The sequence below is a fragment of the Nonomuraea sp. NPDC049684 genome (genome assembly GCF_044465345.1).
Taxonomy (GTDB): domain Bacteria; phylum Actinomycetota; class Actinomycetes; order Streptosporangiales; family Streptosporangiaceae; genus Nonomuraea.
Genome location: NZ_JBITLO010000007.1, coordinates 167197 through 224370, shown reverse-complemented (window position 1 = coordinate 224370; position 57174 = coordinate 167197). Strand labels below are relative to the sequence as shown.

The following is a 57174-nucleotide window of genomic DNA, read 5'->3' as shown; positions in this document are numbered from 1 at the left end:
CAACGCTCATCGAAATGGCAGTGCCCAGGTCGAGGGCAGGGTCCACCGCCACCTTCGCTGCGTCCGGACAGCCGTTGTCCGGCGACGGCCACCGGCACCGGCACGCCGTCCGGATCTGCGGCCGCGCACCGATCTTGATTGGTGCAGGTGACGCAAGACATCGCTGCCTGACCCGGCTACGACCATGCTCCGCCCTGTGTGATGCTGAGCGCGTTTGCGCCAACCTCATGACCTCGGAGAACTCCTGTTCTCCTCCCCCGGGCCCGGCCCTGGTCGCCATCCCAGCTTCGCCGGAATCCGGGCTGACGGAGGCGGCTTGGACGACCGTCATGGAAGGCGTCGTAGGACGCTATGCTCTCGCCCCAAGTGATCATCCTGTCCGTTTATGAAAGCGGTGCCACGAGTCGTCTATTACGCCGTCGTACGATGTTTGCAGCAATGGGATTGGCGATCGGAACGGTCGCATTGACCTCGGGCGCGGGTTATGCGTCGGGAGTGTCGCGAGCCCCAGCGCCGCCACGGCGTCGGAACCCGTGGCGAACACCGTGCAGGTCCCCTTGGTCGCCCCCTATAACAGCGCCTTCCCATTCCCGCCGGGCCGGCAGTTGAGCGCGGCGCCGAACAGCTGGAAATACGGCACGGCGACGAATGCGCCCCTCGCCCAGCTCGGTCTCACACAGACCCGTGTCTGGTTGGCGTTCAATCAGGCGTACGACGTCACGACCAGGACGCCGCGGTATTCCAAGTGGTACGACTACCTGGAGGCGTACGCGTCACGGTCGGACGAGCTCCTGGTCAACTGGCGCTCCGACTACGACCTTTGATCACCAAGGGCACCTTCACCCGAGCCGAACTGTTCGCCGCAGAACCTCCGGCAGGTCACGCCACCGACTGCCGGGACGAAACCACCACTTCACCGCATTGAACAGCCGCCGCAGATCCGGGATCGGCCCCCGCTCGCCCAGCGGTAAATGGGGCTCGATCAAGGACCATTCTTCGTCGGTGAGGTCTCCACGCGCCATGTTCGATGGCCTACCGGCGCCACCGGCCATACCACAGGCGATCCCTCTGATCTCAACTCCGTACAGGCCTTGGATCGGTGAGCGTGGCATCGATCCGCCCGAGGCTGGGGTGAACAGCCGTGAACGACATGCGCCCCCCTTCGCAGCTGACATGTGAGAGGGGAGAAACCGACAATTCCCGGCCCCGTCCGGCGGCCCGTTGCACGCCATGCCCATCAAGGAGCGGCCGGCACTACCGACCCCCGATGGCGCAGTACCAACGCACTGTCACGGCGGGGGACGTCAACGGCGGAACCCGGGACTGGCACGTCGTCCATCTGTCTCAAGTGGAAGGGAGAAGTCGTACGTGAGAACGAGTTGCGAGAGTGGATCGGCGGTTCGGGCGGTCCTCCGCCGGAGGACTTGATCTTGCTCTGGGAATGGATCGTTCATGAGACTGCGGGCGCCTTTGTGCCGACCGGCCCTCTTGATCTACGACCGCCAGGAGTTCCAAGGCGCGGTTTCAAGATCCAGTAGGTGCCTTGAGCATCTTCACCTGCTGGTCCTACCGTCGTGGCCATGCGCCAGATCGACGACGTGGACGTGCTCAAGGTCATGACCAGCCGGTTCCGGATGAAGCTCTTCAGCCTCCTGTTCCGGATCGGCCCGGTCACGGTGAGCGAGCTCGCCAGACGGATGGACGCCGATCCCGGCCAGGTGAGCTATCACCTGCGGCAAATGCAGCCACATGGGTTGATCGAGGACGTCCCGGAGCTCGCCCGGGACAGCCGGGAACGCTGGGTGCGGGCAGCTTTGACCGGGTGGGCCTTGGTGCGGGACTTCGAAGCCCCGGAGGCCAGAGCCGCGCTTCAGGCGTGGACTTCACAGTGGGTGATCGACCAGTTCGAGCGGCTGCGCGACTTCGAACGCACTCATATGACACTTCCCGAGGACTGGCGCCACGCGTCCTTCGGAAGCAGCCGTCACCTTCGCCTCACCAAAGATGAGCTCGCACAGCTCGACGACCAGCTCAATGCCGTACTGAAGCCGTGGCGGGAACTGACCCAGGCGCGCGTCGAGTCGAGCGAGCCTCCGCCGGACACCCGCCCGATCTTCATCTTCTACCACGCATTCCCGGAAGAGCCCTGAGGAGCCTTCCGTGTATTTCATGCATGAGGAGTGGGGCCGCGCCTACCTCGCTGAACAGCGAGCCGATGCCGCACGCTTACGCACCATCCCGCCACGCTCGCGCCGGCGTCTTCTTCCGCGCCTACGCGGTCGGTTCGCGGTCACCCTCCGCCGCCTCGCCGATCACCTCGAACCTTCCTGATGCTCCTGAGGTCGCCGGCCCATTGACGCCGAGACGCTCCGGTCTGCCCGGTTCTGAGACATCTGAGCATCGCATGGTCCTTACGCGGGCCAAGAAAGACCGATCCCCTGCTGGCTACGGTCTATGTCGATACGCGAGCGCCGCAGAGACTGCTGGGCCAAAATGGCCCGCATGTCCACCATGCCCGAAGATCACGTTGAGACCGCGACCCCCTCCCCACTCAACGACTACGACAGGATGGCTGAGGGTTACACGGCCGAGAACGAAACCAGTCTGCTCAACGCGTACTACGAGCGGCCCGCGATGCTGGAGCTTGCCGGGGACGTGGCCGGAAGGCGCATCCTCGACGCCGGTTGCGGCTCGGGTCCCCTGTTCGCCGAGCTGCGCGATCGGGGCGCCGTCGTGACCGGCATCGACGCGAGCGCCGGGATGCTGGAACAGGCCCGGCGGCGGCTGGGCGACGACGCGGACCTGCGGGTCGCCGACCTGACCGAGCCGCTGCCCTTTCCCGATGAGGCGTTCGACGACGTCGTCGCGTCGCTGGTGCTGCACTACCTGGAGGACTGGGGGCCGACACTGGCCGAGCTTCGACGCGTGCTGAGGCCTGGTGGCAGGCTCCTCGTCTCGGTCGACCATCCTTTCAGCGTCGCTCTCTTTCAGCACATGGCCGGGGAAAGGCCCAAGTACTTCGAGACCCGCAGCCGGACCGAAGAATGGGTCATGGGCGGGCAGACCGTCCAGATGAGGTTCTGGAACCGGCCGCTGCATGCGATGACCGAGGCCTTCGCCGCGGCGGGGTTCCGCATCAGCGTCATCAGCGAACCGCCGTTCGTGCCGGAGGCCCGCGAAGTGTTCGCCGAGGAGCTCCGCGAGTTCGAGCCGACCCGCACGAGGTTCCTGTGCTTCTTGTTCTTCGTTCTCGAAGCCGGCTGACTTCAGGCAGAGGTTGGTCTTCGGTTCTGTACGGTCATCTTCGCTGACACTCTCGGTTCTGCCGGTTTGCGATCATTGGAAGCTGTTGTCCGGGACGATCAGAAGGAGGTCGCGTGTCGGTCAGCGGTTCGCGTTCGAGAGTCGTGGCGTTCTTCGGCGTCCTCACGGCTGCGGTCATCGTGGTTGCGGCGATCGTGGCCTTCCGCGACACCGATGACCAGCGATTCATCCGCTCGGCTGCCGAGGTGGAGGCGTTCGCCCGCACGGTGAGGGAGGGGGACCGGCTCGGCCCCCGCGCCGTCGGCGGGATGGACTTCGAGGAGGTCCGCCGCGAGCACGGTGTGGTCGTCTTCCAGCAGGGCGAGGCCCTGCAGAGCCCCTACGGTTACGCCTGGAGCCCCCAGGGCGATCCGGCTCCGATCCTTGAGGACGTGGAGTGGTCGGAGGACCACGTCGATCACCATTTCGAGCATCTGGAGGGCGACTTCTACTCCTGGCAGGGAAGGCGCTGACACGCGACCGCCGGTGGCGAGGGGACGGCGCGCAATGCCGGGAACAACTACGGGTCAGCCGGTCAGGCGGGTTCTGACTTCGGCGGCGGAGGGGTGGGCGAGGGCTTCCAGGAGGGTGAGGGCCTGGCGCCAGGTGTCGGCGGCGGCGTCCGGGAGGGCGGCCGCGTGCAGGGTGTCGCCGAGGCGGGTGAGCGTGTCGGCCTGGTGGTAGCGGTCGCCGGCCTCGCGGAATAGCTCGACGGCGCGCTCGTACCAGGAGACGGCCTCCTCGTGGCGGCCGAGGAGGTGGCAGGCGTAGCCGAGGCTGTCGCAGGAGTTGGCCTGGCCGAGGACGTCGCCGAGCCGCCGGTGCAGGTCGAGCGCCTGGCGGCAGTGGGCGAGCGCCTGTTCCTGGTCGCCGAGCTGGGCGTGGAACCAGCCGACGGCGTTCAGCGCGCGGGCCTGGCCGGTCAGGTGGCCTGCCGCGCGGTACAGGGTGAGGGCCTGGGTGACGTGGTGCAGGGCGTCCTGGTGGCGGCCCTCGATGCTGTACATCGTGGACAGGTTGCCGTGGACGCGGGCCTGGCCGGTCGGGTCGCCGAGCTCGCCGTACAGGTCGAGGGCGAGCCGGAAGTGGGCGCGGGCGTCGTCGAAGCGGTCGATCGCGGTGTTGGCCCAGCCGAGGTTGCCGTGGACGCACGCCTGCCCGAGCCGGTCGCCGGCGTGCCGCGCGGCGGCCAGCGCGGTGGTCTGGACGGCCAGGTGCTCGTGCCGCATGCCGCGCCGGTCCAGGAAGTCGGCCAGGGTCCAGGCGAGCTGCCAGGCATGGGCGTCGAAGCCCAGGGCGGCCGCGCGCGCGACCGCGGCGACGAGCACGGCGCACTCGGCGGTGAACCAGGCCAGCGCCCCGCCCGCCGACTCCTCGAACACGGCCCCGCCGCCGGAGGGCGGCTCCCCGTACGTGGTCCCGACGACGGAGGGCGGCTTCTCGTGGGTGGTTTGCGGGGTGGGGGGTGGGGCGGGGAGTGGGTCGCGGTGGGGGTTGAGGAGGGTTGCCGCGGTGCGGGCGGTGTGCAGGTAGTGGTCGAGGAGCCGGCGCGTCGCGGCCCGGCGTTCGGCCTCGGGGGTGAGCTCCTGGACGAGCTCCACGGCGTGGGCCCGCAGCAGGTCGTGGAAGGTGTAGCGGCCGGGGACGTGCTGGCTGAGGAGATGGGCGCGGCACAGCTCGCCCAGCAACGCCCGCGCCCGCGCCGCCGGCAGGCCCGCCAGTCCGGCCGCGGCCGGCAGGCTGAGGTCGGGCCCCGGATGCAGCCCGAGCAGCCGGAACAGACGCCCGGCCCCGCCGCTGAGCCCCTGATGGGACCAGGAGAAGACGAGGCGGAGCTGCGTGCCGGGGCCGTCGGCGTCGAAGGCGTCCAGGTTGGCGTACAGACCGGTGGCCGGGCCGCCGTACTGGCCGGCGTGTTCGGCGTGGCCCGCATGGCCCGCGTGGGGGGCGTGGTCGCAGTGGACGGGGGGTAGCTCGTCGGCGATGACGGCCAGGGGGAAGCCCGGGTGGGTGGCTGCGCGGGCCACGATGACGGCCAGTGCCAGCGGCAGCCGCGCGCACCGCTCGATGATCTCCGCCGCCGCGCCCGGCTCGGCGGCCACCCGTTCGCCGCCCAGCCGCCGGGCCAGCAGCTCCCGCGCCTCGGGCACGGACAGCAGGTCCAGCCGGAGCGGGTGCGCGCCCTCGGCGGCGACCAGGCCGGAGAGCTGGTCGCGGCTGGTCACCAGCACCAGGCAGCCGGGCGCGCCGGGCAGCAGTGGCCGTACCTGCTCGGCGTCGCGCGCGTTGTCCAGCACGATCAGCATCCTGCGTCCGGCCAGCAGGCTGCGGTAGAGCCCGGTCCACGCCTCAGGACTGGCCGGGACGCGGTTGGCCGGAGCGCCCAGCGCGTCGCCGAAGACGCGCATCGCCTCGACCGGCGTCATCGGCCGCCCGCTCTGGTCGAAGCCGCGCAGGTTCACGTAGAGCTGACCGTCGGGGAACCGGTCGCGGACGCGGTGGGCCCAGTGGACGGCGAGCGCCGTCTTGCCCACGCCCGCGGTGCCCGTCACCGCGGCGACGACCACGGCGGCCGGCTGCTCACCCGCCGCGGCGAGCAGGGCGTCCAGGCGGGCGAGCTCGGCGGCGCGGCCGACGAACCCGTACACACCGGGCGGCAGCATCGCCGCGACGTGCCCGGACGCAGACCCGGACGCAGACCCGGACGCAGACGCAGGCGCAGACGCGGGCGCAGACGCGGGCGCAGACGCGGGCCCCGACGCGACGGTCTGGGAACGCAGCAGTGTGTCGTGCAGGCGTCGCAGCCCTGCCCCGGGGTCGAGCCCCAGTTCGTCGGCCAGCCGCCGCCGCAGCGCCCGGTAGGCGTCGAGGGCGTCGGCCAGCCTGCCCGCGCCATGCAGCGCCCGCATCAGCAGCTCGACCAGGGACTCCCGGACCGGATGCTGCTCCACCAGCGTCAGCGCCTCGGCGGTGACCTCGTGGTGGCGGCCCAGCGACAGCTCCAGCGCCAGGCACTCCTCCACGGCCGCGAGCCGGCGCTCCTGCCAGATCCGGGCCGCGCCCTCAAAGGCCCGGCCGCGGACGCCGGCCAGGAAGGGCCCGCGCCACAACGACAGCGCCTCGCGGTACCCGGCCACGGCCCCCGCCGGATCGGTGCGGGCGGTCTGCCGCGCCGCCGCGGTCAGGCTCTCGAAGGCACGGGCGTCCAGGCCGCGCTCGCCGGGGCGCAGCAGGTAGCCCGCGCGCTGGGTGGTGATCACGCCGGGGGCGGCGCCGGCGTCGGCCAGGGTGCGCCGCAGCCGGGTGACCAGGTCCTGGATCTGCCGGCGGGCGGAGGCGGGCGGCTCCTCCCAGACGACGTCCACGAGCCGGTCGACGGTGACGACGCGGTCGGCGTCGAGCAGCAGCGCGGCGAGCGTCCTCTCCTGGCGTGGGCCGTGCAGCGCGAGGGGGCGTCCGGCCACCCTGACGTCCATCGGTCCCAGCATGCCGAACCAGGCTGCGGCCATCGCGTTCCCCCTTGTTCCCGGCCCCGCCGGCGTGCGGATCGCCGCCGTCCGACGGCGAGGACGCGGCGAGGATGCGGCGAGGGTGGATCAAGGATCGGCCGTCCTAGCGTGATGCGCGTGACCATGCCGTGAACCTGCGGCCAACTGACGACGGCCGCGCCGGACCCGAACCCGTCCGGCGCGGCCGAGCCGTGTGACGACCCCACTCCCGACGACCTCCCCGCGGCGGTACGGCCGTGCCCTCGAAGGGCGCGTGGCCCCCGGTGAAAGGAAACCACAAGTGATCGACAAGCTGAGGGCCGTGGCGCGGACGGGCGGGCCCCCGCCGTCCGGGCGCCGGACCGGGAGGCTCGTCCTGGCCACGACACTGACGACGGCGCTGCTGCTGACGCCGGTCCCCACGGCGCTGGCCGACGACACCCCCGCAGCCACCCCGGAGGCGGCGGCGCTGGCCAAGGCCGGCGCGTCCGGCGAACCGGTCGAGGTGGACGCCGCCCGCACCGAGACCGGCGAGCTGCTGGCGAACCCGGACGGCACCCTGACCCGGCGCGAGCACCTGCGCCCGGTGCGTGCCAGGATCGGCGGCTCCTGGCGTCCGGTGGACGACACCCTGCGCCGCAACCCCGACGGCACGATCTCCCCCCGGGTCACCACCTTCGCGATGACGTTCTCCGGCGGCGGCGCCGGCCCGCTGGCCACCCTGGTCAAGGACGGCAGGAAGCTGGAGCTGAGCTGGCCGTCCCGGCTGCCCGCCCCCGTCCTGGACGGCGACACCGCCACGTACGCCGACGTGCTGCCCGGCGTGGACCTCAAGGTGATCGCCGAGCCCGACAACTTCGTGCACCACCTGATCGTCAAGGACCGGTCGGCCGCGGCCGACCCCCGGGTGCGCACGTTGAGGCTGGGCGTGCGCGGCGAGGGCCTGGACGTGACCGCGACCGCCGAGGGCGGGATCACCGCCGCAGACGGCGGCGGCAGGCCGGTCTTCTCCGCCCCGGTGCCGCGCATGTGGGACTCCTCCCACACCGCCGCCGCCAAGGGCCTGGCCGCGGCCGAGCCGCACGAGGACGGCCCGGTCCGCAACGCGCCCATGAAGGCCACCGTGGAGCCGGGCGCTGGCGGCGGCGGCACGCTGCGGATCGTGCCCGACCAGGCCCTGCTGGACGACCCGGCCACCGTCTACCCGGTGGTCATCGACCCGATCTTCGGCGGCGGCTACCGGAACCACTGGGCCAACGCGGTGAAGAAGGCGAGCAACTCCGGCGTCGCCAACACCGTCTACTACGACGGCGGCAACAAGGTGGGCAGCGAGAACCCGCCGGTCGCCCGGGTCGGCCACGAGAACGACACCGGCCTGACCGCCCGCGCCTACTTCGAGATGAACATCAACGGCCTGCAGGGGGCCCGGATCCTCGCGGCCACCTTCAACGTCTTCAACGTCTCCTCCTGGAGCTGCTCGGCCCGTCCGGTGGACCTGGGCTGGACCGGCGGCATCGGCAACTGGGTGACCTGGAACAACCAGCCCGGCTGGATCCGCACCCTGCAGACCAAGTCCTTCGCCCACGGCTGGGGCTCGTGCGGGTCGGCCGGCGAGGACTTCGCCGACGGGGCGGTGGCCGGCGCGGTGCAGGAGGCGGCGAACAACGGCCAGAGCAACATCACCTTCGGGCTGCGCGCCGCCGACGAGAGCGACACCTACGGGTGGAAGAAGTTCAAGGTGGACGGCACCAACCCGGTGCTCCAGGTCACCTACAACCGCGCTCCGCGCCTGGTCTCCAAGACCGCCTACCAGGGGCCGTGGAACAACAACTCCTCCGACCGGCCGATCCCGTGCAGCGCCACGAACCCCGCCTGGGAGGTGGTCGGCAACACCGACGTCACGCTGACCGCGACCGGCACCGACCCCGACGGCGGCAACCTCGACGTGGGTTTCGGCCTGTGGTTCCACGACGGCCCGGCCGTGCGGTCGGACACCCGCACGGTGGCCGGCGGCTCGACCGCGACCGTGACCGTGCCCGCCGACCAGCTCCAGGACGGCGGCCACTACTGGTGGCACGCCAGCGTCTCCGACGGCGTGGACGGCGACTGGTCCACCAACTCCTGCCCGTTCAAGGTGGACAAGACCGCTCCGGCCAAGCCGGTCGTCACCTCCGCCGACGGCCGCCGCATCGACGTGGGCGAGGTGCCCGCCCGCTACACCCGCAAGGTCAGGCTGACCTCCAGCGACGCCAACCTGGACGGCTTCTGCTACCGGCTCAACCGCCCGCTGTCGGTCGGCGGGGGCAAGTGTGCGGCCGGCACCTGGGTCAAGGCCGGTCCCGACGGCTCGGCGACCGTCGAGATCTACCCGCACCGCTGGCCGAACAACCGGCTGCACGTCGCGGCCATCGACGTGGCCGGCAACGTCTCGCCGTACGACGGGTCACCCGAGCAGGCGGCGACCAACACGACGCTGATCGTCACCGCGCCGCCGGTGTTCGTGGCCGAGCCCGACGGGACGGTGTCCGGCGACCGCGACGGCGACCTGACCGGCGACGGCCGGCCCGACATCCTGGCCACCGACAACAGCGGCACGCTGCGCCTGTACGCCGGCCGCGGCGACGGCGCCACCGACGGCGGCACCGACGTGGGCGCCTCGGGCTTCGGCGGCGCGCTGCTGGCCCACCGCGGCGACTTCGTCGGCCCAGAGGACGGCATGGGCAAGGACGGCTACGAGGACATCTTCGTCCGCTCGGCCTCGGGCAAGCTGTCGCTGTACCCCAACGAGGGCACCGGCCGGCCGAACTTCGAGGGCAGGCGGGAGCTGCGGCATCCCGGCGGCGGCGACTGGTCGGCGGCCACCCGGATCATCGCGCCGGGCAACCTCGACGGGCGGCCGGGCGCCGACCTGATCGTGGTCGAGGGCGGCCGGCTCGACCTCTACACCGGCACCGCGGCCGGGATGCTCGCCCTGGCGGCCAACGGGGAGCTGGCCGCGCCGCGCGTCCTCGACGTCCCGTCGGGGGCGGCCGGGTCGGCGCCGCTCGGGCTGGACGGCTACGACGCCTTCGTGCCGGGCGACGTGCTCTCCGACGCCGACGGCGACGGCGTCCCCGACCCGGGCAACGCCGCCGACCTGATGCTGCGCCGGCGCGACAGCGGCGCGGTGACCCTCTACCCGGCCTCGTTCGACGACGCCGGCACGTACGTGCTCGGCGCGCCGCGCCCCTACGGCGACGAGCCGTGGCCGGCCGGCAGCCACCCGTGGATCGCCGCGCCCGGCGACCTCCAGGGCCAGGTCGTGGACGTCGAGGGGGTCAGGACCTTCCAGCCGGCCCCTGGCAAGGAGGGCCCCGACTTCTGGGTGGCCGCCCAGACGGCGGCGCTGTCCGACGGCCTGTACCTCTATGCCGGCTCGCCCGCGGGCCGGGAGCCGGCCGTCAACGTCGGCGGTCCTGGCTGGACCGGCTGGATCACCGGAATCTCCTGAAACGGGGCCTGACGATGATGCGAACGACAGTCCTGGCCGTCGTGGCCGCGCTGGCGGCGGGGATGTTGCACCCGTCGCCGGCGCCGGCCGCCCGGCCGGCATTCAAGATCCGTCCGGTGCAGCGCGAGCACTCCGTCACCGGCGGCAAGGTGCGCGGGGACGTCCCGGCGCGGCCGTCGGACTCCCAGACCCGCGCGTGGCGGGCCCCGGCCGCCGTGGCCTGGCCCGCGGCGGGCAAGGCGCGGGTGGACCTGCGCGCCGCCGGGCGGCAGGCCGCGCGGGCGGGCGCGGGCTCGCCGGGCTGGAAGGGCGTCCGGGCGGGCGGCCTGCCGGTCACCGTGGCCGCCTCCGCCGCCGACGGGCCGGCCGGCGCCGAGGTCGAGCTGTCCTCCCGCGAGGACGCGGCCAGGGCGGGGGTGGACGGCCTGCTGCTGGCCGTCCGGCCCGACACGCCGGGCGCGCTGTCGGTCAAGGTGGGGTACGCGGCCGTCCGGGGCGCCTTCGGCGGCGACTGGGCCGCGCGCCTGTCCCTGGTGACGCTGCCCGGGTGCGCGCTGACGACGCCCGACCTGCCGCAGTGCCGTACCAGGACGCCGGTCGCGGCGGTCAACGACACCGGGACCGGCACGCTCACCGCCGACCTGTCCGAGCCCGGCGGGGCGGTGCTCGCGGCGGTCGCCGCGCCGAAGGGGGCGAGCGGCAGCTACGCCGCCACCTCGCTCGCGCCGTCCGGCACGTGGTCGGACGGCGGCAGCTCCGGCGGGTTCGGCTACACCTACGGCATCGAGGTGCCGCAGGTGCCCGGCGGGCTCGTCCCGCCCGTCGAGCTGTCCTACTCCTCCTCCGCGGTGGACGGCCGGGTCGCCTCGACCAACAACCAGCCGTCCTGGCTGGGCGAGGGCTGGGAGTACGAGCCGGGCTTCATCGAGCGCAGCTACCAGGGGTGCGCCGACGACCAGGGCGACGGCGCGAACAACAGCACCAGGACGGGCGACCTGTGCTGGAAGTCGGCCAACGCCACGCTGTCGCTGAACGGCACCACCACCGCGCTCGTCCGCGACGACGCCTCGGGCGTCTGGCGGCCGGCCCGCGACGACGGCTCCAAAGTCGAGCATCTCAACGGCACCGCCGCCGACACCGCCAACGGCGACGACGACAACGAGTACTGGCGGATCACCAGGCCCGACGGCACGCAGTACTGGTTCGGCAGGAACCGGCTGCCCGGCTGGACCGCCGGGAAGCCGGAGACCGGGTCGGCCTACACCGTGCCGGTCTTCGGCAACCACGCCGGCGAGCCCTGCCACGCGGCCGCCTTCGCCGACTCCTCCTGCGCGCAGGGCTGGCGCTGGCAGCTCGACTACGTCGTGGACCCGCACGGCAACGCCATGGCCTACTACTACGACCGGCAGGCCAACTCCTACGCCAAGGCCGGCTCCCCCACCGCGAACGCCGACTACGTCCGCGCCGGCCACCTCTCCCGCATCGAGTACGGCCTGCGCGCCTCCGACGTCTACGCGACGCCCGCGGCGAAGGTGAGCTTCGGCGTGGCCGAGCGCTGCCTGTCCGGCTGCGACGTCTTCGACGCGGCGCACGCCGCCAACTGGCCGGACACGCCGGTCGACCAGAACTGCGCGCGCGGCGCCAAGTGCGCGACGGCCGGGCCGACGTTCTGGACCCGCAAGCGGCTGACGTCCATCAGCACGCAGGCGGGCGGCAGGGTCGTCGACTCCTGGGCGCTGACGCAGGACTTCCCCGGCACGGGCGACAACACCGCGGCGGGGTTGTGGCTGGCGAAGATCGTCCGGACCGGGTCGGGCGCCGGGGACCCGATCACCCTGCCCGCGACCACGTTCGCCGGGACGCTCATGGAGAACCGGGTGGACTCCGACGAGGGACGCCCGCCGCTGTACAAGTACCGCATCACCCGGATCGGCACCGACACCGGCGCCGACACCCTGGTCGCCTACTCGGCCAAGGACTGCGCGGCCGGCGCCACGCCGGACCCGGCGGCCAACACCCGGCGCTGCTACCCGTCGTGGTGGACGCCCGAGGGCTACGCCGAGCCGGTCCAGGACTGGTTCCACAAGTACGTGGTGACCCAGGTGGTCGAGGACGACAAGGTCGCCGGCTCCGGCTCGGAGTCCGTCGTCACGTCCTACGACTACCTGGACGGCGCGGCCTGGGTGCGGGACGAGAGCGAGTTCACCCTGGACAAGCACCGCACGTACAACCAGTTCCGCGGCTACCGGACCGTCCGCACGCGGGTCGGCGCGACCGCGCGCAGCCAGAGCGACACCGTCTACCTGCGCGGCCTGGGCGGGACGGTGACCGACTCCGAGGGCAACCAGGTGAGCGACGACCCGGCGCTGGCCGGGACCACGCTGGAGACCCTCACCTACACCGGTGAGGGCGGCGCGCTCGCCTCGGCGGCCGTCTCCGAGCCGTGGACGTCGCCGGTCACCGCGACCAGGGCGGTGAAGGGCCGGGCGGCGCTCACCGCCCGGCGGACCGGGACGTCCGTGAAGCGCAGCCGCACGTTGATCAGCACGGCGACGGGCACCGCCTGGCGGCGCACCCGCGCCGACTACACCCATGACGACCTGGGCCAGGTGCTGTCGTCGGCGGACCAGGGCGACACGGCGGTCACCGGCGACGAGGAGTGCGTCACCACCGCCTACACCGCCCGGGACACCGCCGCCTGGCTGGTGTCGTACCCGTCGGTGGTCAGGACCACGGGCGGCACCTGCGCCGCGCCCGGCGCGGTGCTCTCCGAGACCCGCACCTTCTACGACGGCCAGGCGCTCGGGGCCGCGCCGAAGCCGGGCCAGGCGCACGCCACCAGGACCGAGACGCTCGACCATCTCGACGGCGCCACCCCCGTGCACGTGGCCACCACCGCGACCTACGACGCCTACGGCCGGACCACCGGCACGACCGACGAGCTGGGCCGCCTGACCACCACCGCCTACACCCCGGCCACCGGCCTGCCGACGGCGACGGCCGTCACCGACCCCAAGGGCTTCAGCACCACCACGACCCTGGACGGCGTGCGCGGGCTGACGCTCTCGTCGGCCGACGCCAACGGCCGCACCACCTTCACCGACCACGACGCGCTGGGCCGGCTGGTCAAGGTGTGGCTGCCGGGCCACGACCGCGGCGCCGCCGCCGACATCGTCTACGGCTACGCCATCTCCGGCGCCGCGCCGACGGCGGTGACGAAGAAGGAGCTGCTCGACGACGGCTCCTACAAGGCGACGACCACCCTGTACGACGGCCTGCTGCGCGAGCGGCAGACCCAGCAGGACGCCCACGGCGGCGGCCGCCTGATCACCGACACGTTCCTGGACTCCCACGGCCGGCCCTGGAAGACCAACGCCACCTACTGGAACGCCTCCGCGCCGGACACGTCGCTGTTCGGCGCCCCGGACAACGTGGTTCCCGCGCAGACCGTCACCGAGTACGACGGCCAGAGCCGCCAGACGGCCGAGATCTTCAAGTCGCTGAACGTCGAGAAGTGGCGCGGGACCACCTCCTACGGCGGCAACTACACCGCGACCGTCCCGCCGGAGGGCGCCGCCGCGACGCTGACGGTGACCGACGTCCGGGGCCGGACGACCGAGCTGCGGCAGTACCCGGGCCGCGTGGCGGACTTCGCCGACTCCCGGGCCGACGTCACGACCTACGCCTACGACCAGGCGGGACGGGTGACCAAGGTGGTCGACCCGGCAGGCAACACCTGGACCTACACCTACGACCTGCGCGGGCGCCGGACGTCGCTGTCCGACCCGGACGTCGGCCTGACCCGCTGGACCTACGACGCGGCCGGCCGCCGCACCGGCACCACCGACGCCCGCGGCGTCACGCTCACGTACGCCTACGACGAGCTCGGCCGCAAGACGTCGGTCGCGCAGGGGGCCGACAGGCTCGCCGAGTGGGCCTACGACACGCTGCCCGGCGGCAAGGGCCTGCCGGCCTCCGCCACCCGGTACGACGAGGGCGGCGCGTACGTCACCGCGGTCAGGGGCTACGACGCCGCGGGCCGCCAGACCGGCACGACGGTGACGATCCCGCCGTCGGAGGGGCTGCTGGCCGGGACGTACACCGTCGGCACGACGTACCGGCCGGTCAGCGGGCTGCTCGCCTCGACCTCCTACCAGGCGGCCGGCGGGCTGCCCGCCGAGACCGTCCGGCCCGGCTACACCCGTCTGGGCGCGCTCGCCTCCCTCGACAACGGCTCGCGCGTATACGTCGGCGGCACGCAGTACTCGCCCTACGGCGAGGTCCTGCAGACCGTGCTCGGCGACGTGGGCGCCCGGGTCGTGCGCACCCTGGAGTACCAGGACGCCACCCGCCGCCTGGCCCGGTCGGTCGACGACCGGGAGAGGAGCGGGCCGCAGACCATGGACGACGCGGTCTTCACCTACAACCCGGCGGGCGACGTCACCAGCGTCCGGGACGACCGGGACGACCGGTCCGCGACCGACACCCAGTGCTACGCCTACGACCACCGGCGCCGGCTGACCGAGGCGTGGACCGCCACGGACGACTGCGCGGCGGCCCCGTCGGCCTCGACCGTCGGCGGGCCGGCCCCCTACTGGCAGTCGTTCGCCTTCGACGTGGTCGGCAACCGGACCAAGGAGGTCCAGCACGGCGGGGCGGGCGACGTGACCCGGGTCTACACCTATCCCGCCGCCGGCCGGCCGCAGCCGCACACGCTGCAGAAGGTGGAGACGACCGGCCCCGGCGCGCGTACCGACACCTACGAGTACGACGCGACCGGCAACACCAGGCGGCGCGTCACCGCGCTCGGCGACCAGACCCTGACCTGGAACGCCGAGGGCGACCTGAGCGCCTCCACCGTCGGGGGCCGGACGAGCACCTTCGTCCACGACGCCGACGGCAACCGGATCATCCGCCGCGACCCCGGCTCGGTCACCCTCTACCTCGACGGCCAGGAGCTGACGCTGGCCGGGGGCAAGGTGAGCGGCACCCGCTACTACGAGGGCCCGCGGGCCACGGTGGTGCGCACCGGCGACGGGAAGGTCAACTACCTGCTCGGCGACCGGCACGACACCGAGGAGCTGGTGGTCAACGCCACCACGCTGGCCTACGGCCGCAGGTCCACCACTCCCTACGGCGGGTCCCGGGGCGCCGCGCCGGCGTCCTGGCCGAGCCAGAAGGGGTTCGTCGGCGGCACCGTGGACGACTCGACGGGCCTGACCCACCTGGGCGCGCGCGAGTACGACGTGGCCACCGGCCGGTTCGTCTCGGCCGACCCGGTCATGGACCTGACGGACCCGCAGCAGATCAACGGCTACGCCTACGCCAGCAACAACCCCGTCGCCTGGTCCGACCCGACCGGCCTGCGCGTCTGCGACGGCCAGGAGTGCAAGGACATGGGCATCCGTCCCGACGGCCGGCCCATCCAGCCGCCGCCTCCGCCCGCGCCGGCGCAGGTGCAGCTGACCTCCGTCGGCGCGGCGCCGTCCCCCGCTCCTTCCAGGGGCGGCGGCACCGGGCGCAGCAGCGGCGGCACCAGCAACCCCGGCGCGTGCACGAGCCAGTCGTGCATGCTGCGGTACACCGATCCGGCCGCGGCCCAGCGCATCGCGGAGCTGATGGCCGAGAACAAGCGCATCAGCGACGCGCTGGCCGAGGAGCAGGCCAAGCTCAGGCAGGCGCAGGAGGCGCTGCAGAAGGAGAAGCAGAAGAAGAAGCGCGGCTGGTGGGACCGCTGGGGCCGGACGGTGGCGGCGGTGGCCGTCGGCGTCGTCGGCGCGGTCGCGGTGGCCGCGTGCGGCGTGACCGTGGTGTGCGGCGTGGCGCTGGGGGCCGCGGTCGGCATGGCGAGCTACTCGGTGCAGAACGCGGGCTCCGACCGGTTCAGCGTGACCGGCCTGGCCTTCGCCGGGCTCACCGGGGCGGCGCTGGGCGGCGCCGGCCGCTATCTGAAGGCGGGCCAGGAACTGGCCAAGGCCCAGGCGGGGGTGAAACTGCCGATGGGCACCGAAGTGCTGAGAGGTGCGAAGAACATGACCACACAACCCAGGGCGACCTGGTCGTTCACCAACTGGTTCAAGTTCCACAAGCCATGAGCCGGCTGACGGAGATCCTGCGCAGGCCGCGCACGTGGGCGGTCGTCGGAATGCTGGCCGTGGTGGACGTGCTGGCGGTCCTCCTGCTGCCCGAGGAGGTGTCGGTGTACGCGGTGACCGCGCTCACGGTGGCCGCCGCGACCTTCCTCGACTAGGCCCTGCGGCCCCTGGACGCCCGGACGGGCTGCCGGGGGCCGTACGGCGTTCGCGGGGGGGGTGGGCGGACATGTGTTTAGTTGTGCGAATATAATCGTTATATGCCTATAACGAGTAGAGCGCCCCTCTCCCCCGCCCCCGCGCTCAGCCCTCGCCGGCGGCTGCTCGTGCTGGCCATCTGCTGCATGAGCCTGTTCATCGTCGGGCTGGACAACACGATCGTGAACATCGCGCTGCCGGCCATCCGCCGCGACCTGAACGCCTCCATGTCCGGCCTGCAGTGGATCATCGACGCCTACACGGTGGTGCTGGCGAGCCTGCTCATGCTGGCCGGCTCGACCGGCGACCGGGTCGGCCGCCGGCGCACGTTCCAGACGGGGCTGGCGCTGTTCACGCTCGGCTCGCTCATGTGCTCGCTCGCGCCCGGCCTCGGCTGGCTGATCGCGGCGCGGGCGCTGCAGGCCGTCGGCGGGTCGATGCTCAACCCGGTCGCCATGTCGATCATCACGAACACCTTCACCGAGCCGCGCGAGCGGGCCCGCGCGATCGGCGTGTGGGGCGGCGTGGTGGGCATCAGCATGGCGCTCGGCCCGCTGGTCGGCGGCACGCTGGTGGACTCGGTCGGCTGGCAGGCGATCTTCTGGATCAACATCCCGGTGGGCCTGGCCGCGTTCGCACTGTGCGCGCTGTTCGTCCCCGAGTCGCGCGCGCCGCGCCCGCGCCGGGTGGACCCGGTCGGGCAGGCGCTGGTCATCGTGCTGCTGGCCACCCTGACGTACGGCTTCATCGAGGCGCCGTCGGCCGGCTGGGCGTCCCCGCGCACGCTGGGCTGCTTCGCGGTCGCGGCGCTGGCGCTGGCCGTCCTCGCGCCGTACGAGCTGCGCCGCACCGACCCGCTGATCGACCTGCGCTTCTTCCGCAGCGCGCCGTTCACCGGGGCCACCGTCATCGCGGTGTGCGGCTTCGCCGCGCTGGCCGGGTTCCTGTTCGTCAACACCCTCTACCTCCAGGACGTGCTGGGCCTGTCCGCCCTGCACGCCGGCCTCTACACGCTGCCCATGGCCGGGCTCACCGTGCTCTGCGCGCCGCTGTCGGGCCGGATCGTCGGGAACGCCGGGCCGCGCGTCCCGCTGCTGGTGGCCGGGGTCACCATGGCGGCCAGCGGCCTGATCATGACGGGGCTGGCGGCGGACACGCCGACCTGGCGGCTCATGGCCGCGTACGTGCTGTTCGGGGTGGGGTTCGGCATGCTGAACGCGCCGATCACCAACACCGCCGTGTCCGGCATGCCGCGCGCCCAGGCCGGCGTGGCCGCGGCGGTGGCCTCCACCAGCCGCCAGATCGGCCAGTCGCTCGGCGTCGCGGTCATCGGCTCGCTGGTCACCTCGGCGGTGGCCGGCCCGTTCGCCGCCGGGTTCCCGCGGGCCAGCCACATCGGCTGGTGGATCGTCGCCGGGTGCGGGCTGGCCATCCTGCTGCTCGGTATCCTGACCACGACCGGCTGGGCCCGCTGCAGCGCCACCCGTACCGCCGAACGGCTCGCCCACGCTCCCGACAGAACGGCGGACGCTGTATGACCGACACCTCCGGCAGTCCCGGCAGTTCCGGCAGTTCCGGGCACGACGCCGTGGCCCGCGTCTGGGCGGCGATGTACGACCTCGTCCTGCGGCAGGAGGACCGCCGCAAGGAGGTGGCCGAGACGCTCGGCATGAGCTTCTTCCGGGTCAAGGCGCTGCGCCGCCTGCTGGCCGGGCCGATGACCATGCGGGAGCTGACCGCCGAGCTGTCCACCGACAAGCCGTACACCACCCTGATGGTCGACGACCTGGAGCGGCGCGGCCACGTGACCCGCAGCGTCTCCCCCGACGACCGCCGCAGCAAGATCGTCACGCTGACCCCGGCGGGGACGGCCGCCGCCGAGGAGGCCGAGCGCATCCTGGCCCGCCCGCCGCGTTCCCTGCTCGCCCTGGACCCCGCCGACCTGGCCGCGCTCGACCGGATCATGGCCCTCCTGCTCACCCCGGAGGAGCCGGCCCGCCGGCGGTGAGGTCAGCCCTTGAAGCAGGCCAGGCGGGTGGCGCAGAGCGTCTGCTCGGCGCCGAACTCCTCGAAGGCGGCGACCGGCCGGAAGCCCAGGCGGGCGGCCAGTCTCAGCGACCGTCCGTGCGCCGTCCGGGTGACGATCACCACCGGCTGGTCGGGCAGCTCGCCCGCCGCGGCGCGCAGCGCGGCCGTCGCCGCCTCGTGGGCGAGCCCGTTCCCCCACGCCGGGCGGCGCAGCACGTAGGACAGCTCCAGCTCCTCGCCGTCGCCGGTGACGTGCCCGGGACGACCGGCCGCGCGGCGGTCGAGCGCCAGCGTCCCGAGCAGCCGGTCGGTGGCGAGGTCGGCGATGACGTAGGCGCCCGGCGCGGCCGTCGCGGCGGCGGTTCCGGCCGTGTCGAGGAAACGCTCGACCTCGTCCCGCGGCCGCGGGCCGCCCAGGTGCTCGCGCACCTCGGGGTCGGTCATCAGCTCGACGAGACCGTCCCGGTCGCCGTCGTGGGCCTTGCGCAGCAGCAGGCGTTCGGCGCGGATCTCCGTGGCGGACAGCGTGGGCAACCGGCTCATGGATCCTTGATCCTAGGCCCCCTCGCCGGCTCTACGGCGAAGGCGGCGGGGCCGGTGACCAGACCCCGGCCGCGGTGCCGTCCTCGACGTGCCGGCGGTAGGCGACGACCTTGCCGTGGATGATCTCCAGGCTCGCCGTCAGGCCGGCGATCCGCTCGCGGACGGCCCGCTCGTGCTCCTCCAGCAGCGCGAGCCGCTCCGGCTCGTTGCCCGGTCCCGAGCGTACGAGCCGGGCGAACCTGCGCAGGGTGGCGATCGGCATGCCGGACTCGCGCAGCCGGTTGCACAGCAGCAGCCACTCCACGTCGGCCCGGTCGTAGGCCCGCTGGCCGCCGGCCGTACGCGGGATCGGGCGCAGGAACAGCTCCTCGCGCTCGAAGAAGCGCAGCGCGTGGACGCCGAGGCCGGTGGCCTGCGCGACGTCCCCGATGGACAGGCGGTCCGCGTCCCCGCTCATGGCACCTCGCCATAGTTTGACCTAGATTGCAGTCTAGATTCTACGGTCGGGGACATGGCACCCACACAACGCAGAATCGGCTCGGGTTTCGGCGCGCACAGCACGGCCGACGACGTCCTGGCCGGCATCGACCTGTCCGGCAGGAACGTCCTGATCACCGGCGGCTACTCGGGCCTCGGCCTGGCGGCCACCCGCGCGCTGGTACGGGCCGGAGCGCACGTCGTCGTGCCCGCCCGCCGTCCCGGCGTGGCGAGGGACGCGCTGCGCGACCTCCCCCGCACGGAGGTGGCCGAGCTGGACCTGGCCGACCTCGGCAGCGTCCGCGCCTTCGGCGACCGGTTCCTGGAGAGCGGCCGCGGCCTCGACATCGTCATCGGCAACGCTGGCGTCATGGCCTACCCCCACCGGCCGGTCGGCCCCGGCTGGGAGGCGCATCTCGCCGTCAACCACCTCGGCCACTTCGCCCTGGTCAACCGGCTGCGCCCGGCGCTCGCCGGGGCCCGGGTGGTGTCGGTCTCCTCCTCGGGGCACTTCCTGTCCGACATCCGCTGGGACGACCCGCACTTCCGCCACGGCTACGACCACTGGGCGGCCTACGGGCAGTCCAAGACGGCCAACGCCCTGTTCGCCGTCCATCTCGACGCCCTCGGCGCGGCCGACGGACTGCATGCCTTCGCCGTGCACCCGGGCAGCATCCTCACCCCGCTGCAACGCCGCATCCCCCACGAGGAACAGCTCGCCCAGGGCTGGATCACCGCCGACGGGCGCCCGGCCGACGGCTTCAAGACCCCCGAACAGGGCGCGGCGACCGCGGTGTGGGCGGCCACGTCCCCCCTGCTGGACGCGCACGGCGGCGCCTACTGCCAGGACTGCGACCTGGCCGAGCCGGCGACGGGCGACGACATGCTGATCGGCGGCGTCAAGCCCTGGGCCCTCGACCCCGGATCCGCCGCCCGCCTGTGGAGACTCTCCGCCGACCTGACCCGCGAGGCCGCCTTCTCCTGACGGCCAGGCTCACCGGCGACGGCCGGGCCTGACCAGCAGCGCGACCGCCGCCGCGAGCACGGGGACCGCGACGGCCGACAGGGCGATCGAGCTCCACGGCGTCTCGAACGGCACCCGCGGCGCCGGGTCCCAGTCCGCGGAGGCCGTGAAGGGCCAGGCCAGCAGCACCCCGGCGGCACATCCGGCGGCGGCGCCCGGCACCGCGCCGCAGGCCGCCGCCAGGGCCGCCCGGCAGGCGGTGAGACCGCGCGCCGCGGCCGGAGAGCCGCCGACCCGGAGCAGGAGGCGGTCCGGCCGGCGCGACCTGACCGTGGCCGCCAGCGCCCCGGCGACGGCGGCCGGCCCGGCCGCCCCCACGAACAACAGCCAGTAGGGCGAGGACCGGAAGCTCTCCTCCAGGTACGCCTGCGCGCTCTCGCCCAGCCGCTCCTGGACGCGGTCCCGGTCGGCCGCCGTGACCCGGTGCAGGGAGGGATCGACGATCAGCGCCTCCAGCTCCAGCTTGACGCCCATGCCGAGCACGAGCTCGGCGGGCAGGAAGACCGCCTCGACGCCTCCGGCGGTCGGGGCGACGACGGTCGCGGGAACCGTCCTGGAGATCCTCGGATCGCCCGGCGGGTCCTCGGGGGCGCGGTACTCGATCCGGGCGGTGTCGTGCCGGCCCTTCTCGGACGTGACCGCCACGGCCCTGCCCTTGTCGTACGGGAACGACGGGTCCCCCGTGAGGTAGCGCAGCAGCGCCTGGTCGCCGATGTAGGGGCTGGAGGACGACACGGTGTCGGCCGTCCACACGGTGAGGCTGTAGGGATTGACCGGCGACAGGCCCCGGGCGACGTCCGTTCCGGGCAGTTCCTGCCGGACGGCGGCGATCCCGGGCGCCGGCCGGCCGGAATCGAGCCGCACGACGAGCGCCCCCGGCCGCGCCTGCGGGACGTACTGCGCCCTGGACTGCGCGGTCCCGGCCGCCGCCACGGTCGCCACCGCGACGGCGAAGGCCGTGGCGATCATGGTCGCGGCCACCGCGGGGGCCGTCCGCGCGCGCCGGTCGGCCAGGTGCCGGGCCGAGAGCCGCAGGGCCGCCGGAACCCGGGCGCCACCCCGCCCGAGCACGCCCAGCAGCCAGGGGACGAAGGGGCCGAGCCCGAGCGCGAACGTCGTGGCGCCCACCACGGCCAGCAGCACGGTGACGCTGGAGCCGAAGTCGTCGTAGTGCACGTCCTCGCCCGTCCACCAGGCCGTCAGCGCCGTCAGCGCGAGCCCGGCCGCCGCCACGCACCCGCCGGCGACCAGATGGCCGGAGCGCATCAGGCCGTGCCGCCCGCGCGGGGCGGTCTCCGCGGCGAAGACGGTCGCGCCGCAGGCCAGCAGCACGGGCACGCCCAGCAACGCCAGGAGGAAGAGCAGTAAGAGGAGGTCCGGCATGCAGGGAGCGTACGGGCGCGACGATCATCGCGACACCCCTCACGGGCCGGGAACGGCGACGGCCGGCCCCGCGGAGTGCGCGGGGCCGGCCGGAGGGTTCGAAGGTCAGCCGTGGGAGTCGGTGGTCGCGGCGCGCTTGATGCTCAGCTCGTCGCCGCCGATGGAGCAGGAGGGGCCGTTCGGGCCGCCGAAGCGGACGGAGTCGAAGAAGTCGCGGAAGGTGATGTAGAAGTTGCCCTTGCCGCGCGGGCCGGTGACGGCCGAGCAGCCGCCGTAGTCGGCCTCGGAGTAGAGATGGATGAGCGTGTCGGTGCGGTTCCAGTCGGACTTGGCGCGGTCGCCCATGCCCAGGGCCGCCAGGTTGGCCGTGCTCGCCTGGAGCTGGACGATGTCGCCGGTGCCGTCGAGACCGGAGAACAGGCAGTAGTTGCCCTCCTGGCAACGGTCGTACCCCGTCGCCGCCTGGGCCGGGGACGCCACTGCGGCCAGCGCGGCCACGGCGATCGGTAACGCCAGAACGTGAAACTTCTTGCCCACCATGCCTCCATGGACGAAACTTTCCTTCGGTCCGAACATACATAGTGAGATCAACTTGCGCTAGACCGTCAGCGTGGACGTTCTTCAGCGGATAATCCGCTACGGGATGAGTTGGTAGCCTCGACGGCATGACTTCGATGGCGCCCTCGCGTACCGAGCACGACCTGTCGTTCCTGCTCGACCACACCAGTCACGTGCTGCGCACCCGGATGGCGGCGGCCCTGGCCGAGCTGGGGCTGACCGCGCGCATGCACTGCGTGCTCGTGCACGCCCTGGAGGAGGAGCGCACGCAGATCCAGCTCGCCGAGATCGGCGACATGGACAAGACCACGATGGTGGTCACCGTCGACGCCCTGGAGAAGGCCGGGCTGGCCGAGCGGCGGCCGTCGAGCACCGACCGGCGGGCCCGGATCATCGCCGTGACCGAGAAGGGCGCACAGGTGGCGCGGCGCAGCCAGGAGATCGTGGACGGCGTGCACGCCGCGGCCCTCGGCTCGATCCCCGACGACGAGCGGGAGGTGCTGGTACGCGCCCTGAACCGGCTGGTCACCGGCCACCTGGAGACCCCGGCCGAGGCCCCGCAGCCGGTCCGGCGGGCCAGGGAGCGCAGCTAAACAGTTCCGTGGCATATCGTCTGCAACAAAACTATCTGCTACGGTCTCTCCTGTTGCATTCTTGAACAGGAGACGACCATGTCCCTCACCTCCCGGCGCACCGCCCTGGCCGTGCTGTCGACGTCCGCCTTGATGACCATCCTCGACGGCAGCATCGTCACCGTGGCCATGCCCGCCATCCAGCGCGACCTGGGCTTCTCCGCCGCCGGGCTGAGCTGGGTCGTCAACGCGTACCTGCTCGCGTTCGGCGGGCTGCTGCTGCTGGCCGGACGGCTCGGCGACCTCGTGGGCCGCCGGACGATGTTCCTGGCCGGGAACGCGGTGTTCACCGGCGCGTCCCTGCTGGCCGGCTTGGCGAACAGCGAGGGCCTGCTCATCGCCGCCCGCTTCCTGCAGGGCGTCGGCAGCGCGATGGCCTCGGCCGTCGTGCTCGGCATCCTGGTGACGCTGTTCACCGAGCCGCGCGAGCGGGGCCGGGCGATCGCGGTCTTCAGCTTCACCGGCGCGGCCGGCGCGTCGATCGGGCAGGTGCTCGGCGGCGTGCTCACCGACGCGCTGAGCTGGCACTGGATCTTCTTCATCAACCTGCCGATCGGGCTGGCCACGATCGCGCTGGCACTGCCCGCGTTGCCCGCCGACCGGGGCCTCGGCCTGGCGCGGGGCGCCGACGTGACCGGCGCGCTGCTGGTCACCTCGGGCCTGATGCTGGGCATCTACACCGTGGTCAAGGTCGAGGAGCACGGCTGGCTCGCCGTGCACACGCTGGCGTTCGGCGCGGTGTCGCTGGCCCTGCTCGCCGGTTTCTTCCTGCGCCAGGCCACCGCGCGCACGCCGCTGATGCCGCTGCGCGTGCTGCGCTCCCGCAACGTGATCGGGGCCAACGTCGTGCAGATGCTGACGCTGTCGGCGATGTTCGCCTTCCAGATCATCGTCGCGCTCTACATGCAGAAGGTGCTCGGGTACGGCGCCCTCGCCACCGGCCTGGCGATGCTCCCGGCGGCCGTGGCGATCGGCGGCGTGTCGCTGTTCGTCTCGGCGCGGCTGAGCGCCCGCCTCGGCGCGCCGGCCGTGCTGCTGGCCGGGCTGGTGCTGCTGCTGGCGGCGATGGCCTGGCTCACGCGGGTGCCGGTGGACGCCGACTACGTCACCGACCTGCTGCCGGTCATGGTGCTGATCGCGGGTGGCGGGCTGGCGCTGCCGGCGCTGACCACGCTCGGCATGTCGGCCGCCCGCGCGGACGACGCCGGCCTGGCCTCGGGGGTGTTCAACACCACCCAGCAGATCGGCATGGCGCTGGGCGTGGCCGTCCTGACCACGCTGGCGGCCGCCCGCACGCAGGAGCTGCGCGCCGGCGGGGCGGCCGAGGCGGCGGCGCTGACCGGCGGCTACCACCTGGCCTTCGCCACCTCGGCCGGGCTGCTCGCGGCGGCCGTCGTGGTCGCCCTGGCCGTCCTGCGCCGCCCCCGCGCCGCGGCGGCCGCCGAGGCGTCGCCGATCGACCAGCCCGCCGCCCGCTGACCCCTTCTCACCACGGAACGGAGCCGATCACCATGACCGAGCCCGCGTACGGCCCCGGGCAGGGCCCCGGCGCCCGCCCCCTCATCGAGGACGAGCTCCTGCGGATCCTCGCCCGCCAGCCCTTCGGCGTGCTGGCGACGCTCAAGCGCGACGGCCGCCCGCACCTGGCCTCGATGGCCCTGCGCTGGGACGCCGCCGAACGCGTCCTGCGCATCTCCTCCGCCGAGGGCCGCGTCAAGGTGCGCCACCTGCTCGCCGACCCGCGGGCGGCGGTGCACCTCCAGGGCGACGACGTCCTGTCGTACGCCGTCGCCGAAGGACGGGCGGAGGTCTCCGAGCCGTCGCTCACGCCCGGCGACGCCACCGGACGGGAGCTGCTGGAGATGGCCGGCGGCTTCCCCGACCCGGCGGACGAGGCCGCCTTCCTGGCGGAGATGGCCAGGGCCCGCCGCCTGGTCATCAGGATCCGGGTGGACCACCTGTACGGCATCGCCCTCGACGCCGCCTGACCGGCGGCTGCTCCGGCTGACGGCTGCCGGGAGCCGGACGGGCGGGCGGGCGGTCGCGGGGCCCTGTACACCAAACCAAGCGCTTGCTACGCTCCGCCCATGACGTCCACCGTGGTGTGGGGTACCGGCAACGTCGGCCGCGCCGCCATCAGGGCCGTGGAGGCCCATCCCGACCTCAGTCTCGCCGCCGTCGTCGTGCACTCCCCCGACAAGGCCGGCCGCGACGCCGGAGAGCTCGCCGGGCTCGGCCGCGACCTCGGCGTCACCGCCACGGACGACGCCGCCGCCGTCCTGGCCGCCCGCCCGAGGGCCGTCGTGTACGCCGCCTCCGGCGACCTGCGCCCCGACGACGCCCTGGCCGACGTCCTGCGGGCCGTGCGGGCCGGCGCCGTCGTCGTCACGCCCTCCCTGTACGCCCTCTACGACCACCGCGGCGCGCCGCCCGAGCTGCGGGACCAGGTGCTGGCCGCCGTCGCGGAGGGCGGCGGCTCGCTGTTCGCCTCCGGCATCGACCCCGGCTGGGGCAACGACCTGCTGCCCCTGCTGCTCAGCGGCCTCGGCTCGGTCGTGGACGCCATCCGCTGCCAGGAGATCTTCGACTACTCCGGCTACGACCGCCCGGACGCGGTCCGGTACATGGTCGGCATGGGCCAGTCCATGGACTACGAGCCGCCGATGATCGCGCCGACCGTCCCGTCCATGGTGTGGGGCGGGCAGGTACGGCTGATGGCGCGGGCACTCGGCGTCACGCTGGAGGAGATCCGCGAGGTCGTGGAGCGGCGTGCGCTCGACCGCACGGTCACCACCGACGGCATGGGCGTCTTCGAGGCCGGCACCCAGGGCGCGGTGCGGTTCGAGGTGCAGGGCGTCGTCGAGGGCGAGCCGCGCATCGTGATCGAGCACGTCACCCGCATCCACCCCGCCTGCGCCCCCGACTGGCCGCTCCCCCCGGACGGCGGCGACGGCGCCCACCGGGTGATCGTCGAGGGCCGCCCGCGCATCGAGGTCACGATCGAGGCGACCGACGAGGGCGGCAGCCGTTCGGCGGGCGGGAACGCCACCGCGGCGGGCCGGCTGGTGAACGCCATCGACTGGCTCGCCGCCGCGCCGCCCGGCCTGTACGACGCGCTCGACGTCCCGCTGCGCCCCGCGTCCGGCCGGCTCGGAAGGAAGAACCCATGATCGTCGACGTGCCCGGCGGCAAGGACCCGATCGCCTACGTCTGGGGCGAGCTGGTCCCCGGCATCGGGACCGCCGCCTCGAAGTTCTCCATGGCCGTCTACGCCCACACCACGCTGGGCCTGCGCGAGTTCGAGGCGGCCCGGCTGCGGATCGCGCAGATCAACGGCTGCGTCTTCTGCCTCGACTGGCGCACCGAGCGCGACGGCGTCAAGGTCGAGGACGGCTTCGCCGACGCGGTCGCGGACTGGCGCGCCACGGACGCCTTCGACGCGCGCACCCGGCTCGCCGCCGAGTACGCCGAGCGCTACGCCCTGGACCACCACGGGCTCGACGAGGAGTTCTGGTCCCGGATGACCGAGCACTACAGCCAGAACGAGATCGTGGAACTGAGCATGAGCATCGGTTCCTGGTGGGCCTTCGGCCGGCTCAACCACGTGCTGGGCCTCGACACGGCCTGCATGCTGACCGGCGGCCCGGCACCCTCCGTCAGACCGACCGAGTCCGCGTCAGACCGACCGAGCGAGGGCACGTGACATGAACACCAGCCGCCGCACCTTCATCGCCGGAACCGCCTCCCTCCTGGGCGCCGCCGCACTGCCCGGCCGCGCCGCCGCCACCACCGCCGCCGCCGTCACCGCCGCCGGGCCGATCACCGACGGCGCCCGCGTGCCCGTCCTGGTGATCGGCACCGGGTACGGCGGCTCGGTGGCCGCCCTGCGCCTGGCCCAGGCGGGCGTCGAGGTGCACATGATCGAGATGGGCATGGCCTGGGACACCCCCGGCTCGGACGGCAAGATCTTCTGCAACACGCGCGAGCCCGACTATCGCTCGTACTGGCTGCGCACCAGGACCAAGGCGCCGCTCAACTACTTCCTCGGCTTCCCCATCGACCGGGACATCCCCCGCTACACCGGCATCCTGGACGCCGAGGAGTTCGCCGGCATCACGGTCTACCAGGGCCGCGGGGTCGGCGGCGGCTCGCTGGTCAACGGCGGCATGGCCGTCACGCCCAAGCGGGAGAACTTCGCCGCCGTGCTCCCGTCGGTGGACGCCGACGAGATGTACGGCGTCTACTACCCGCGCGCCAACTCCGGCCTCGGCGTCGGCCTGGTGGACCCGGCCTGGTTCGACACCACCGCGTGCTACCAGTACGCCCGCGTGGGCCGCAAGCACGCCCAGCGCTCCGGCTTCCCGTTCACCTTCGTCCCGGACGTGTACGACTGGGACTACATGAAGCAGGAGGCGGTCGGCACGGCCACCCAGTCGGCGCTGGCCGGCGAGATCCTCTACGGCAACAACCACGGCAAGAAGTCCCTGCAGAAGACCTACCTGGCGCGGGCCCGCGCGACCGGGAGGGTGACGATCTCGCCGCTGCACCAGGTCACCTCGGTCGCCCCGGCGGCGGGCGGCGGCTACACCGTCCGGATCGACCAGCTCGCCACCGACGGCTCGGTCACCGCCGCCAAGACCGTCACGGCCGCCCGGGTGTTCTTCGCCGCGGGCAGCGTCGGCACGAGCAAGCTGCTGGTCAGGCTGAAGGCCACCGGCGCGCTGCCGGGGCTGAGCGACGAGGTCGGCAAGGGCTGGGGCGACAACGGCAACGTCATGTGCGGCCGGGCCAACCACCTGTGGGACCCGACCGGCAAGCTGCAGTCGGCCATCCCGTGCGCGGGCATCGACAACTGGACGGCCGGGGGCGCGTTCGCCGAGGTGGCGCCGCTGCCGACCGGGATCGAGACCTACGCCTCGTTCTACCTGTCGATCACCAACACCCCGCACCGGGCGCAGTTCTCCTGGAACGCCGCGACCGGCAAGGTGGACCTGAGCTGGCAGACCGCCTGGAAGCAGACGTCCATCGACATGGCGAAGACGATCTTCGACAAGATCAACGCCAAGGAGGGGACGATCTACCGCACCGACCTGTTCGGCGTGTACAAGATCTGGGGCGACCATCTCACCTACCACCCGCTCGGCGGCGCGGTGCTGAACATGGCCACCGACAACCACGGCCGCCTGAACGGCTACCCCGGCCTGTACGTCATCGACGGCTCGCTGATCCCCGGCAACACCACGGTGAACCCGTTCGTCACCATCACGGCGCTGGCCGAGCGGAACATCGAGAAGATCATCGCCACCGACCTTTAGCCCAGGGTTTGCCGAAACGGCAACGCAGTTGGCGGGCAGCGACACGGGCCGCGCATGATCCTGGTGACAGGCCATAACTCATGTGCGTGGAGGAACGATGTCGCAGCTCACCCCGGTCGCCGAGGGCGTCCACCGCCTGGTGCCCTCCCCCGCGGGCCGCGTCCATCTCGTGGAGGCGGGGCAGGGGCCGCTGGTGCTGCTGGTGCACGGCTTCCCCGAGTCCTGGTACTCCTGGCGGCACCAGCTCCCGGCGCTGGCCGCCGCCGGGTACCGGGCGGTGGCGGTGGACGTGCGCGGCTACGGCCGCTCGTCCAAGCCGGCGGACGTGGCCGCGTACCGGATGACCGAGCTGGTCGAGGACAGCGTGGCGGTGGTGCGGGCGCTGGGCGAGCGGACCGCGGTGATCGTCGGCCACGACTGGGGCTCGCCGATCGCGGCCAACAGCGCCCTGCTCAGGCCGGACGTCTTCCGCGCGGTCGCCATGCTCAGCGTGCCGTACACGCCGCGCGGCGGGCCGCGTCCCTCCGAGACGTTCGCCGGCATGGGCGGGACGGACGAGTTCTACGTCAGCTACTTCCAGACCCCCGGCCGGGCCGAGGCCGAGATCGAGCCGGACGTCCGGGGCTGGCTGGCGGGCACGTACGCGGCCCTGTCCGCCGGGACCATGCCGGGCCCGGACGCGCCCCACCCGCTGTTCGTGGCTCCGGGCGGCAGGATGCGCGACCGGTTCCCGGCGGAGGGCACGCTGCCCGGCTGGCTGAGCGAGGCCGACCTCGACTTCTACGCCGCCGAGTTCGAGCGCACCGGCCTGACCGGCGCGCTCAACCGCTACCGCAACATGGACCGCGACTGGGCCGACCTCGCGCCCCACGACGGCGCGCCGATCGTCCAGCCCTCGCTGTTCGTCGGCGGCGCCGAGGACGCCACGACCCAATGGCTCTCCGGCGCGATCGACGCCTTCCCCGCCACCCTGCCCGGCCTGGTCTCCTCCCGTCTCCTGGACGACTGCGGCCACTGGATCCAGCAGGAACGCCCCGACGAGGTCAACGCCATCCTCCTGGACTGGCTCGCCCGGCTCTGACCCGCGACGCCGCGGGCCCGTCCGGGCGAGGCGGGCCCGCGGCGCCGGTCACAGCACGGCTCCCGAGCCCTCGCGGGGCCGCCGGGCGGCCTTGGGCGCGGGCGGCTGGGGGGCCGGACGGCGGTCGTACCGGGCCAGGCCGATGGCCGCCGGGCCGGCCACGAACGACGACGTCAGCGTGCCCACGACGATGCCGGTGACCAGCGCGATGGCGAAGTCACGCAGCGAGTCGCCGCCGAAGACGGCCAGCGCGACCAGCACGAACAGCGCGCCGAGCCCGGTGTTGACGGTCCGCGGCACGGTCTGCAGGATCGCCGTGTTCACCGCCTCGGCCAGCGGCGCGGTGCGGCGGGCGGCCCACAGCTCGCGCACCCGGTCGAACACCACCACCTTGTCGTTGACCGAGTAGCCGACCACGGTCAGCATCGCCGCCAGGAACACGCCGTCCACCGGCTTGCCGAGCCAGGCGAACAGCCCGATCACCACGGCCAGGTCCACCAGCAGCGCCAGCACGGTCGCCGTGCCGAACGTCCAGCGGAAGCGCACCGCCAGGTAGAGGAGCTGCGCCGCCACGGCCACGCCGAGCGCGATGACGGCGTTGCGGCGCAGCTCCTCGCCCAGCGTGGGGCCGATGAACTCGTCGCGCCGCTTGCTCACCTCGCCGCCCTGCCCCTCCAGCGCGGCCTGGACCTTGGCCGGGTCGAGCTGCCCCGCGCGCACGGTGACGCCGTCGGCGGCGGCCTGCACGACCGCGCCCGGATAGCCGGCCTCGCTCACCAGCCGCCGGGCCGTGTCCGCGTCGACCGCCCTGGACGTGCCGAACTCCACGAGCCGGCCGCCGGTGAACTCGACCCCGAAGTCCAGGCCCCGGGTGAACAGCCCGGCCAGCGCCGCGACCACCAGGCCGCCCGCGACCACCAGCCACACCTTCCTGGCCTTCATGAGCTGGGGGTTGCGCCGGGCCAGCCACGTCCGGACCGCGCCCGGCGAGCCCAGGCCCGACAGGCGCGGCCCGATCCGCCCGATGACGGCCTGGGTGAGCACGCGGGTGATCAGCATGGCCGACACCAGCGAGGCCAGCACGCCGATCGCCAGCGTCACGCCGAACCCCTTGACCGGCCCGGAGGCCAGCCCGAACAGCAGCGCGGCGGCGATGAGCGTGGTGACGTTGGAGTCGGCGATGGCGCTCCAGGCGTTCTTGAACCCCCGGTTCAGCGCCGGGGCGAGCCCGCGGGCCGGGGCCAGGCCGTACTCCTCCCTGGCGCGTTCGAAGACGAGCACGTTGGCGTCGACCGCCATGCCGACGGCCAGCACGAACCCGGCCAGGCCGGGCAGGGTGAACGTCGCCCCCATCGCGACCAGCGCGGCGTAGGAGATCAGGCCGTAGCAGGTGAGCGCGACGGCGGCGAGCAGGCCGGACAGGCGGTAGATCACGATGATGAACAGGGCGGTCAGCACCAGCCCGGCGATCGCGGCCTTGACGCTGGCCTCGATGGCGTCGGCGCCCAGCGTGGGGCCGACCGTCCGCTGCTCGACCAGGTCGAGCGGCACGGGCAGCGCGCCGCCCTTGATCAGCACGGCCAGGTCGCGGGCCTCCTCGTGGGTGAAGGACCCGGTGATCTCGGTGTTGCCGCCCGGGATGCCCGTGCCGCACGGCACGGACGGGTCGAGCTGCGGCGAGGAGATGATCTTCTTGTCGAGCACGATGGCGACGCGCCGCTTCGGGTCGCCCGCCGGCTGGCAGGCGGCCGCGCCGGTCATCCGCTGCCAGGCGTCGGCGTCGCGGAAGTCGACCGTGACCGACCAGCCGGGCCCGCGCTGGGGGTCGCTGCGCTCGGTGGCGTCGCTGACGCCGTCGCCGCTGATCGCCGCCGGGCCGAGCGCGAGCGGGCTGCCGCTCTCGTCGGGCAGCGCGGTGGCGTCGCCGGCCTTGCCGGGGCCGGTGACCGGGTGGAAGGCGAGCTGGGCGGTGCGGCCGATGACCTCGGCCGCCTTGCTCGGGTCGAGCACGCCGGGCAGCTCGACGATGATCCGCTTCTCGCCGGAGCGGGCCAGGGTGGGATCGACGACCCCCAGCGCGTCCGCCCGGCGGCGGAGCACGTCGAGGGCGCGGTCGGTGGCCGAGGAGTCGGCCGTGACCGTCGGGGAGTCTCTGGCCTCGAAGACGAGCTGGGTACCGCCGCGCAGGTCGAGGCCGAGGCGTGGCGTGGCGGTGAGGGACAGGATGATCGAGGTCGCGATGACGGCGAACGCCGCCAGCGCGCGCCACATGGGCGCACGTGACATGAGGCCTCCACAGGCTCAGGTGTGCGGAAGAGGGATCTTCAGAGCACCGTGGAGGGAGGCGCGCGGGCCGCAGCCGCGCCCCGGGCGCGGTCGGCGGCGGCACGGACGGCGGGCCGCCGGACGACGGCCGACCAGACGTGGAGCAGCCGGGCCGGGGCCGCGGCGGGCAGCGCCTGCCCGCCGGGCCCGGCCTGGTCGTGCCCCGCCTGCCTGACCTGCGCGAGCGGAGGCGGCGGCGGGGTGGAGCCGAGCTGGGCGACGGCGGGCCGGTCGGCCGCCGCCTGGATCGCCGTGACCTGCGTGACGGCCTGCGTGACGGCCGGGGCGGCGACCTGGGCGGCGATCTGGGCATGGCCCGTCGCGGGAAGCAGCCACGACAGGACGAGAAGCAGCGCGGCGGGCAGCCTGGTGCGCACCTCGCCTCCTTCCCGTCGTGACCGTCGCCCCTACCGTAGCCCGCCGCCGGGCCGCTCAGGGCAGGGTGCGCAGGTACGTCGGCGGTCTGCGGACCTGGGTGGCCTGCTCGAAGGCGTATCCGAGGGCGATCAGGGACGGCTCGGAGAACCGCCCGCCGAAGAACGTGACGCCGAGCGGCAGGACGCCCCCGGCGTACCCGGCCAGGACGGTGACCGCCGGGTAGCCGGAGATCGCCGAGGGCGCGGAGGAGGAGACGAAGCCGGTGAAGTCGTCGCCCTTGGTCAGGTCGGTCAGCCAGGCCGCGTGGTTGGTGGGGGCGAGCAGCGCGTCCAGGCGGCCGGCGGCCATCGCCGAGTCGATCGCGCGGCGGGCCAGCGTGGTGGCCTGGTCGCGCAGGGCGCGGTAGGCGGGGTCGTCCAGGTCGCCGGTGGTGGCCTGCGCCTGCTCGAAGATCTCCTGGCCGAAGTGGCGCAGCTCGGTCCGGGCGTGCCGGCGGTTGAAGTCGATCAGCCCGGCCAGGTCGGCGGGGTGCCGTCCGGGGGTGGCGGCGAGGTAGGCGTTCAGGTCGTGCTTGAACTCGGTCAGCAGCGCCGGGAACTCGGCCTCGCCGGCCTGGTCCATGCCCTCCAGCTCGACGTCCACCACCGTCGCGCCGCGGGCCCTGAGGGTGGCGACGGCGGCGTCCAGGGCGGCGCGCACCTCCTGGTTGTCGCCCGCGACCGAGCGCCACACGCCGACGCGGGCGCCGTTCAGCGCGCCGGGACGCAGGGCCTTGAGGTAGTCGCGGTCACCGCCCGGGACGGTCGCGGGGTCGCGCGGGTCCGGCCCCTGGATGGCCGAGAGCACGGCGGCGGCGTCGGTGAGGTTCCTGGTGATCGGCCCCGCGGTGTCCTGCCGGGCCGAGATCGGCACCACGCCGGCCCGGCTGACCAGCCCGATCGTGGGCTTGATGCCGACCACGCCGTTGATCCCGGCCGGGCAGACGATCGAGCCGTCGGTCTCGGTGCCGATGGTGACGGCGGCCAGGGTGGCGGCGGCGGCGACCGCCGAGCCGCTGCTCGACCCGCAGGGGTTGCGGTCGAGGACGTAGGGGTTGTTGGTCTGCCCGCCGATCGCGCTCCACCCGCTGGAGGACGGGCTGGAGCGGAAGTTGGCCCATTCCGACAGGTTGGCCTTGCCCAGGATCACCGCGCCGGCCGCCCGCAGCCGCTGGACGAGGAACGCCTCCGCGGCCGGCCGGGCGCCGAGCAGCGCCTGCGAGCCGGCGGTGGTGCGCAGCGGCGCGGCAGTGTCGATGTTGTCCTTGAGCAGGACCGGGACGCCTTCCAGCGGCCCGTGCGCGCCCCTGCGGCGGCGCCGGTCGCTGCGCTCGGCCTCGCCCAGCGCGCCGGGGTTGGTCTGGACGACCGCGTGCAGCAGCGGGTCCACCGCGCGGATGCGGTCGAGGTAGAAGCGGGTCAGCGTCACCGCGTCGAAACGGCCCTGGTCCATGGCGCGTTGCAGGTCGAGCACGGTGGCGCGGTCGAGGTCCAGCCCGCGCAGGACGGTGCCGGCGGACGGCGGGGCCGCCTCGCGCGCGTGCGCGGGGACGGCCGCGGTCAACCCGGCGGCGAGCGCGAGCGCCAGAGCGGCGGCCGCCCGGCGTGCGGGCTTCAGGAGAGTCATGGCTGACGAGCGTAGCCAGGATGCTTTCCCGGGAAAATATTCCAATTCGTATATATCCGCCACCCTCGGTCCGGCCCACACCCCGAGCACGGGGCGGGGCCGGCGGCGGGGTGTCAGGGGCAGCCCGTGGCGGCGAAGGCCGTGAACTGGCTGACCTCGTTCCTGCTGAAGTTGTCGTCCGAGCCGATCACCAGCGTGCACTCCCCGCTGGCCAGCCGCGGCCCCCAGGCCATGGCCTCCAGGTTCTGCACCGGCGGCCGGAAGTCGCCCAGGTCGTAGACCAGCCGCTTGCTCACCGGCCGGTACCCCGCGCTCAGGTCGTCCCGGTCGAGCACGTTGGTCGCGCCCCTCACGTCGATCTCGTACAGCTTGACCTTGTAGTCGACGCCCTCGATCCAGGAGCGTTCCAGGGCCAGGTAGCGGTGGTCGTCGATGGGCAGGATCTCCGAGACCCCGCTGTCGGACTCCCCGGTGGGCGGCACCGGCGCGGCCGGGAGCGCGTCGAGCGGGTAGACGAACTGGCCGCGCGGGACGCCCCGCCGGTCCCACACGGTGAGCCGGGCGGGCGCGCCGTGCTCGGCCGTCGGCGGCTCGCCGTCCTCGTACCGCGGGCCCTCGGTCATCGCCGTGATCCGGCGGGCGGTGACGGCCAGGCCCTCGAAACCGGCGTTGCGCCGCGGGCCGTGCTCGGTGGTGGTCAGGCGCAGGTTGCCCGGCAGGCGCAGGTCCCCCTGGTGGCGGCCCTGGAGGTCGGCGGCGCGCACGCCGGAGGCGGCCAGTGGCAGGCCGGGGTGGCCGGCGTCGGGGCGGTCGCCCTCGTCGCCCCACAGCAGCCGGCCGGACCAGCGGTCGTACCTGATGGACTCGGGGTCGGCCGAGCCGGGCTTGCCGTAGCCGGGGTATGGGGTGCCGTCCCGCCTGGTCAGCGTGGTGACCCCGGTCAGGCTGATGCCGGTGAACGCGCCCGAGTCCCGGTCGATGTCCAGGCGGGCGGTGTAGAAGCGGGCCGGGCCGTAGCGCCAGCGGTCGTCGGAGATCAGATACCAGGCGCCGGTGCGCGGGTCGCGGTCGATGCCCGACACCCCGCCGACGGTGGTGCCGTCGAACTGCATCAGGTACGGCAGCCGCTGCTCCCCGAGATACCGGGTGATGCGGACCTCCTCCCGCGGGGCCGCCCAGGCGGGCTGGGTGACGCTCATGGCGACCGCGCACGCGACCGCGAACCCCGTGATTCTTCGCATTCCGTCCCCTGTGTCGTTCTGATTACGTGGAGTGACCGGGGGACATGAAATCGCGCCCGCGCCCGCCGGGGCGACCGGGACACGCCGCCGCCCGCGCGTCTTTGCCTGGCGGGCCGTGGACAGGCGGGTGGCGCACGGGCCACCGTCTCCTCACTCCGGCGCGCGAGGCGGCGGAAACCGTCGGTGCCCGCCCGCACACTCAGCGCATGCCCGATGAGCCTCTGGAACTCGGTGAGATCACCGTCTCCGACTGGTACGCCCACAACGACAAGATGGCCGAGGTCGGCTTCCTGACCATCGCCAGACGCCTGCCCTCGCTCGTGCGCCAGGCGATGAGCATGTCCTGGCGGGCCGGCCCCCGCGACACCGTGGCCACCATCGCGCTCAACCTCCTCGGCGGCGTCTTCACCGCCTTCGGCCTGCTGGCCACCACCGGCGTGCTGAGCGCCCTGTTCAGCGAGGGCCCGACCCCCGACCGCGTGCTGGCCGCGCTGCCCAGCCTCGTCCTGGTCGGCGCGGCCGCCGTGCTGCGCACGGTGGTGCAGGCCGGCGCGGGCTGGGCGCAGTCGCGCCTGACCCCGCAGATCTCCCGCCACACCGAGGAGCGCCTGTACGGCCTGACCAGCCAGGTGGAGCTGGTCGCCTACGACGACCCGGAGTTCCACGACAGCCTCGAACGCGCCAACATGCGCGGCGTCAGCGTGGCGAGCTCGGTGGTCAGCTCGGCCATCAACGTGGTCACCGCGGCCGTCGGCATCGCGGCGGCGGCCGGCGTGCTGGGCGTGCTCCACCCGGTGCTGCTGCCGCTGCTGCTGCTGGCGGTGCTGCCCGACGCGTGGGCCACCGTGCGCGGCGCCCGCATGCGCTACTCGACGATGTACTCCCTCATCCCCGCCCGCCGCCGCAAGTGGATCATCGCCGAGCTGCTGGCCGAACGCGAGCCCGCCGCCGAGGTGCGCTCGTTCACCATGCGCGGCTTCCTGCTGCGCATGTACGACGCCGTCGCCAGGGCCGAGCAGGAGGTGCTGCTCAACCTGGCCAGGCGCCAGACCGTGGCCGGCCTGGTCGGCGAGGCCCTGGGCGGCCTCGGCACCGCCCTGGTCTACGTCGCGCTGGGCGTGCTGCTGGCCGTGGCGGCGATCCCGCTCGCCGTCGCGGGCACCGCGGTGCTGGCCATCAGGACCGGCCAGTCCTCGCTGGCCAACCTCCTGTACGCCACCAACCGCCTCTACGAGGACGGCCTGTACTTCACCGACTTCCTCCAGTTCTGCGCCGACGCCGAGCGCCGCGTGCCCGCCGCCCGCTCGGCGGCCGTGCCCGAGGGGTTCGAGCGCATCGTGGCCGACGACGTGACGTTCGCCTACCCGGGCGCCGACCAGCCCGCGCTGCGCGGCGTGACGGTCGAGATCAAGCGCGGCGAGGTCATCGCGTTCGTGGGCGAGAACGGCTCGGGCAAGACCACCCTGGCCAAGATCCTGTCCGGTCTGTACGAGCCCGACACCGGCACCGTCTCCTGGGACGACGTCGACCTGGCCGACGTGCCCCCCGACGACCTGCGCCTGCGCACGGCCGTCATCGCCCAGGACCACACCCGCTGGCCGCTCACCGCCCGCTACAACATCACCATGGGCACCGACAAGGGCGAGCCCGCCCTGGTCGCGGCGGCCTCGGTCGCCGGGGCCGACGAGGTGGTCGCGGGCCTGCCCCACGGCTACCGCACGCTGCTCGACCGCCGCTTCAAGGACGGCTGCGAGCTGTCCGGCGGCCAGTGGCAGCGCGTCGCGGTCGCCAGGGGCTTCCACCGCGACGCCGACCTGCTCATCTGCGACGAGCCCACGGCCGCCCTCGACGCCCGCGCCGAGCACGCGCTGTTCGAGCGCATCCGCGACCACTCCGAAGGCCGTACGGTGCTGCTCATCACCCACCGCCTGGCCAGCGTGCGCTACGCCGACCGGATCTACGTCCTCGACCACGGCAAGGTCACCGAGCAGGGCGACCACCAGGCGCTGATGGCGCTCAACGGCCTCTACGCCGACCTCTACACCCTCCAGGCCGCCGCCTACCGCTGAGCCGCCTCACCGCTGTCCCTGCCGGACGCCGGACCTGCGGGGCTTGCGCTTGGCGACCGGCAGGGTGCGGCGTCCGTGGTACCGGGGGACGGCGGCCGGCCGCATGCCGGCGGGGTGGGCCTTCTCGTCGGGGAAGACCCACTTCCGCAGCGCCCAGAAGCGGAAGACCATGGCGACCAGCGTGCCGACGACCTGCGCGCTCACGAAGTCGGCGATCTCCTGGGCCGCCAGGCCCACGTCGGGGGCCTCCAGGCGGAACACGTAACGGGAGATCCACAGCGGCGCCGAGCTGAGCACCAGGCCGATGCCACTGACCAGGAAGAACAGCCCCGCCTCGTGCCGGCGCTCGCGGCCGCCCCTGAGCCGGAACGACCACTCGCGGTTGAGCACGTAGGACACGATCGTCGCCACGAGCACCGCGATGATCTTCGCGGTCACCGGCTTCGGTTGCAGGACGGTCAGCTTCAGCCCGTAGAACACCGCGTTGTCCACCACGAACGTCGCCCCGCCGACCACCGCGAACTTCAGCAGTTCACGGTGCCTCAGCACGTGCGCCTGCAGCGGCGCCGGTAACCTCGCGAGTACTGCTTTTGCGATTCGGAGCACTCTCGATCTTCTCATCAGTCCGGACCGCGCAGGACGACGCTCACTCCGTCCCGGCCGGAACCGGGGGCAACGGCGGGCGCGCTTCTGACACGGCGGCCATCCCGTTCTGACCGGGCGTTGCAAGGCGGGCCTCCCGATGGTGCACTCAAGGACGTTGGTTCCGACCTGTGTTCAGGCCGCCAGCGGGAGCGAGGGCCGGCGGCGGACCTCGAAGGGAGAACCGTGAGACGATTACGTCCCCTGCTGCTGTTCCTGCTCGCCGCCCTGCTCGCTGCCCTGGTCCCGGCCTGTGGCGGGGCCGCGCCCGGCGGCCCGCGGGCGGCCGGTTCGGGCGCGCCGCCGGAGAGGATCAGGATCGGCGTCATCCCGATCCCCGACAGCGCGCTGGTCCACCTCGCCCGCGACCGCGGCTACTTCGCGGCCGAGGGGCTGTCGGCCGAGCCGGTGACCGTGCAGGGCGGCGGCCCGGCGATCGACCGGATGAAGGGCGGCGCCCTGGAGTTCGGGCTGGTCAACTACGTGACGGCGGTCTCGTACCAGCGGCGCGAGCCCGGACGGCTGAAGCTGGTCGCCGACGCCTACCACGCCGCGCCCGGCGCGTTCCAGCTCTTCGTGGCGCCCGGCAGCCCGATCAGGAGCCCGCGCGACCTGCGGCACACCGGCGGCGCGAAGAAGAGCGTCGCGGTGGCCACGCTGCGCTCGGTCGGCACGCTGAGCGCCGAGACCGTGCTCGCCGCGGCCGGGGTGCCGGCGGACGACGTCGCGTTCAAGGAGATCCCCCTGCCCGACATGCCGGCCGCGCTGGCCGCGCACGCGGTGGACGTGGCGTGGATGACCGAGCCGTTCATCACCGCCTACAGCCGGCAGGGCGGGCGGTCGCTGGGCGACGCCATGACGACGATCACGCTCGGCACGTTCCCCGCCGCGCTGGAGCCCGAAGGGCTGCAGTCGGTGGTGGACACCATGGTGAGGTTCGGTTACCTGCCCGCGCCGCTGCGGGCCGAGAGCATGATCGTCCGGCCGGCCCGGGAGTCGGGGAAGGGGAACCCATGAGCGAGACGCCGGAGCGGGCGCGGGTGCTGCGCCTGATCGACGACTTCATCCTGTACGCCGCCGTCCGGGCCGCGCTGCGGCTGTCGGTCTTCGACCTGCTGGCCGCCGGGCCGTGCGCCGTGCACGAGCTGGCCGACGAGATCTCCGCGGGCGGCGCGGGCCGTCCGGACGAGCTGCTGCTCGGCCGCCTGCTGCGCGCGCTGGAGCACCTGCGGCTGGTCGAGCGGGACGCCCGCGGCCGCTACCTGCTCACCGGCGAGGGCGACCTGCTCACCAGCGGCCGCGACGACTCGCTGGCCCCCGCCGCGCTGATGTGGGGCGAGGAGCTGTGGCGCGACTCGGCCGACCTGCTGCACCGGACGATCACCAGGGGCGCGCCGGCCGCGCTGGAGCTGCACCAGGTGGACTCCCCCTACGCCTGGCTGGGCGCCCGGCCCGCCGCCGGCGCCCTGTTCAACGAGTTCATGGCCACCCGCAGCGTCACCGTGGCCCGCGCGCTCGCCGAGCAGGACGTGACCGGCGTGGACGCGGTCGCCGACATCGGCGGCGGCACCGGCATCGTCCTGGCCACGATCCTGGCGGCCCACCCGCGGCTGCGCGGCGTGCTGTTCGAGCTGCCCGAGGTGGCCGCCCAGGCCCGCCGTCACCTGGACGGGCGGGCGGGCGTCACGGTGGCCGAGGGCGACATGTTCACCGACCCGCTGCCCCGGGCGGGCCTGTACCTGCTGGGCAACATCCTGCACAACTACCCCGACGAGCAGGCCGCCAAGCTGCTGGCGCGGCTGGCGGCCCTGATGGACGGCCGCGCCGAGCTGTGGATCGTGGACGCCGTCCTCGACGACGACCCGCACCGCTCGCCCACGTCGGCGGTCGCGCTGGACATGAAGATGCTCACGCTGTTCAGCGGCGGGCAGGAACGCACGCTGACCGAGGTCGAGAGCCTGCTGGGGGCCGCGGGGCTGCACGTCGCCCGCACCGAGCCGCTCCCCCACGGCCTGCACCTGGTGGTGGCCAGGCAGCGCCCGGCTCCGGCGTGAGGCCCCGGCCGCCGCGCATCCGCGGCGGCCGTCGGCGAGACTGGCGGCCACGGGCGGTGGCCCGGGCCGCTCGGCGGTGCTGATCTTGGGCTTCCCGCCGCTTCGCGGCTTCTGCAAGTATGCGATCGAGGTATTCGATCATGGAAGAGGGGAGACGCGACGTGGCGGAGGCCAACGTGGGCGTACGGCGATTACTTGCGGACTCCGGGGAGCCGCGCGGATGGGTCCCGCTCCGGGCCGATCTCGTCACGGCGCTGCTGGGAGTCTGGTTCGGCGTCGGGCTGATGATCGACGCCTGGGCCCACACCAACCGCAGCGACCTGGAGACGTTCTTCACGCCGTGGCACGCGGCGTTCTACTCCGGGTTCGCGGCGGTGTCCGGCTGGATCATCTGGCAGGTGTTCCGCAACGTGCGGCTCGGCCGGCAGGGGGTCGCGGCCGTTCCCCAGGGTTATCTGGCCGGGCTGGTCGCCGTCCCGGCGTTCGCGCTCTTCGGGCTGGCCGACATGACCTGGCACACCGTGCTCGGCATCGAGACGAGCGTCGACATCCTGTTCAGCCCGTCGCACCTGGGGCTGATCGTGACCATGCTGCTCATCATCACCACGCCGCTGCGCTCGGCCTGGAACGCCCCCGACGTCGGCGTCCGGCCCTCGCTCGGGCGGCTGTTCCCGGCGCTGGCCGGGCTCGCGTTCGCGGCCACGCTGGTGTCGCTGTTCCTGTCGTACGGCGACGCGCTGCAGTACCGGTCCGCGCGCGTCGTCGTGGCGTTCTCCAGCGTGGACGGGCCGGGCGCCGAGCATCTGGCCACCTCCATGGTCATCAGCAACGTCGTCCTGCTGGCCCCGGTGCTGCTGGTGGCCCGGCGCTGGAACCTGCCGTTCGGCGCGGTGACCGTCATGTACACGATCGCCGTCCTGATGCCCGGCGCGCAGACGGCGTTCGAGAACGCGTCGACGCTGCTCACGTTCGTCGCCGCGGGCCTGGCGAGCGACGTGCTGATCCGCCTGCTGCGACCGTCCGGCGCGCGGCGGGGCGCCTACTGGGCCTTCGCCGGGCTGTCGGCCTTCGTCACCTGGTCGCTCTACATCGCCGTCGCCTCGGCCGCCGTGGGCAGACTGCCCGCGGTGCCCGAGCTGTGGACCGGCGCGCCGGTGGTGGCCGGGCTGATCGGCCTGGCGCTCGGGGCGCTGTTCCTGCCGAACGCGCTCCCCGCGGCCGCGGCCGACGCCGGACGGGCATGATCCGGCCGCTCCGGGTCCTGTGTCTCGTCGCCGCACTCCTGCTCGCGGGCGCCGCCCCGGCCGCGGCCCACAACGTCACGGCCGGCGCGGACCTGCGCTTCGCCCAGACCATCGCCGGCGCCGAGCTCACGGTCGTGATCAAGGGCACGTCGCGGGTGCCGGGGCCGCTGCTGATCGGCGTGATCGCCTACGAGCCGGCGACCGGGCCGCCGATCGGCCTGGAGGTGCGCTCGGCCGAGGACGGTCACCGGGCGACGGCCACCGCGCAGCCGTCCGCCACCCCCAGGTACGTCAAGCTGACGGTCGAGCGCACCGGGCCGCACGAGCTCAGGCTGACAGCGGGGGGCGAGGTCGCCGTGCTGCCGTTCCGCGTCCTGGTGGACCGCGGTTCCGCCGGCGAGTTCCTGATCTACGGCGGCCTGCTGGTGGCCGGGCTGCTGCTGGTGGGCGGCCTGCTCACCGGGGCGCTGTCGCGCCGGACCCCGGCGATGCTGCTGGCCGGGGGCGCGGCGGCCGCGGTGACGGTGGCCGCGATGGTCGTGGTGTTCGAGCCCTCGCTGCCGCCCCCGCCGCCGGACGGCGCCGCCCCGGCGGTCGGCACGCCGGCCCCCGGACGGCCCTTCGCGCAGGGACGGGTGACGACCGTCCCGGCCCGACCGGCGGCCGGCCAGGAGTTCACGCTGCGCCTCGACCTCACCGACGGCTCGACCGGGCATCCGGTGGACGACCTCGTCCTGCACCACGAGGCGCTCGCCCACCTGGTGGTCACCAGCGAGGACGGCGCCTACTTCCGGCACCTGCACCCGCTGCGCACCGCGCCCGGACGGCTGGAGGTCCGGCTGCGCGCCGACCGGCCGGGCCGGTTCCTGGCCTACGCCGAGCTGGAACGCGAGGACTCCGGCGGCCAGCTGCTCGACGGCGAGTTCCGGGTCGCCGGGCCCGCGGTGGCCGCGCCGCCGCCGGTGACGCCCGCGACGGGGGGCACGCCGGTGGTGCGGCCGTCCGTGCCGGTGGCGGGGCGTCCGGCGGCCGTCGAGGTGGGGCTCGGGGTCACGCCGCGGCAGTGGCTGGGCATGTCGGGGCACCTGATCGTGCGCAGCCAGGACGGCGCGTTCCTCGGCCACGTCCACGAGATGGGCGCCCCCGCGCCCCGGCTGCGCTTCACGTTCAGCTTCCCGGCGCCGGGCCGCTACCTGGCCTGGGCGCAGTACGCGGCCGACGGCCGGATCGTGACCGTGCCGTTCACCGTCGAGGTCGCGGAGGCTGTCCGATGAGGCGGATCCTGGCCGTCGCCGCCCTGCTGGCCGCGGCCCTGGCGGTGTTCCTGTACGTGCGCGGCTCGGCGCCCGTCCCGCTCACCCTCACCAGCACCGGCGAACGGTACGCCGTCACCGTCCTGATCCCGCGGCCGACGACGGGCCGCGTCACGGCCGAGGTGCGGGTGACCGCCGGCGACCCGCACACGGTGGCGCTGTCCACGGTGATGCCGGGCATGGGCCACGCCACCCCGGAGGTCGTCGCAGACCCGCGGCAGCCGGGCCGTTACGTGGCCGAGGGCGAGTTGTTCCCTATGGCCGGGGTGTGGGAGCTGTCGGTCCGGCTGAGCGGCGCGGCGGGAGAGGAGGTGCTGGTGGTGAAGGCGCCGATCACGGGATAGGAGGCCGCTCTTGACGTATGAAATGAACGATCTTTTAATTCGTCCATGGGACGTATCGCCGGCGTCACCGCCGCCGAGACGCGGGAACGCCTGCTGCGCGCCGCCGCGGACGTCTTCGCCAGGCGCGGCTACGACGGCACCCGCGTCGCCGACATCGCCGCCGCCGCCGGGGTGAGCAACGGCGCCCTGTACGCCCACTTCGGTTCCAAGGCCGGCCTGCTCGTGGCCGCGCTGGGCGCGCACGGGCGGCGGCTGATGGACGGCCTGTTCGCCGACGACCCCGACCGGCCGGTCGCCGACCTGCTCGTCGCCGCCGGCCGCCGCCTCCCCCGCCCCCTGGACGCCGGCGGCGACCTCGTCGTCGAGGCGCTGGCCGCCGCCCGCCGCGACGAGGACGTGGCCCTGCCCATGCGCGACTACGTCGGCGAGCGCGTCCGCCGGCTGGCCTGCCTGGTCCGCGCCGGCCAGGACGGCGGCGAGCTGGACCACGCGCTGTCACCGGAGGCGATCGCCCATTTCTGCCTCCTGCTCGCGATGGGCAGCGCGCTCATCGCCCCCGACCCCCACCAGGTGGACGAGGAGGAGTGGGCCAGGCTGCTCATCCGCGTCGTCGCCGCCCTCTCCCCCGCCCCACCGCACGAAGGAACGCCGTGAGAGTACAGATCGACCCCGAGCGCTGCCAGGGACATGGCCGCTGCTACGACCTCGCCCCCGACCTGTTCGGCGAGGACGACGAAGGTTACGGAACGGTCCTGCGCGACGGCGAGGTGCCGCCCGGCCAGGAGCGCACGGCGCGGCTGGCCGTCTCCAACTGCCCGGAGCGGGCGATCGACCTGCTCGGGGAGGCGTGACATGAGCGTGGACGAGCGCTTCGTCAAGGGCTTCGGCGAGCCCGGCGACGGCGAGGAGATCGGCACCCGCAGCGAGATCGTCACCGGCCCGGTCTCGGACTGGGCCACCGACTTCTCCCACCTGGAGCCGGAGTGGGCCGCCGACCCGTACCCCATCCAGGACGACCTGCGGCGGCGCTGCCCGATCGCGCACACCGACCGGTTCGGCGGCGGCTGGCTGCCCACCCGCTACGAGGACGTCGCGGCCGTCGCCTACGACACCGAGCGGTTCTCCTCACGCTCGATCATCATGAGCAACTTCCGGCCGCCGCGGGAGAGCGCGCCCGTGGGCGGCACGCCGCCGATCTCGTCCGATCCGCCCTTCCACCACGACGCGCGCAAGCTGCTGCTGCCCGCCTTCACCAAGACGGCGGTCGCCAGGCGGGAGGAGTCGACGCGGGCGCTGTGCCACGAGCTGATCGACGGCCTGGAGGGCCAGGACGTCGTGGACGCCGCCCGCGACTACGCCCAGCACATCCCGATGCGGGTGATCGCCGACATGCTGGGCTTCCCGCCCGAGGACGGCCCGCGCTTCCGCGAGTTCATCGAGAACGCCCTGGAAGGCGTCAACCTGCCGCCCGAGCAGCGGACCGCCAACATGGGACGGCTCTTCGACTACCTGCTGGACCAGATCCGCGACCACGTGCAGCACCCGCGCGACGACCTCACGACCTACCTCGTCGAGGCCGAGCTGTACGGCCACAAGCTGGAGGCCGGGCACGTGGCGGGCACGATCGCCCTGCTGCTCATCGCGGGCATCGACACCACCTGGAGCGCGATCGGGGCGTCCCTGTGGCACCTGGCCAAGACCCCCGCCGACCGCGAACGCCTGGTCGCCGAACCCGCCCTCCTGCCCACCGCCATGGAGGAGTTCCTGCGCGCCTACGCCCCCGTCACCATGGCCCGCCTCGTCAAGAACGACATGCACTGGAACGGCGTCGACATGAAAGCCGACGACTGGGTCCTGCTCTCCTTCCCCGCCGCCAACCGCGACCCCGCCCACTTCGACCACCCCGCCGACATCCGCATCGACCGCGAGGTCAACCGCCACGCCGCCTTCGGACTCGGCATCCACCGCTGCGTCGGCTCCCACCTGGCCCGCATGGAACTACGCACCGCCCTCGACGTCTGGCTCCAGCGCATCCCCGCCTTCACCCTCGCCGACCCGGGCGCCGTCACCTGGGCGGCGGGCCAGGTCCGCGGCCCCCGCACCCTCCCGCTCCGCATCACCTGACCCTCCCTCGGTCGCCGTCCCCGGCCCGGGACGGCGTGGCCGCTCAGGCCGCTTCGGCCGTCACCAGGAACAGCAGGGCCGAGGCCAGGAAGGGGCGGGAGCGCAGGTCGTCGAACCACTCCTCGGCGCCGGGTTCGAGGTATCCGGCGCCGACGGCCCTGCCCAGGTTGCGGCGCAGGCCGAGGACCTGGTCGGCGGTGTCCAGGTCGCGGAAGACCGGCGCGACCGTCGTCACCGACCGGACCGCGAGGCCCGCCTCCTCGCAGCGCCGGGCCAGGCCGCGGCCGAGCGTGCCGTGGCGGACCATCTCGGTGGAGATGAACCGGGCCAGCGTCCGGCCGACGTCCGGGCGCGGGGAGTCGATCAGCATGCCCTCCCAGTCGGGCTCGGCCATGACGATCCGCGCCCCGGGACGCGCCACCCGGCGGAACTCCGCCAGCACCCGCGCCGGGTCGTCCACGTGCTGGAGCACCCGGTCGGTACGGGCCCGGTCGATGCTCCCGTCCGCGAGCGGCAGCGCGTGCACGTCCCCGGGACGGACCTCGACCTGGGGCCGTCCGGCCAGCCGGGCGGCCGCCTCGGCGACCATCGCCGGGTCGCGGTCGAGGCCGATCACCCGTCCGGCGGGGGTGACGGCGTCGGCCATGGCCGCGAGGTCGGTCCCGGGGCCGCAGCCGAGGTCGAGCACGGTCTGCCCGGGCCGCAGGTCCAGCAGTTCGAGTACCTGCCGCTTGTACCCCCTGCCGACGTCCGTCGAGGCGACGTGGTCGAGGTAGGCGATGGGGTCGGGGCGGGAGGCGGGATCAATGTCGATCATGAACCCAGCCAACCAGACGAGCGCGCAGATCCCGGGGACACGGGGTGAAGATTCCGTGCACCCGAGCCCCCGGGGGTTAAGAGGGTCAGGTGCGGCGCAGGCGCCACAAGGAGGTGACCTCGGTGGCGCGGGCCGCGTGCAGGGGGTCGGTCCGGTCGGCGGCGCGCGGGTGGCGCGGCCGGGTCCGGAGCCGGTCCACGACGCGCAGGCCCGCGCTCGCGAAGGCGGACAGCAGTTCGGCACGGGTCCGTAACCCCAGCCGTTCGGCCAGGTCCGACAGGATCAGCCAGCCCTCGCCCTGCTGGGTCAGGTGCTCGCCGAGGCCGTCGAGGAAGCCGCGGAGCATGCGGCTCCCGGGGTCGTAGACCGCGTGGTCGAGGGGCGAGACCGGCTTGGCCGGGAGCCACGGCGGGTTGCAGACGACGAGCGGCGCGCGTCCGGGCGGGAAGAGGTCGGCCTCCAGGACGCCGACCCGGCCGGACAGCCCCAGCCTTCGCAGGTTGTCGCGGGCGCAGGCCACGGCGCGCGGGTCGCGGTCGGTGGCCACGACGCGCTCGACGCCTCTGCGGGCGAGGACGGCGGCGAGCACGCCCGTCCCGGTGCCGACGTCGAACGCCCCGGCGCGCGAGACCAGCGGGGCCGCGGCCACCAGATCGACGTACTCGCCGCGCACCGGTGAGAAGACGCCGTAGTGGGGGTGGATGCGGGCGTTCAGGGCGGGCACCTCGACGCCTCGCCTGCGCCACTCGTAGGCCGCGACGACGCCCAGCAGCTCGCGCAGCGAGATCACCGAAGCCTCGGTCGCGGGCCCGTAGACCTGCGCGCAGGCGTTCCGCACGTCGGGGGCGCGCCGCAGGGGGACGCCGTGGTCGGGGTCGAGCGGCACCAGCAACCGGCCCAGCGTGACGACCGCCTGGGAGCGGGCCTGCCGGTACCGGTGGAACGCCTGCGCGGGCGACTCAGCGGGCGCGGGCGACTCAGCGGGCGCGGGGGCCGGTGGGCGGGGGGCGGCGCGGCGGGTCATGGCGCGCAGCAGGCGGCGGGCGGCGTGGAAGTCTCCGCGCCACAGCAGCGCCGTGCCCTCGCAGGCCAGCCGGTACGCCGTGGCCGCGGCCAGGCGCTCGTCGGCGATCACCACGCGGGCGGGCGGCGGCGAGCCGTTCTCGGAACGCCAGCGGGCCGAGCGGGCCTCGCCGTCCTCGGTCCAGCGGATGTCGAGCACTCAGGGCTCCTCATGATCGAACCAGTGATGGCCATGAGAAGCACTTCGACGCGGAGAAGGTCAGCCTGTGGCGGCCTCCCGCGAGGAAGTGCGCGCCGGGGCGTCGCCGAGAACCATGCCGGGCGGTGGGAACGACATGATCAACCTCCTCGCGGTGCTGGGAACCCCCTCATCCTAGCTTCACGGGCCGACGTCGAGCGCTGTCAGCTTCCTCTTGACCGCGTTTCGGGGACAGATCCGGTCAGGCCGGAATACGGTGGGCCGTTGACGATCGGCCACCGCCCGCAAGCCCTACGGAGTCCCTCCATGCGTACCGCAGCGGCAGTCCTGTCCTTCGTGCTCGCCCTCGCCCTGCTCCCCGTCCAACCGGTGACGGCCACCGTGACTGCCACCGGGGCTGCCACTGGGGCTGCCACTGCCGCCGCCGGGACGGCCGCCACGCCGCTGCCGGGCGGCAAGTCCACGTTCGTCGTCTCGCAGGGCCATCTCCAGGCCGCCTCCCGGCAGAACTGGGTGCGCCTGGGCACCTACCGCTTCGCCGCGAACGGCACGGTGAGCGCCGCCCTGTACCTGTGGTGGCAGCGCTTCCCCAAGGCCAGGCAGCGCACCGGCACCGTGCCCGACCCGAGCTGCACCACCAAGGCGGGCGGGGTCGCGACGCGGCCGCGCGGCTGCGAGGTGCTCACCGCGGGCGGCTACACGGGCGGCCCGAGCGAGACCCGCACGGGGACGTACACGCTGGCGGGCAACGTGCTCACCATCCGGTGGAAGATCGCCCAAACCTGGACCGAGCAGTGGTACGTGCGCACCTCCCCCGACGGCAGGCTGGCCCGCCTCGACCTCAAGGGCAGCAGCCTGGCCACGCACGGCTACGGCTACGGCAGCAACGCCGCGATCGGCACCCGGCGCGCGATGAGCTCGGTGCGGGCCTTCCCCGGCTCGCTCAGGCAGGACCTGACGAGCTGGGCGAGCGGCACGCTGGTCAACTCGGCGAACCAGCCGTTCGGCCACTCCTCCTTCCGCGCCTGCAAGTCGACCACCTCGTGCCTGACCTACCTGCAGCCGTCCTCGCGGGGGGCGTGCCAGAAGTCGGGCGGCTGCCCCAAGTACGGCGGCGGCACGCGGCCCAACGTCAGCTCCATCCAGTACTACCTGACGACGATCTCCAAGTCCGACCGCCGCGACACGCTGTGGCACTGGTGCACGTGCCTGGCGATGGAGCGCGGCGAGTTCTGCTACACGGGCAACTCGCACGTCAAGCCGCTGATGCAGATCATCGACGACTCGGGGGCCTTCCGCGGCTGGGTCGGGGTGGAGGCGTCGTTCTCGACCGGTTCGCGGGCGACGGACATGCTGGCGGTGCTGCGCATCTCCGACTTCCGCTGAGCGCGGAGTCAGGCCGGGTCAGGCCGGGTCAGGAGCCGGAGCGCAGGTCCTCGGCGGCCTCCTGGTAGGCGCGGGCGGCCCGGTCGAAGTAGTCGAAGAGCACGTCGAGGTGCTCGGCCGGGTAGCCCGCAAGGATGTCGCCGATCTTCTGCCGGACGGGCGCCATGACCGCGTCGAGCTCGGCGGGCCTGCCGACCGGCTCGACGATCACCTTGCGGCGGTCGTCAGGGGCGGGGACGCGGCGGACGTACCCGGCCTGCTCCAGCCGGTCGATCAGCCGGGTGGTCGGGCCGGTGGTCAGGCCGGTGCGCACGCCGAGCTCGCCGGGGGTCATCGGGCCGGCCAGTTCGAGGATGTTCAGGGCGTACAGGTCGGTGGCGCCCAGGCCGCAGGCTTTGGCCCCGGCGTGGCCGTGCAGCATGACCGCGCTGAGGTAGCGGCGGTAGCGCCGGCCGGCGTCCGACGGGTCGGGGGTGTTCGGCACGCGGTCCTCACTTCCTGTCCTCCTTCTTGGAGAAGATAAATCCCCCAAGAAGTAACTTCTTCTGCGAAGTTACCACGCGGGGGACGCGCAGGCGTCCCAGCGCGAGCAGGACGAGGGTCGTGAGCACCACGGCGGTCAGCAGGACGGCCAGGTTCAGCGGGGTGCGCAGGAAGCCCAGCGCCACGATCAGCGTGGTCGCGCCGCCGGGCGGATGGGAGCTGTCGGTGGCCAGCATGCCCAGCGTCGTGCAGGACAGCGCGATGATCACGGCGAGCGCCCGGCGCCCGTCGATGTGCCCCAGGTCGGGTGCGGTGCGCGTCAGCCCGGTGACGGTGAGGGCCAGGTAGCCGCCGGCGGCGCTGATGGCGTGCCCGGCGACGGTGCGGCGGGGAGCGGCGGCCGGCGCCCCCGGCGCGGTGAGCACCAGGTAGATCGTCGGCCCCAGGGACGGGAAGACGAACGGCTGGTGGGCCAGCCAGGCGACCAGGGCGGGCACGCTGATGCACAGCGCGGCCCGCGCGGCGACCGCGCACGCCCCGGCGACCCGCGCCCTGACCGCCGCCCGCTCCCGGGCCCGGCCCCCGGCCGCCCCTTCCGCGCCTTCTGCCCCTTCCGCGGCGGCTTCCGCGCTCATCGGGGCAGCGCGCCACCGCGGGAGCGGTAGACGATGTACGGCCTGGCCAGGTAGGCGACGGGCGCGGCGAAGGCGTGGACCAGGCGGCTGAACGGCCACAGCGCGAACAGGGCCAGGCCGAGCAGCGTGTGCGCCTGGAACACGAACGGCGCCGAGGCCATGGCGTCGACGTCCGGCTCCAGTTCGAGCAGGCTGCGGAACCACACCGACACGCCGAGCCGGTAGTCGTAGTGGCCGGACGGCCCGAGCAGGGTGGCGATCAGCCCGGCGAGCAGCACGGTGGCCAGCACCGGGTACAGGACGCGGTCGGAGCGGCCGGTGGCCCGCCGCACGGCCCGTACCCGCAGCCGCCGCCACAGCAGCACGCCGAGCCCGGTCACGGTGGCCAGCCCGGCCAGCCCGCCGACGACCAGGGCGTTGAGCCGGTACATGGGCTCGGTCACGTGCACGGCCTCGGTGAAGCGCTCCGGGACGAGCAGGCCGACGAGGTGACCGGCGATCACGAACAGCAGCCCGAAGTGGAACAGCGGCCCGCCCACCCGCAGCAGGCGGCTCTCGTGCAGCTGGCTGGAGCGGGTGGTCAGCCCGAACCGGTCGTAGCGGTAGCGCCAGAGCGCCCCGGCGACGAACAGCACCAGGACGACGTACGGCAGCACGCCCCACAGGGCGATGTTGAGATGCCTCATCGGCGGACTCCTCCGGGAACCTCGGGCAGGGCGGTACGGCCGACGCGTTCGGCGGGCGGGCCGAGCGCCGTCCGCTCGTCCACGGTGCGGCGGTCGGCGGACGTGGCGCGCGGCAAGGTCAGCCGCACGGCCTCCACGACGGCGGCGTAGCGGCTGCGGCGGGCGGTCAGGCCGGCGTGCAGCAGGTCGAGGCCGGGCCGGTGGTCGCGCAGCAGCCGGCCGCCGGGGCCGGGCACGCGGGCGGCGAACTCCAGCATCACCGGCAGGAAGTCGGGCAGCTCGCCGGTGCCGGGCCGCCAGCCGTGGGCGCGGTAGAGCGTCTTGAGCGCCAGCAGGGACTCGCCGCGCCGGCGGGTGTCGCCGTCGCCGTAGTAGGTCATGTGGAGCGTGCGCCGGCCGCTGCGGTCGAACGTGGACACGTACGCGGCGCCGGCGTCGAGCGCGGGCAGGGCCGCCGCCTCGGCGCAGAAGCCGCGCAGGCGCTCGGCGGCGGCGCCGCCCGCCGGGCCGAGCGCGTCGCGGACCAGGCCGAGGCGGGCGGTCCAGTCGTCGCCCGGGTAGCTCAGGAGCAGGGAGGCGGCCTGGTGGATCAGGCGGGCGTCGTGCCGGTTCACTCGGCCGCCTCGTCCCTGGAGGGGAACAGGCCGTCGGGGGTGCCCTTGCCGTCCCAGTTGAGCAGGTTGACGCGGCCGCGCAGCCGGTCGTCCCTGGCGACCGGGGGGCTGTGGAAGCCCTCGGCGAGCATGCCGGGGCCGCCGGGGGCGTCCAGGCTGCAACCGGCGTGGCCGGCGCGGTCGGCATGGTCGGCGTGGTCGGAGGTGACGTAGGCGGTGGGGATGACGTACCGCTCGTCGTACTTGGCGAGGGCGAGCAGGCGGTACATGCGTTCCAGGTCTGCGGGCGACAGGCCGGTCCCGGCGGCGATGCCGGGGTCCGGCTCGTCGCCGAGGTTGCGGGCCCGCATGTGGGCGCGCATGGCGGCCAGGCGGTGCAGCGCGGCCTCCACCGGGGCCGGGTCGCCCGCGGTGAACAGCTCGGCCAGGTACTCGACCGGGATGCGCAGGGAGTCGATGGCGCCGAACAGGTTGCCGGCGTCCTCGCCGTCGTGCCCGGTCTCGGCCAGCGCGTCGACGATGGGCGACAGCGGCGGGACGTACCAGACCATGGGCATGGTGCGGTACTCCGGATGCAGGGGCAGCGCGATGCGGAACTCGGTGATGAGCTGGTAGATCGGTGAGCGGCGGGCCGCCTCCAGCCAGTCGTGCGGGATGCCCGCGGCCTCGGCGGCGGCGACCACCTCGGGGTCGGCGGGGTCGAGGAAGCAGGCGAGCTGCGCCGGGTACAGGTCGTGCTCGTCGGGCACGGCGGCGGCCTCCCCGATGCGGTCGGCGTCGTACAGCATGACGCCGAGGTAGCGCAGGCGGCCGACGCACGTCTCGGAGCAGACCGTCGGCTCGCCCGCCTCGATGCGCGGGTAGCAGAACGTGCACTTCTCGGCCTTGCCGGTCTGGTGGTTGAAGTACACCTTCTTGTACGGGCAGCCGGACACGCACATGCGCCACCCCCGGCACCGGTCCTGGTCGACCAGCACGATGCCGTCCTCCATGCGCTTGTACATCGCCCCCGACGGGCAGGCGGCCACGCAGGACGGGTTGAGGCAGTGCTCGCAGATGCGCGGCAGGTGGAACATGAACGCCCGCTCGTAGTCCAGGCGCACGGTGTCGCTCACCTTGCGCAGCACGACGTCGGCGGAGAGCTGCTCGGGGCCGCCGCCCAGGTCGTCGTCCCAGTTCGGGCCCCAGGTGACGGCGGTCGGCCGCCCGTCGATGAGGGAGCGGGGCGGCGCGGTCGGCACGTCGTCGCCGAGCGGCGCGCTGGTGAGGTTGTCGTAGTCGTAGGTCCACGGCTCGTAGTAGTCGTCCAGGCCGGGGAACTCGGGGTTGGCGAAGAGCGTGGCCAGGCGGCGCAGCCGGCCGCCGGCGCGGGGCACCAGGCGGCCGTGGCGCAGCCGCCAGCCGCCCCGCCAGCGCTCCTGGTCCTGCCAGCCCCGCGGGTAGCCCTGGCCGGGCCGGGTCTCGACGTTGTTGAACCAGACGTACTCGGTGCCCGGCCGGTTGGTCCACGTCTGCTTGCAGGTCACCGAGCAGGTGTGACAGCCGATGCACTTGTCCAGGTTCATCACCATGGCGATCTGGGCCATCGGTCGCATCAGTAACGCACCTCCTGATCCCGGCGGCGGATGACGGTCACCGCGTCGCGCTGGTTGCCGGTGGGGCCGTAGTAGTTGGGGGCGAAGGAGAGCTGGCCGTACCCGCCGATCAGGTGGGTCGGCTTGACCAGGAGCTTGGTGAGCGCGTTGTGCACGCCGCCGCGCCGGCCGGTGGCCTGCGACTTGGGCACGTTCACCAGCCGTTCCTGGACGTGGTACATGAACACCGTGCCGGGCGGCATGCGGTGGGAGACGACGGCGCGGGCCACCACGACGCCGTTGACGTTGACGGCCTCGATCCAGTCGTTGTCGGCCACGCCGATCGCGGCGGCGTCCTCGACGCTGATCCAGATGACCGGGCCGCCCCTGGCCAGCGTCTGCATCAGCAGGTTCTCCTGGTACTCGGAGTGGATCGACCACTTGGAGTGCGGGGTGAGGTAGCGCACGTTCACCGCCTTGCCGCCGTCGGGCGCGGCGGGCAGGCACTCCCCCAGCGCGTCGAGGTCGAGCGGCGGCCGGTAGACGGGCAATTGCTCGCCCAGCTCGGCCATCCAGTCGTGGTCGAGGTAGAAGTGCTGGCGGCCGGTGAGCGTGTGCCAGGGCTTGCGGTGCTCGGTGTTGATGGTGAACGGCGCGTAGCGGCGGTCGTGCCCCTCCGCGCCCGACCACTCGAAGCTGGCCCCGGCGGCCACCGGCCGGTCCTGGGTGTCGGAGAACACCGTGCGGTGCCCGGCGACCGACGCGCCCAGCTCCGACAGCCCCGAGCCGGGCCCGCAGCGCTCGGCGAGCCGGTCGAAGCCCTCGGCGGCGATCCTGCCGTTGGTGGTGCCCGACAGCGCCAGGATCGCCTCGCACAGCTTGACGTCGCTGTCGAGCAGCGGGCGTCCCTCGGCCGGGCCGGCGGCGGCGGTGCCGCAGCGCGCGGCCAGCCAGGCCGACTCGGGGCCGGGCCGCACGGTGACGCCCTTGACGGTCATGCCCTGCCGCTCGGCCAGCGGGCCGAAGGCGGCCAGCTTGTCGGCGATCGCGGTGTAGTCCCGCTCGACCAGCGTCACGGCGGGCATGGTGCGGCCGGGCTCGGGGCTCTCGCCGCTCTCGCGCCAGTCGGGGACGCCGCCGCCGGGCTGGGCGATCTCGCCGGGCGTGTCGTGCTGGAGCGCGGTGGCCACCAGGTCGTGGGCGACGTCGAGGCGGCCGGCGGCCAGCTCGCTCAGCTTGCGGGCCAGGGAGTGGAAGATGTCGAAGTCGGTGCGGGCCCGCCAGGGCGGGTTGATCGCCGGGGTGAAGGCGTGCACGAACGGGTGCAGGTCGGTGCTGGACAGGTCGTGCTTCTCGTACCAGGTGGCGGCGGGCAGCACCAGGTCGGCGAAGAGCGTCGTGGAGGTCATCCGGAAGTCGAGGGCGAGCAGCAGGTCGAGCTTGCCGCGCGGCGCGTCCCGCCAGGTGACCTCCCGTGGACGGCCGGACGGCGGCGCCTCCTCGGCGGTGGCGTTGTCGGGCGCGCCCAGCAGGTGGCGCAGGAAGTACTCGTTGCCCTTGGCCGAGGAGCCGATCAGGTTGGCCCGCCAGACGGTGAGCACCCGCGGCCAGTTCTCCGGCGCGTCGGGGTCCTCGCAGGCGAACGCCAGCCGCCCGGACTCCACCTCGCCGGCGATCCAGCGGGCCGGGTCGACGCCGCTGTCGTGGATGCGGCGGCCCAGGTCGAGCGGGTTGGCGGCGAAGGTGGGGTAGCTCGGCATCCAGCCCAGCCGGGCCGACTGCGCCACCAGGTCGAGGGTGTGCCGCCCGGCGAACCGGCAGGGCCCGGCGGGGCTGGACAGCGTCCCGGCCGAGAACCGTTCGTAGCGCCACTGGCCGGTGTGCAGGTACCAGTACGGCGTGCCGGCCATCTGGCGGGACGGGCGCACCCAGTCGGCCGCGGTGGACAGCTGCTGCCACCCGGCCAGCGGCCGGACCTTCTCCTGGCCCACGTAATGGGCCCAGCCGCCGCCGTTGACGCCCTGGCAGCCGGTGAGCAGCAGCAGCGTCAGGAAGGAGCGGTAGATGGTGTCGGAGTGGAACCAGTGGTTGGTGCCCGCGCCCATCATGATCATGGCCCGGCCGCCGGTGCGCTCGGCGGTGGCGGCGAACTCACGGGCGATCCTGATCGCCTGCGCGGCCGGGGTGGAGGTGATGCGTTCCTGCCAGGCGGGCGTGCCCGGGGCGTCGGGGTCGTCGTAGCCGGTGGGCCACTGGCCGGGCAGGCCGGGGCGGGCGACGCCGTACTGGGCCATGAGCAGGTCGAAGACGGTGGTGACGAGCCGGTCGCCGACCCGCCGGACCGGCACGCCCCTGCGGACGACGCCGGGATCGTCGAAGCGCGGCAGGACCACCTCGGCGCCGTCGCAGCCGGGCGCGTGCAGGGTGAGCAGCGGGTCGAGGTCGCCGAGGTCGAGGTTCCAGCGTCCCTGCTCGGCGCTCCAGCGGTCGCCCAGCGTGCCGTTGGGCGCGACCGGGCGGCCGGTCGCGGCGTCGAGGATCATCGGCCGCCAGCGGGCCGCCTCCTCCTGGCCGCCCAGGTCCGCCGAGGTCAGGAACTTGCCGGGACGCAGCCCGCCGTCGTTGTGCTCTTCCAGGCACACCAGGAAGGGCAGGTCGGTGAAGCGCTTGACGTAGCCGGTGAAGTGCGGGGTCTGCCGTTCGGCGAAGAACTCGCGCAGGATGACGTGCCCCATGGCGACGGCCAGCGCGCCGTCGGTGCCGGGATGGGGGTGCAGCCACTCGTCGGCGAACTTGGTGGCGTCGGAGTAGTCGGGCGAGACCACGATGACCTTCTGGCCCCGGTATCGGGCCTCGGTGACCCAGTGGGCGTCGGGGGTGCGGGTGACCGGGACGTTGGACCCCCACAGCATGAGGTAGGCCGCGTCCCACCAGTCGCCCGACTCCGGCACGTCGGTCTGGTCGCCGAACACCTGCGGCGAGGCCACGGGCAGGTCGGCGTACCAGTCGTAGAAGGACAGCATCGGCGCGCCGATCAGCGACATGAACCGGGCGCCCACCGCGTGCGAGGCCATCGACATGGCCGGGATCGGCGAGAACCCGGCGACCCGGTCGGGCCCGTACGTCATGAGCGTGTGGACGTGGGCCGCCGCGGCGATCTCCAGCGCCTCGTCCCACTCGATGCGGACCAGGCCGCCCTGGCCGCGCGCCGACTGGTAGCGGTGGCGTTTGCGGGGATCGGTGGTGATCTCGGCCCAGGCCGCGACCGGGTCGCCCAGGCGCGCCCTGGCCTCCCGGTACAGCTCCACCAGGACGCCGCGGGCGTGCGGGTAGCGCACCCGGGTGGGCGAGTAGGTGTACCAGGAGAAGGCGGCGCCGCGGGGGCAGCCGCGGGGCTCGTACTCGGGGCGGTCGGGGCCGACGCTGGGGTAGTCGGTCTGCTGGGTCTCCCAGGTGATCAGGCCGTCCTTGACGTAGACCTTCCAGGAGCACGAGCCGGTGCAGTTGACCCCGTGGGTGGAACGCACCACCTTGTCGTGCGCCCACCGGCGCCGGTACGGGGAGTCGTTGACCTTGTCCTCGCCGCGGTACACCGCCCGCCGGTCGGGCGTGGTGTCGGCGCGCAGCAGGTGGGTGCCCGCCGCCAGCAACCGTGCGGCCGCCGTGTCGGCGGCGCGTTCGGCTCGTGTCAGATGCATGCGTATTCCGCCAGGCACGACACATGACCTCCTCACATGGAGATGACGCTTTCGGATGTGCGCCGGCCCGGCCGGGACGCGGTCCTCCCCCTGCGCCCGGAAACCGGCGAATCGACTGAAAGTGAATGCGTGCAGTCAGACGACTGTTTCTAGCATGCGACAGTGTCCATATGGAATCTGTTAGTTCTGCGGGAGGGTTTCACCGCCCCCGAAAACACAATTAGGTCTATCGACCGAAATTTCGCGAAATAAGGGGAAATAGCGGCTGATGTCGGCGGATCAGGTGCTCAGGAGTCGGCCGCCTCGGTCAGCCGCCGCAAGACGTGCACGAGCGTCCTGCGGTCGTCCGGGGCCAGTTTCTCCAGCGCCTGGCCGATGCGCTGCCGCCGCGCGGCGCGCAGCCGCTCCAGCACCTCCCGGCCGGCCGGGGTCGTGCTGATGCGGATCTCCCGGCGGCTGTGAGCGGCCGGGGCCCTGCTCAGCAGGCCGGCGGTGTCCAGGCGGTCGACGACCCGGCCGGCCGCCGACAGCGACATGTCCAGGCGGTCGGCCAGGGAGCGCAGGTTCATCGGGCCGTGGCGGTCGACCGCCAGCAGCACCCGCAGCCGGGGCACCGACAGGTCGCCCAGCGCGGCCATGGCGTCGAGCGTCGCCTCCACCAGCACCAGGGACGCCTCCTCGATGTGCCATGCCGAGTCGTCCATGCCCGCACCTTCGAGCGGTGTCGTTGAGCGGCCATGGAATACCGAAGCCGCTGGTCCGACATTTTTCCACATAACGGGCCACCTATTCATCACTCCGCCGACGACCAAAAGGAAAGTCCTAGCAGGCGGCCCGCCCTCGGCGCACCCCCGGCCACTACGGGCCAGGAGGACGCCGCCGTCCGGCGGAGCGACGGTGTTCACTACCCATTACAGTGCTTTTCACCTGAGGTTTTCAAATGGTGATGAATTCCGCCCCTCAGGGACGCCGTCCAGGCTCGTCCACCACCTCGGTGCCGAGCCGGGCCGTCCAGGTGACCGGGGTGCCGGCGGGCACGTCGGCACTG

The 57174-nt window shown here is 73.5% G+C and carries 48 protein-coding genes (1 of these 48 only partly in view); 27 read left to right on the top strand and 21 right to left on the bottom strand.

Translation table 11 applies throughout. The features are described 5' to 3' along the window. The first annotated feature begins 692 nt into the window (after positions 1-692). Positions 693-824, top strand: a complete 132-nt coding sequence (locus ACIBST_RS23665) for a hypothetical protein (RefSeq protein ID WP_397174570.1) — start codon at positions 693-695, stop codon at positions 822-824. 15 nt (positions 825-839) lie between these two features. Here ACIBST_RS23665 and ACIBST_RS23660 read toward each other — a convergent pair whose 3' ends face one another. Beyond that, the gene (locus ACIBST_RS23660) at positions 840-1022 is read right to left on the bottom strand and encodes a transposase (protein WP_397174568.1); all 183 of its coding nucleotides are present in this window, start codon (positions 1020-1022) and stop codon (positions 840-842) included. 558 nt (positions 1023-1580) lie between these two features. Between ACIBST_RS23660 and ACIBST_RS23655 the strand changes: the two genes are divergently transcribed. The 3 genes from ACIBST_RS23655 to ACIBST_RS23645 all read left to right on the top strand — a co-directional run bounded on the left by ACIBST_RS23655 (position 1581) and on the right by ACIBST_RS23645 (position 3776). After that, positions 1581-2150 (top strand): ArsR/SmtB family transcription factor, encoded by a 570-nt coding sequence (locus ACIBST_RS23655; protein ID WP_397174567.1) that lies wholly within the window; start codon positions 1581-1583, stop codon positions 2148-2150. Between the two features lie 343 nt (positions 2151-2493). Next, positions 2494-3264: a class I SAM-dependent methyltransferase gene (locus ACIBST_RS23650; RefSeq protein ID WP_397174864.1), complete on the top strand. Its 771-nt coding sequence runs from the start codon at positions 2494-2496 to the stop codon at positions 3262-3264. Between the two features lie 113 nt (positions 3265-3377). Next, complete coding sequence (locus ACIBST_RS23645) at positions 3378-3776, top strand: hypothetical protein (RefSeq protein ID WP_397174566.1); 399 nt, start codon at positions 3378-3380, stop codon at positions 3774-3776. Between the two features lie 54 nt (positions 3777-3830). On the opposite strand, the gene ACIBST_RS23640 is transcribed toward ACIBST_RS23645, so the two are convergent. After that, positions 3831-6812, bottom strand: a complete 2982-nt coding sequence (locus ACIBST_RS23640; protein ID WP_397174564.1) for an AfsR/SARP family transcriptional regulator — start codon at positions 6810-6812, stop codon at positions 3831-3833. 280 nt (positions 6813-7092) lie between these two features. On the opposite strand from ACIBST_RS23640, the gene ACIBST_RS23635 reads away from it, so the two are divergent. The 5 genes from ACIBST_RS23635 to ACIBST_RS23615 all read left to right on the top strand — a co-directional run bounded on the left by ACIBST_RS23635 (position 7093) and on the right by ACIBST_RS23615 (position 18579). Further along, on the top strand, positions 7093-10281 hold the full coding sequence (locus tag ACIBST_RS23635) for a DNRLRE domain-containing protein (protein ID WP_397174562.1): 3189 nt from the start codon (positions 7093-7095) through the stop codon (positions 10279-10281). A 14-nt stretch (positions 10282-10295) separates the two neighbouring features. After that, entirely contained in the window at positions 10296-16376 is a 6081-nt protein-coding gene (locus ACIBST_RS23630) for an RHS repeat-associated core domain-containing protein (protein ID WP_397174560.1), read from the top strand. After that, positions 16373-16531, top strand: coding sequence for a hypothetical protein (locus tag ACIBST_RS23625; protein WP_352354877.1), 159 nt, complete (start codon positions 16373-16375; stop codon positions 16529-16531). The genes ACIBST_RS23630 and ACIBST_RS23625 overlap by 4 nt, the downstream gene beginning before the upstream one ends. Positions 16532-16633: 102 nt before the next feature. Continuing rightward, complete coding sequence (locus ACIBST_RS23620; protein WP_397174558.1) at positions 16634-18109, top strand: MFS transporter; 1476 nt, start codon at positions 16634-16636, stop codon at positions 18107-18109. Next, positions 18106-18579: a MarR family winged helix-turn-helix transcriptional regulator gene (locus ACIBST_RS23615; protein ID WP_397174557.1), complete on the top strand. Its 474-nt coding sequence runs from the start codon at positions 18106-18108 to the stop codon at positions 18577-18579. The genes ACIBST_RS23620 and ACIBST_RS23615 overlap by 4 nt, the downstream gene beginning before the upstream one ends. 2 nt (positions 18580-18581) lie before the next feature. Here ACIBST_RS23615 and ACIBST_RS23610 read toward each other — a convergent pair whose 3' ends face one another. Continuing rightward, positions 18582-19142: a GNAT family N-acetyltransferase gene (locus ACIBST_RS23610; RefSeq protein ID WP_397174555.1), complete on the bottom strand. Its 561-nt coding sequence runs from the start codon at positions 19140-19142 to the stop codon at positions 18582-18584. A 31-nt stretch (positions 19143-19173) separates the two neighbouring features. After that, positions 19174-19599, bottom strand: a complete 426-nt coding sequence (locus ACIBST_RS23605; RefSeq protein ID WP_397174553.1) for a MerR family transcriptional regulator — start codon at positions 19597-19599, stop codon at positions 19174-19176. A 54-nt stretch (positions 19600-19653) separates the two neighbouring features. Between ACIBST_RS23605 and ACIBST_RS23600 the strand changes: the two genes are divergently transcribed. Beyond that, positions 19654-20604 carry an SDR family NAD(P)-dependent oxidoreductase gene (locus ACIBST_RS23600; protein WP_397174551.1) on the top strand — a complete coding sequence of 317 codons (951 nt, stop codon included), beginning with the start codon at positions 19654-19656 and terminating at the stop codon, positions 20602-20604. Between the two features lie 9 nt (positions 20605-20613). Here ACIBST_RS23600 and ACIBST_RS23595 read toward each other — a convergent pair whose 3' ends face one another. Beyond that, positions 20614-22026: a hypothetical protein gene (locus ACIBST_RS23595; protein ID WP_397174550.1), complete on the bottom strand. Its 1413-nt coding sequence runs from the start codon at positions 22024-22026 to the stop codon at positions 20614-20616. A gap of 105 nt (positions 22027-22131) precedes the next feature. Further along, positions 22132-22566 carry a peptidase inhibitor family I36 protein gene (locus tag ACIBST_RS23590; RefSeq protein WP_352325303.1) on the bottom strand — a complete coding sequence of 145 codons (435 nt, stop codon included), beginning with the start codon at positions 22564-22566 and terminating at the stop codon, positions 22132-22134. A 125-nt stretch (positions 22567-22691) separates the two neighbouring features. Between ACIBST_RS23590 and ACIBST_RS23585 the strand changes: the two genes are divergently transcribed. From ACIBST_RS23585 to ACIBST_RS23555, 7 genes are all read left to right on the top strand, one after another. Further along, the gene (locus ACIBST_RS23585) at positions 22692-23177 is read left to right on the top strand and encodes a MarR family winged helix-turn-helix transcriptional regulator (RefSeq protein WP_397174548.1); all 486 of its coding nucleotides are present in this window, start codon (positions 22692-22694) and stop codon (positions 23175-23177) included. Positions 23178-23255: 78 nt separating this feature from the next. Beyond that, the gene (locus ACIBST_RS23580; RefSeq protein ID WP_397174547.1) at positions 23256-24695 is read left to right on the top strand and encodes an MFS transporter; all 1440 of its coding nucleotides are present in this window, start codon (positions 23256-23258) and stop codon (positions 24693-24695) included. Positions 24696-24727: 32 nt separating this feature from the next. Next, on the top strand, positions 24728-25204 hold the full coding sequence (locus tag ACIBST_RS23575; RefSeq protein WP_397174545.1) for a TIGR03618 family F420-dependent PPOX class oxidoreductase: 477 nt from the start codon (positions 24728-24730) through the stop codon (positions 25202-25204). Between the two features lie 99 nt (positions 25205-25303). Beyond that, on the top strand, positions 25304-26386 hold the full coding sequence (locus ACIBST_RS23570; protein WP_397174544.1) for a dihydrodipicolinate reductase: 1083 nt from the start codon (positions 25304-25306) through the stop codon (positions 26384-26386). After that, positions 26383-26919 carry a carboxymuconolactone decarboxylase family protein gene (locus ACIBST_RS23565; protein ID WP_352325308.1) on the top strand — a complete coding sequence of 179 codons (537 nt, stop codon included), beginning with the start codon at positions 26383-26385 and terminating at the stop codon, positions 26917-26919. Before ACIBST_RS23570 ends, ACIBST_RS23565 begins: the two co-directional genes overlap by 4 nt. Position 26920: 1 nt before the next feature. Beyond that, positions 26921-28531 carry a GMC oxidoreductase gene (locus tag ACIBST_RS23560; protein ID WP_397174543.1) on the top strand — a complete coding sequence of 537 codons (1611 nt, stop codon included), beginning with the start codon at positions 26921-26923 and terminating at the stop codon, positions 28529-28531. A 97-nt stretch (positions 28532-28628) separates the two neighbouring features. Next, the gene (locus tag ACIBST_RS23555) at positions 28629-29612 is read left to right on the top strand and encodes an alpha/beta fold hydrolase (protein WP_397174541.1); all 984 of its coding nucleotides are present in this window, start codon (positions 28629-28631) and stop codon (positions 29610-29612) included. Positions 29613-29660: 48 nt separating this feature from the next. Here the strand turns inward: ACIBST_RS23555 and secD are convergent, their stop codons facing one another. The 4 genes from secD to ACIBST_RS23535 all read right to left on the bottom strand — a co-directional run bounded on the left by secD (position 29661) and on the right by ACIBST_RS23535 (position 35221). Continuing rightward, a complete protein-coding gene (secD, locus tag ACIBST_RS23550) occupies positions 29661-31898 on the bottom strand; it encodes a protein translocase subunit SecD (RefSeq protein WP_397174539.1) in 2238 nt (745 codons plus the stop codon). 38 nt (positions 31899-31936) lie between these two features. Next, the gene (locus ACIBST_RS23545; protein WP_397174537.1) at positions 31937-32314 is read right to left on the bottom strand and encodes a hypothetical protein; all 378 of its coding nucleotides are present in this window, start codon (positions 32312-32314) and stop codon (positions 31937-31939) included. A 55-nt stretch (positions 32315-32369) separates the two neighbouring features. Next, entirely contained in the window at positions 32370-33980 is a 1611-nt protein-coding gene (locus ACIBST_RS23540) for an amidase (protein ID WP_397174535.1), read from the bottom strand. 113 nt (positions 33981-34093) lie between these two features. Further along, positions 34094-35221 carry an esterase-like activity of phytase family protein gene (locus ACIBST_RS23535; protein ID WP_397174534.1) on the bottom strand — a complete coding sequence of 376 codons (1128 nt, stop codon included), beginning with the start codon at positions 35219-35221 and terminating at the stop codon, positions 34094-34096. Positions 35222-35427: 206 nt separating this feature from the next. Here ACIBST_RS23535 and ACIBST_RS23530 point away from each other — a divergent pair, with 206 nt between their 5' ends. Further along, positions 35428-37290 (top strand): ABC transporter ATP-binding protein, encoded by a 1863-nt coding sequence (locus tag ACIBST_RS23530; protein ID WP_397174532.1) that lies wholly within the window; start codon positions 35428-35430, stop codon positions 37288-37290. A gap of 6 nt (positions 37291-37296) precedes the next feature. Here the strand turns inward: ACIBST_RS23530 and ACIBST_RS23525 are convergent, their stop codons facing one another. Then, on the bottom strand, positions 37297-37839 hold the full coding sequence (locus ACIBST_RS23525) for a GtrA family protein (RefSeq protein ID WP_397174530.1): 543 nt from the start codon (positions 37837-37839) through the stop codon (positions 37297-37299). Positions 37840-38118: 279 nt separating this feature from the next. Between ACIBST_RS23525 and ACIBST_RS23520 the strand changes: the two genes are divergently transcribed. From ACIBST_RS23520 to ACIBST_RS23485, 8 genes are all read left to right on the top strand, one after another. Further along, complete coding sequence (locus ACIBST_RS23520; RefSeq protein WP_397174528.1) at positions 38119-38949, top strand: ABC transporter substrate-binding protein; 831 nt, start codon at positions 38119-38121, stop codon at positions 38947-38949. Next, positions 38946-39986, top strand: a complete 1041-nt coding sequence (locus ACIBST_RS23515) for a methyltransferase (protein WP_397174526.1) — start codon at positions 38946-38948, stop codon at positions 39984-39986. The genes ACIBST_RS23520 and ACIBST_RS23515 overlap by 4 nt, the downstream gene beginning before the upstream one ends. A 140-nt stretch (positions 39987-40126) precedes the next feature. Next, on the top strand, positions 40127-41230 hold the full coding sequence (locus ACIBST_RS23510; protein WP_397174524.1) for a hypothetical protein: 1104 nt from the start codon (positions 40127-40129) through the stop codon (positions 41228-41230). After that, positions 41227-42504 carry a hypothetical protein gene (locus ACIBST_RS23505; RefSeq protein WP_397174522.1) on the top strand — a complete coding sequence of 426 codons (1278 nt, stop codon included), beginning with the start codon at positions 41227-41229 and terminating at the stop codon, positions 42502-42504. Before ACIBST_RS23510 ends, ACIBST_RS23505 begins: the two co-directional genes overlap by 4 nt. Beyond that, positions 42501-42887, top strand: coding sequence for a FixH family protein (locus tag ACIBST_RS23500; RefSeq protein WP_397174521.1), 387 nt, complete (start codon positions 42501-42503; stop codon positions 42885-42887). The genes ACIBST_RS23505 and ACIBST_RS23500 overlap by 4 nt, the downstream gene beginning before the upstream one ends. A gap of 45 nt (positions 42888-42932) precedes the next feature. Beyond that, a complete protein-coding gene (locus ACIBST_RS23495) occupies positions 42933-43541 on the top strand; it encodes a TetR/AcrR family transcriptional regulator (RefSeq protein ID WP_397174519.1) in 609 nt (202 codons plus the stop codon). Beyond that, positions 43538-43738: a ferredoxin gene (locus tag ACIBST_RS23490; RefSeq protein ID WP_358010667.1), complete on the top strand. Its 201-nt coding sequence runs from the start codon at positions 43538-43540 to the stop codon at positions 43736-43738. Before ACIBST_RS23495 ends, ACIBST_RS23490 begins: the two co-directional genes overlap by 4 nt. A 1-nt stretch (position 43739) precedes the next feature. Further along, a complete protein-coding gene (locus ACIBST_RS23485) occupies positions 43740-45011 on the top strand; it encodes a cytochrome P450 (RefSeq protein ID WP_397174517.1) in 1272 nt (423 codons plus the stop codon). Positions 45012-45054: 43 nt separating this feature from the next. Here ACIBST_RS23485 and ACIBST_RS23480 read toward each other — a convergent pair whose 3' ends face one another. Together ACIBST_RS23480 and ACIBST_RS23475 are read right to left on the bottom strand one after the other, a co-directional pair. Continuing rightward, on the bottom strand, positions 45055-45828 hold the full coding sequence (locus ACIBST_RS23480; RefSeq protein ID WP_397174516.1) for a methyltransferase domain-containing protein: 774 nt from the start codon (positions 45826-45828) through the stop codon (positions 45055-45057). An 85-nt stretch (positions 45829-45913) separates the two neighbouring features. After that, positions 45914-47050, bottom strand: a complete 1137-nt coding sequence (locus ACIBST_RS23475) for a methyltransferase (RefSeq protein WP_397174515.1) — start codon at positions 47048-47050, stop codon at positions 45914-45916. Positions 47051-47356: 306 nt separating this feature from the next. Here ACIBST_RS23475 and ACIBST_RS23470 point away from each other — a divergent pair, with 306 nt between their 5' ends. Continuing rightward, positions 47357-48436, top strand: a complete 1080-nt coding sequence (locus ACIBST_RS23470) for a hypothetical protein (protein WP_397174513.1) — start codon at positions 47357-47359, stop codon at positions 48434-48436. A 28-nt stretch (positions 48437-48464) separates the two neighbouring features. Here the strand turns inward: ACIBST_RS23470 and ACIBST_RS23465 are convergent, their stop codons facing one another. From ACIBST_RS23465 to ACIBST_RS23430, 8 genes are all read right to left on the bottom strand, one after another. After that, positions 48465-48920: a MarR family winged helix-turn-helix transcriptional regulator gene (locus tag ACIBST_RS23465; RefSeq protein ID WP_397174511.1), complete on the bottom strand. Its 456-nt coding sequence runs from the start codon at positions 48918-48920 to the stop codon at positions 48465-48467. 7 nt (positions 48921-48927) lie between these two features. Beyond that, positions 48928-49554: an HPP family protein gene (locus ACIBST_RS23460; RefSeq protein WP_397174509.1), complete on the bottom strand. Its 627-nt coding sequence runs from the start codon at positions 49552-49554 to the stop codon at positions 48928-48930. After that, on the bottom strand, positions 49551-50240 hold the full coding sequence (narI, locus tag ACIBST_RS23455) for a respiratory nitrate reductase subunit gamma (protein WP_397174507.1): 690 nt from the start codon (positions 50238-50240) through the stop codon (positions 49551-49553). The genes ACIBST_RS23460 and narI overlap by 4 nt, the downstream gene beginning before the upstream one ends. After that, positions 50237-50854, bottom strand: a complete 618-nt coding sequence (narJ, locus tag ACIBST_RS23450; protein WP_397174505.1) for a nitrate reductase molybdenum cofactor assembly chaperone — start codon at positions 50852-50854, stop codon at positions 50237-50239. The genes narI and narJ overlap by 4 nt, the downstream gene beginning before the upstream one ends. Then, positions 50851-52449, bottom strand: coding sequence for a nitrate reductase subunit beta (gene narH / locus ACIBST_RS23445; RefSeq protein ID WP_397174504.1), 1599 nt, complete (start codon positions 52447-52449; stop codon positions 50851-50853). Before narH ends, narJ begins: the two co-directional genes overlap by 4 nt. Then, positions 52449-56126, bottom strand: a complete 3678-nt coding sequence (locus ACIBST_RS23440) for a nitrate reductase subunit alpha (RefSeq protein ID WP_397174503.1) — start codon at positions 56124-56126, stop codon at positions 52449-52451. Before ACIBST_RS23440 ends, narH begins: the two co-directional genes overlap by 1 nt. A gap of 287 nt (positions 56127-56413) precedes the next feature. Continuing rightward, positions 56414-56830, bottom strand: a complete 417-nt coding sequence (locus tag ACIBST_RS23435) for a MarR family winged helix-turn-helix transcriptional regulator (protein ID WP_397174501.1) — start codon at positions 56828-56830, stop codon at positions 56414-56416. A 256-nt stretch (positions 56831-57086) separates the two neighbouring features. Beyond that, positions 57087-57174, bottom strand: partial view of a CU044_5270 family protein gene (locus ACIBST_RS23430; protein ID WP_397174499.1) — the 3' end only. 872 nt of this gene lie beyond the right edge of the window; 88 of the gene's 960 nt are visible here — the last part of the coding sequence; the start codon falls outside the window, past its right edge; the stop codon is at positions 57087-57089.

Coding starts and splice junctions, on each gene's coding strand:
- ACIBST_RS23620 (WP_397174558.1), top strand. CDS start 16,634: ATGCCTATAACGAGTAGAGCGCCCCTCTCCCCCGCCCCCGCGCTCAGC.
- ACIBST_RS23585 (WP_397174548.1), top strand. CDS start 22,692: ATGACTTCGATGGCGCCCTCGCGTACCGAGCACGACCTGTCGTTCCTG.
- ACIBST_RS23600 (WP_397174551.1), top strand. CDS start 19,654: ATGGCACCCACACAACGCAGAATCGGCTCGGGTTTCGGCGCGCACAGC.
- ACIBST_RS23470 (WP_397174513.1), top strand. CDS start 47,357: ATGCGTACCGCAGCGGCAGTCCTGTCCTTCGTGCTCGCCCTCGCCCTG.
- ACIBST_RS23500 (WP_397174521.1), top strand. CDS start 42,501: ATGAGGCGGATCCTGGCCGTCGCCGCCCTGCTGGCCGCGGCCCTGGCG.
- ACIBST_RS23480 (WP_397174516.1), bottom strand. CDS start 45,828: ATGATCGACATTGATCCCGCCTCCCGCCCCGACCCCATCGCCTACCTC.
- ACIBST_RS23530 (WP_397174532.1), top strand. CDS start 35,428: ATGCCCGATGAGCCTCTGGAACTCGGTGAGATCACCGTCTCCGACTGG.
- narI (WP_397174507.1), bottom strand. CDS start 50,240: ATGAGGCATCTCAACATCGCCCTGTGGGGCGTGCTGCCGTACGTCGTC.
- ACIBST_RS23575 (WP_397174545.1), top strand. CDS start 24,728: ATGACCGAGCCCGCGTACGGCCCCGGGCAGGGCCCCGGCGCCCGCCCC.
- ACIBST_RS23605 (WP_397174553.1), bottom strand. CDS start 19,599: ATGAGCGGGGACGCGGACCGCCTGTCCATCGGGGACGTCGCGCAGGCC.
- ACIBST_RS23560 (WP_397174543.1), top strand. CDS start 26,921: ATGAACACCAGCCGCCGCACCTTCATCGCCGGAACCGCCTCCCTCCTG.
- ACIBST_RS23625 (WP_352354877.1), top strand. CDS start 16,373: ATGAGCCGGCTGACGGAGATCCTGCGCAGGCCGCGCACGTGGGCGGTC.
- ACIBST_RS23460 (WP_397174509.1), bottom strand. CDS start 49,554: ATGAGCGCGGAAGCCGCCGCGGAAGGGGCAGAAGGCGCGGAAGGGGCG.
- ACIBST_RS23570 (WP_397174544.1), top strand. CDS start 25,304: ATGACGTCCACCGTGGTGTGGGGTACCGGCAACGTCGGCCGCGCCGCC.
- ACIBST_RS23640 (WP_397174564.1), bottom strand. CDS start 6,812: ATGGCCGCAGCCTGGTTCGGCATGCTGGGACCGATGGACGTCAGGGTG.
- secD (WP_397174539.1), bottom strand. CDS start 31,898: ATGTCACGTGCGCCCATGTGGCGCGCGCTGGCGGCGTTCGCCGTCATC.
- ACIBST_RS23565 (WP_352325308.1), top strand. CDS start 26,383: ATGATCGTCGACGTGCCCGGCGGCAAGGACCCGATCGCCTACGTCTGG.
- ACIBST_RS23485 (WP_397174517.1), top strand. CDS start 43,740: ATGAGCGTGGACGAGCGCTTCGTCAAGGGCTTCGGCGAGCCCGGCGAC.
- ACIBST_RS23660 (WP_397174568.1), bottom strand. CDS start 1,022: ATGGCGCGTGGAGACCTCACCGACGAAGAATGGTCCTTGATCGAGCCC.
- ACIBST_RS23630 (WP_397174560.1), top strand. CDS start 10,296: ATGATGCGAACGACAGTCCTGGCCGTCGTGGCCGCGCTGGCGGCGGGG.
- ACIBST_RS23515 (WP_397174526.1), top strand. CDS start 38,946: ATGAGCGAGACGCCGGAGCGGGCGCGGGTGCTGCGCCTGATCGACGAC.
- ACIBST_RS23580 (WP_397174547.1), top strand. CDS start 23,256: ATGTCCCTCACCTCCCGGCGCACCGCCCTGGCCGTGCTGTCGACGTCC.
- ACIBST_RS23505 (WP_397174522.1), top strand. CDS start 41,227: ATGATCCGGCCGCTCCGGGTCCTGTGTCTCGTCGCCGCACTCCTGCTC.
- ACIBST_RS23435 (WP_397174501.1), bottom strand. CDS start 56,830: ATGGACGACTCGGCATGGCACATCGAGGAGGCGTCCCTGGTGCTGGTG.
- ACIBST_RS23495 (WP_397174519.1), top strand. CDS start 42,933: ATGGGACGTATCGCCGGCGTCACCGCCGCCGAGACGCGGGAACGCCTG.
- ACIBST_RS23555 (WP_397174541.1), top strand. CDS start 28,629: ATGTCGCAGCTCACCCCGGTCGCCGAGGGCGTCCACCGCCTGGTGCCC.
- ACIBST_RS23440 (WP_397174503.1), bottom strand. CDS start 56,126: ATGCATCTGACACGAGCCGAACGCGCCGCCGACACGGCGGCCGCACGG.
- ACIBST_RS23650 (WP_397174864.1), top strand. CDS start 2,494: ATGGCCCGCATGTCCACCATGCCCGAAGATCACGTTGAGACCGCGACC.
- ACIBST_RS23535 (WP_397174534.1), bottom strand. CDS start 35,221: ATGCGAAGAATCACGGGGTTCGCGGTCGCGTGCGCGGTCGCCATGAGC.
- ACIBST_RS23595 (WP_397174550.1), bottom strand. CDS start 22,026: ATGCCGGACCTCCTCTTACTGCTCTTCCTCCTGGCGTTGCTGGGCGTG.
- ACIBST_RS23615 (WP_397174557.1), top strand. CDS start 18,106: ATGACCGACACCTCCGGCAGTCCCGGCAGTTCCGGCAGTTCCGGGCAC.
- ACIBST_RS23610 (WP_397174555.1), bottom strand. CDS start 19,142: ATGAGCCGGTTGCCCACGCTGTCCGCCACGGAGATCCGCGCCGAACGC.
- ACIBST_RS23655 (WP_397174567.1), top strand. CDS start 1,581: ATGCGCCAGATCGACGACGTGGACGTGCTCAAGGTCATGACCAGCCGG.
- ACIBST_RS23540 (WP_397174535.1), bottom strand. CDS start 33,980: ATGACTCTCCTGAAGCCCGCACGCCGGGCGGCCGCCGCTCTGGCGCTC.
- narH (WP_397174504.1), bottom strand. CDS start 52,449: ATGCGACCGATGGCCCAGATCGCCATGGTGATGAACCTGGACAAGTGC.
- ACIBST_RS23510 (WP_397174524.1), top strand. CDS start 40,127: ATGGAAGAGGGGAGACGCGACGTGGCGGAGGCCAACGTGGGCGTACGG.
- ACIBST_RS23590 (WP_352325303.1), bottom strand. CDS start 22,566: ATGGTGGGCAAGAAGTTTCACGTTCTGGCGTTACCGATCGCCGTGGCC.